The sequence below is a fragment of the Klebsiella sp. NPDC088457 genome (assembly GCF_044900465.1).
Taxonomy (GTDB): domain Bacteria; phylum Pseudomonadota; class Gammaproteobacteria; order Enterobacterales; family Enterobacteriaceae; genus Klebsiella.
Genome location: NZ_JBJDNH010000004.1, coordinates 96,531 through 154,201 on the forward strand (window position 1 = coordinate 96,531; position 57,671 = coordinate 154,201).

The 57,671-nt window shown below is 58.4% G+C and carries 52 protein-coding genes (1 of these 52 only partly in view); 20 read left to right on the forward strand and 32 right to left on the reverse strand.

The genetic code is table 11. The features are described 5' to 3' along the window. From ACI2JR_RS04370 to yacL, 4 genes are all read left to right on the forward strand, one after another. The coding region (locus tag ACI2JR_RS04370; protein ID WP_462477961.1) for a dihydrolipoyl dehydrogenase family protein at positions 1-1,082 on the forward strand (1,082 nt) is incomplete at its 5' end. 163 nt (positions 1,083-1,245) lie between these two features. Then, positions 1,246-1,530: a hypothetical protein gene (locus ACI2JR_RS04375; protein WP_462477962.1), complete on the forward strand. Its 285-nt coding sequence runs from the start codon at positions 1,246-1,248 to the stop codon at positions 1,528-1,530. A gap of 403 nt (positions 1,531-1,933) precedes the next feature. Then, entirely contained in the window at positions 1,934-4,531 is a 2,598-nt protein-coding gene (gene acnB, locus ACI2JR_RS04380; RefSeq protein ID WP_132729882.1) for a bifunctional aconitate hydratase 2/2-methylisocitrate dehydratase, read from the forward strand. Between the two features lie 186 nt (positions 4,532-4,717). Further along, positions 4,718-5,080, forward strand: a complete 363-nt coding sequence (yacL, locus tag ACI2JR_RS04385) for a protein YacL (RefSeq protein ID WP_462477963.1) — start codon at positions 4,718-4,720, stop codon at positions 5,078-5,080. Between the two features lie 31 nt (positions 5,081-5,111). Here yacL and speD read toward each other — a convergent pair whose 3' ends face one another. From speD to ACI2JR_RS04400, 3 genes are all read right to left on the reverse strand, one after another. Continuing rightward, a complete protein-coding gene (speD, locus tag ACI2JR_RS04390; protein WP_462477964.1) occupies positions 5,112-5,906 on the reverse strand; it encodes an adenosylmethionine decarboxylase in 795 nt (264 codons plus the stop codon). Between the two features lie 14 nt (positions 5,907-5,920). After that, entirely contained in the window at positions 5,921-6,790 is an 870-nt protein-coding gene (gene speE / locus ACI2JR_RS04395) for a polyamine aminopropyltransferase (protein ID WP_132729876.1), read from the reverse strand. Between the two features lie 211 nt (positions 6,791-7,001). Then, a complete protein-coding gene (locus ACI2JR_RS04400) occupies positions 7,002-7,349 on the reverse strand; it encodes a YacC family pilotin-like protein (RefSeq protein WP_015585138.1) in 348 nt (115 codons plus the stop codon). A 145-nt stretch (positions 7,350-7,494) separates the two neighbouring features. Between ACI2JR_RS04400 and cueO the strand changes: the two genes are divergently transcribed. Next, the gene (gene cueO, locus ACI2JR_RS04405) at positions 7,495-9,096 is read left to right on the forward strand and encodes a multicopper oxidase CueO (RefSeq protein ID WP_132729875.1); all 1,602 of its coding nucleotides are present in this window, start codon (positions 7,495-7,497) and stop codon (positions 9,094-9,096) included. Positions 9,097-9,209: 113 nt separating this feature from the next. Here the strand turns inward: cueO and ACI2JR_RS04410 are convergent, their stop codons facing one another. Further along, a complete protein-coding gene (locus ACI2JR_RS04410) occupies positions 9,210-11,600 on the reverse strand; it encodes a glucose/quinate/shikimate family membrane-bound PQQ-dependent dehydrogenase (protein WP_132729874.1) in 2,391 nt (796 codons plus the stop codon). Between the two features lie 203 nt (positions 11,601-11,803). Between ACI2JR_RS04410 and hpt the strand changes: the two genes are divergently transcribed. Continuing rightward, positions 11,804-12,340: a hypoxanthine phosphoribosyltransferase gene (gene hpt, locus ACI2JR_RS04415; protein WP_015585135.1), complete on the forward strand. Its 537-nt coding sequence runs from the start codon at positions 11,804-11,806 to the stop codon at positions 12,338-12,340. A gap of 59 nt (positions 12,341-12,399) precedes the next feature. Here the strand turns inward: hpt and can are convergent, their stop codons facing one another. Further along, the gene (can, locus tag ACI2JR_RS04420) at positions 12,400-13,062 is read right to left on the reverse strand and encodes a carbonate dehydratase (RefSeq protein WP_132729873.1); all 663 of its coding nucleotides are present in this window, start codon (positions 13,060-13,062) and stop codon (positions 12,400-12,402) included. 105 nt (positions 13,063-13,167) lie between these two features. Here can and ACI2JR_RS04425 point away from each other — a divergent pair, with 105 nt between their 5' ends. From ACI2JR_RS04425 to ACI2JR_RS04440, 4 genes are all read left to right on the forward strand, one after another. After that, on the forward strand, positions 13,168-14,094 hold the full coding sequence (locus ACI2JR_RS04425; RefSeq protein WP_132729872.1) for an ABC transporter ATP-binding protein: 927 nt from the start codon (positions 13,168-13,170) through the stop codon (positions 14,092-14,094). Then, the gene (locus ACI2JR_RS04430; protein ID WP_132729871.1) at positions 14,091-14,861 is read left to right on the forward strand and encodes an ABC transporter permease; all 771 of its coding nucleotides are present in this window, start codon (positions 14,091-14,093) and stop codon (positions 14,859-14,861) included. The genes ACI2JR_RS04425 and ACI2JR_RS04430 overlap by 4 nt, the downstream gene beginning before the upstream one ends. A 117-nt stretch (positions 14,862-14,978) precedes the next feature. Beyond that, positions 14,979-15,419: a PTS sugar transporter subunit IIA gene (locus ACI2JR_RS04435; protein WP_132729870.1), complete on the forward strand. Its 441-nt coding sequence runs from the start codon at positions 14,979-14,981 to the stop codon at positions 15,417-15,419. Between the two features lie 62 nt (positions 15,420-15,481). Further along, complete coding sequence (locus ACI2JR_RS04440) at positions 15,482-16,729, forward strand: polysaccharide deacetylase family protein (RefSeq protein ID WP_462477965.1); 1,248 nt, start codon at positions 15,482-15,484, stop codon at positions 16,727-16,729. Positions 16,730-16,763: 34 nt separating this feature from the next. On the opposite strand, the gene panD is transcribed toward ACI2JR_RS04440, so the two are convergent. The 9 genes from panD to thpR all read right to left on the reverse strand — a co-directional run bounded on the left by panD (position 16,764) and on the right by thpR (position 23,884). Beyond that, the gene (gene panD / locus ACI2JR_RS04445) at positions 16,764-17,144 is read right to left on the reverse strand and encodes an aspartate 1-decarboxylase (RefSeq protein ID WP_004858002.1); all 381 of its coding nucleotides are present in this window, start codon (positions 17,142-17,144) and stop codon (positions 16,764-16,766) included. A 223-nt stretch (positions 17,145-17,367) separates the two neighbouring features. Then, a complete protein-coding gene (gene panC / locus ACI2JR_RS04450; protein WP_132729868.1) occupies positions 17,368-18,222 on the reverse strand; it encodes a pantoate--beta-alanine ligase in 855 nt (284 codons plus the stop codon). A gap of 11 nt (positions 18,223-18,233) precedes the next feature. After that, positions 18,234-19,025, reverse strand: coding sequence for a 3-methyl-2-oxobutanoate hydroxymethyltransferase (gene panB, locus ACI2JR_RS04455; protein ID WP_132729867.1), 792 nt, complete (start codon positions 19,023-19,025; stop codon positions 18,234-18,236). A gap of 121 nt (positions 19,026-19,146) precedes the next feature. Beyond that, positions 19,147-19,626: a 2-amino-4-hydroxy-6-hydroxymethyldihydropteridine diphosphokinase gene (gene folK, locus ACI2JR_RS04460; protein WP_132729866.1), complete on the reverse strand. Its 480-nt coding sequence runs from the start codon at positions 19,624-19,626 to the stop codon at positions 19,147-19,149. Then, complete coding sequence (pcnB, locus tag ACI2JR_RS04465) at positions 19,623-21,017, reverse strand: polynucleotide adenylyltransferase PcnB (protein ID WP_132729865.1); 1,395 nt, start codon at positions 21,015-21,017, stop codon at positions 19,623-19,625. Before pcnB ends, folK begins: the two co-directional genes overlap by 4 nt. 50 nt (positions 21,018-21,067) lie before the next feature. After that, entirely contained in the window at positions 21,068-21,967 is a 900-nt protein-coding gene (gene gluQRS / locus ACI2JR_RS04470) for a tRNA glutamyl-Q(34) synthetase GluQRS (RefSeq protein ID WP_462477966.1), read from the reverse strand. Between the two features lie 44 nt (positions 21,968-22,011). After that, positions 22,012-22,467, reverse strand: a complete 456-nt coding sequence (dksA, locus tag ACI2JR_RS04475) for an RNA polymerase-binding protein DksA (RefSeq protein WP_004858018.1) — start codon at positions 22,465-22,467, stop codon at positions 22,012-22,014. A 164-nt stretch (positions 22,468-22,631) separates the two neighbouring features. Further along, positions 22,632-23,348, reverse strand: coding sequence for a DNA/RNA nuclease SfsA (gene sfsA, locus ACI2JR_RS04480; RefSeq protein ID WP_132729863.1), 717 nt, complete (start codon positions 23,346-23,348; stop codon positions 22,632-22,634). Further along, entirely contained in the window at positions 23,348-23,884 is a 537-nt protein-coding gene (gene thpR, locus ACI2JR_RS04485; RefSeq protein ID WP_462477967.1) for an RNA 2',3'-cyclic phosphodiesterase, read from the reverse strand. The genes sfsA and thpR overlap by 1 nt, the downstream gene beginning before the upstream one ends. 72 nt (positions 23,885-23,956) lie before the next feature. Here thpR and hrpB point away from each other — a divergent pair, with 72 nt between their 5' ends. Continuing rightward, positions 23,957-26,386 carry an ATP-dependent helicase HrpB gene (gene hrpB, locus ACI2JR_RS04490; protein WP_462477968.1) on the forward strand — a complete coding sequence of 810 codons (2,430 nt, stop codon included), beginning with the start codon at positions 23,957-23,959 and terminating at the stop codon, positions 26,384-26,386. Between the two features lie 92 nt (positions 26,387-26,478). On the opposite strand, the gene ACI2JR_RS04495 is transcribed toward hrpB, so the two are convergent. Genes ACI2JR_RS04495 through gspC form a run of 13 tightly spaced genes read right to left on the reverse strand, consistent with a single transcriptional unit; the run spans position 26,479 to position 38,133 of the window. After that, positions 26,479-27,279: a prepilin peptidase gene (locus ACI2JR_RS04495; protein WP_462477969.1), complete on the reverse strand. Its 801-nt coding sequence runs from the start codon at positions 27,277-27,279 to the stop codon at positions 26,479-26,481. Between the two features lie 14 nt (positions 27,280-27,293). Further along, positions 27,294-28,034, reverse strand: a complete 741-nt coding sequence (locus ACI2JR_RS04500) for a type II secretion system protein N (protein WP_462477970.1) — start codon at positions 28,032-28,034, stop codon at positions 27,294-27,296. Beyond that, the gene (gene gspM / locus ACI2JR_RS04505) at positions 28,024-28,518 is read right to left on the reverse strand and encodes a type II secretion system protein GspM (protein WP_462477971.1); all 495 of its coding nucleotides are present in this window, start codon (positions 28,516-28,518) and stop codon (positions 28,024-28,026) included. The genes ACI2JR_RS04500 and gspM overlap by 11 nt, the downstream gene beginning before the upstream one ends. Next, complete coding sequence (gene gspL / locus ACI2JR_RS04510; protein ID WP_462477972.1) at positions 28,511-29,713, reverse strand: type II secretion system protein GspL; 1,203 nt, start codon at positions 29,711-29,713, stop codon at positions 28,511-28,513. Before gspL ends, gspM begins: the two co-directional genes overlap by 8 nt. Beyond that, on the reverse strand, positions 29,706-30,686 hold the full coding sequence (gene gspK, locus ACI2JR_RS04515) for a type II secretion system minor pseudopilin GspK (protein ID WP_462477973.1): 981 nt from the start codon (positions 30,684-30,686) through the stop codon (positions 29,706-29,708). Before gspK ends, gspL begins: the two co-directional genes overlap by 8 nt. Next, positions 30,683-31,282, reverse strand: coding sequence for a type II secretion system minor pseudopilin GspJ (gene gspJ / locus ACI2JR_RS04520; protein WP_462477974.1), 600 nt, complete (start codon positions 31,280-31,282; stop codon positions 30,683-30,685). The genes gspK and gspJ overlap by 4 nt, the downstream gene beginning before the upstream one ends. Continuing rightward, a complete protein-coding gene (gspI, locus tag ACI2JR_RS04525) occupies positions 31,279-31,644 on the reverse strand; it encodes a type II secretion system minor pseudopilin GspI (RefSeq protein ID WP_462477975.1) in 366 nt (121 codons plus the stop codon). Before gspI ends, gspJ begins: the two co-directional genes overlap by 4 nt. Further along, a complete protein-coding gene (gene gspH / locus ACI2JR_RS04530; protein WP_462477976.1) occupies positions 31,641-32,159 on the reverse strand; it encodes a type II secretion system minor pseudopilin GspH in 519 nt (172 codons plus the stop codon). The genes gspI and gspH overlap by 4 nt, the downstream gene beginning before the upstream one ends. Continuing rightward, the gene (gene gspG, locus ACI2JR_RS04535; protein ID WP_462477977.1) at positions 32,159-32,581 is read right to left on the reverse strand and encodes a type II secretion system major pseudopilin GspG; all 423 of its coding nucleotides are present in this window, start codon (positions 32,579-32,581) and stop codon (positions 32,159-32,161) included. The genes gspH and gspG overlap by 1 nt, the downstream gene beginning before the upstream one ends. Before the next feature lie 20 nt (positions 32,582-32,601). Continuing rightward, on the reverse strand, positions 32,602-33,816 hold the full coding sequence (gspF, locus tag ACI2JR_RS04540; protein WP_462477978.1) for a type II secretion system inner membrane protein GspF: 1,215 nt from the start codon (positions 33,814-33,816) through the stop codon (positions 32,602-32,604). A gap of 1 nt (position 33,817) precedes the next feature. Beyond that, positions 33,818-35,311, reverse strand: coding sequence for a type II secretion system ATPase GspE (gene gspE / locus ACI2JR_RS04545; RefSeq protein ID WP_462477979.1), 1,494 nt, complete (start codon positions 35,309-35,311; stop codon positions 33,818-33,820). Beyond that, entirely contained in the window at positions 35,308-37,278 is a 1,971-nt protein-coding gene (gene pulD / locus ACI2JR_RS04550) for a GspD family T2SS secretin variant PulD (RefSeq protein WP_462477980.1), read from the reverse strand. Before pulD ends, gspE begins: the two co-directional genes overlap by 4 nt. Positions 37,279-37,290: 12 nt before the next feature. Next, complete coding sequence (gene gspC / locus ACI2JR_RS04555; RefSeq protein WP_462477993.1) at positions 37,291-38,133, reverse strand: type II secretion system protein GspC; 843 nt, start codon at positions 38,131-38,133, stop codon at positions 37,291-37,293. Positions 38,134-38,440: 307 nt separating this feature from the next. Here gspC and pulA point away from each other — a divergent pair, with 307 nt between their 5' ends. Both pulA and gspB read left to right on the forward strand, forming a co-directional pair. Then, a complete protein-coding gene (gene pulA, locus ACI2JR_RS04560; RefSeq protein ID WP_462477981.1) occupies positions 38,441-41,722 on the forward strand; it encodes a pullulanase-type alpha-1,6-glucosidase in 3,282 nt (1,093 codons plus the stop codon). Between the two features lie 87 nt (positions 41,723-41,809). Next, positions 41,810-42,346: a type II secretion system assembly factor GspB gene (gene gspB, locus ACI2JR_RS04565; protein ID WP_462477982.1), complete on the forward strand. Its 537-nt coding sequence runs from the start codon at positions 41,810-41,812 to the stop codon at positions 42,344-42,346. A 146-nt stretch (positions 42,347-42,492) separates the two neighbouring features. Here the strand turns inward: gspB and gspS are convergent, their stop codons facing one another. Then, a complete protein-coding gene (gene gspS / locus ACI2JR_RS04570) occupies positions 42,493-42,867 on the reverse strand; it encodes a type II secretion system pilot lipoprotein GspS (protein ID WP_462477983.1) in 375 nt (124 codons plus the stop codon). A gap of 619 nt (positions 42,868-43,486) precedes the next feature. On the opposite strand from gspS, the gene mrcB reads away from it, so the two are divergent. The 5 genes from mrcB to fhuB all read left to right on the forward strand — a co-directional run bounded on the left by mrcB (position 43,487) and on the right by fhuB (position 52,195). Next, positions 43,487-46,039 carry a bifunctional glycosyl transferase/transpeptidase gene (mrcB, locus tag ACI2JR_RS04575; RefSeq protein WP_132729859.1) on the forward strand — a complete coding sequence of 851 codons (2,553 nt, stop codon included), beginning with the start codon at positions 43,487-43,489 and terminating at the stop codon, positions 46,037-46,039. Positions 46,040-46,271: 232 nt separating this feature from the next. Further along, the gene (fhuA, locus tag ACI2JR_RS04580; RefSeq protein WP_462477984.1) at positions 46,272-48,482 is read left to right on the forward strand and encodes a ferrichrome porin FhuA; all 2,211 of its coding nucleotides are present in this window, start codon (positions 46,272-46,274) and stop codon (positions 48,480-48,482) included. A gap of 46 nt (positions 48,483-48,528) precedes the next feature. Beyond that, positions 48,529-49,326: a Fe3+-hydroxamate ABC transporter ATP-binding protein FhuC gene (gene fhuC, locus ACI2JR_RS04585; RefSeq protein WP_132729857.1), complete on the forward strand. Its 798-nt coding sequence runs from the start codon at positions 48,529-48,531 to the stop codon at positions 49,324-49,326. Next, the gene (gene fhuD, locus ACI2JR_RS04590) at positions 49,326-50,216 is read left to right on the forward strand and encodes a Fe(3+)-hydroxamate ABC transporter substrate-binding protein FhuD (protein ID WP_462477985.1); all 891 of its coding nucleotides are present in this window, start codon (positions 49,326-49,328) and stop codon (positions 50,214-50,216) included. The genes fhuC and fhuD overlap by 1 nt, the downstream gene beginning before the upstream one ends. Continuing rightward, a complete protein-coding gene (fhuB, locus tag ACI2JR_RS04595; RefSeq protein ID WP_462477986.1) occupies positions 50,213-52,195 on the forward strand; it encodes a Fe(3+)-hydroxamate ABC transporter permease FhuB in 1,983 nt (660 codons plus the stop codon). Before fhuD ends, fhuB begins: the two co-directional genes overlap by 4 nt. A 64-nt stretch (positions 52,196-52,259) precedes the next feature. Here fhuB and hemL read toward each other — a convergent pair whose 3' ends face one another. Next, entirely contained in the window at positions 52,260-53,540 is a 1,281-nt protein-coding gene (gene hemL / locus ACI2JR_RS04600) for a glutamate-1-semialdehyde 2,1-aminomutase (protein WP_132729854.1), read from the reverse strand. Positions 53,541-53,719: 179 nt separating this feature from the next. Between hemL and clcA the strand changes: the two genes are divergently transcribed. Beyond that, complete coding sequence (clcA, locus tag ACI2JR_RS04605; protein WP_462477994.1) at positions 53,720-55,138, forward strand: H(+)/Cl(-) exchange transporter ClcA; 1,419 nt, start codon at positions 53,720-53,722, stop codon at positions 55,136-55,138. A gap of 81 nt (positions 55,139-55,219) precedes the next feature. Then, entirely contained in the window at positions 55,220-55,564 is a 345-nt protein-coding gene (gene erpA, locus ACI2JR_RS04610; protein WP_132729853.1) for an iron-sulfur cluster insertion protein ErpA, read from the forward strand. A 46-nt stretch (positions 55,565-55,610) separates the two neighbouring features. Here the strand turns inward: erpA and ACI2JR_RS04615 are convergent, their stop codons facing one another. From ACI2JR_RS04615 to mtnN, 3 genes are all read right to left on the reverse strand, one after another. After that, positions 55,611-56,234 (reverse strand): TRIC cation channel family protein, encoded by a 624-nt coding sequence (locus ACI2JR_RS04615; RefSeq protein ID WP_462477987.1) that lies wholly within the window; start codon positions 56,232-56,234, stop codon positions 55,611-55,613. Between the two features lie 133 nt (positions 56,235-56,367). Continuing rightward, positions 56,368-57,168 (reverse strand): vitamin B12 ABC transporter substrate-binding protein BtuF, encoded by an 801-nt coding sequence (gene btuF, locus ACI2JR_RS04620; RefSeq protein WP_462477988.1) that lies wholly within the window; start codon positions 57,166-57,168, stop codon positions 56,368-56,370. Then, positions 57,161-57,671, reverse strand: partial view of a 5'-methylthioadenosine/S-adenosylhomocysteine nucleosidase gene (gene mtnN / locus ACI2JR_RS04625; protein WP_132729850.1) — the 3' portion only. 188 nt of this gene lie beyond the right edge of the window; 511 of the gene's 699 nt are visible here — the last part of the coding sequence; its start codon lies off the right edge, out of view — the gene reads right to left on this strand; its stop codon occupies positions 57,161-57,163. The genes btuF and mtnN overlap by 8 nt, the downstream gene beginning before the upstream one ends.

Here is a 57,671-nt window from a genome sequence, read left to right on the forward strand (position 1 = left end):
GTCTGGGTAAATTCACCGGCGCTAACACCCTGGAAGTGGAAGGCGAAAACGGTAAAACCGTGATCAACTTCGACAATGCGATCATCGCGGCGGGCTCCCGTCCGATTCAACTGCCGTTCATCCCGCACGAAGATCCGCGCGTATGGGACTCCACCGATGCGCTGGAACTGAAATCCGTACCGAAGCGTATGCTGGTAATGGGTGGCGGTATTATCGGTCTGGAAATGGGTACCGTATACCATGCGCTGGGTTCAGAGATTGACGTGGTTGAAATGTTCGACCAGGTTATCCCGGCAGCCGATAAAGACGTGGTTAAAGTCTTCACCAAACGCATCAGCAAGAAATTCAACCTGATGCTGGAAACCAAAGTGACTGCCGTTGAAGCGAAAGAAGACGGTATCTATGTTTCCATGGAAGGCAAAAAAGCGCCGGCTGAAGCGCAGCGTTATGACGCGGTGCTGGTGGCTATCGGTCGCGTACCGAACGGTAAAAACCTCGATGCGGGCAAAGCTGGCGTTGAAGTCGACGAGCGTGGCTTTATCCGCGTTGACAAGCAGCTGCGTACCAACGTTCCGCACATCTTCGCTATCGGCGATATCGTCGGTCAGCCGATGCTGGCGCACAAAGGTGTGCATGAAGGTCACGTTGCCGCAGAAGTTATCTCCGGTCTGAAACACTACTTCGACCCGAAAGTGATCCCGTCAATCGCCTACACTGAGCCAGAAGTTGCCTGGGTTGGCCTGACCGAGAAAGAAGCGAAAGAGAAAGGCATCAGCTACGAAACTGCCACCTTCCCGTGGGCAGCATCTGGCCGTGCTATCGCTTCCGATTGCGCAGACGGTATGACCAAACTGATCTTCGACAAAGAGACCCACCGTGTTATCGGCGGCGCGATTGTCGGCACCAACGGCGGCGAGCTGCTGGGTGAAATCGGTCTGGCTATCGAAATGGGCTGCGACGCAGAAGACATCGCCCTGACCATCCACGCGCACCCGACTCTGCATGAGTCCGTTGGCCTGGCGGCAGAAGTCTTCGAAGGTAGCATCACCGACCTGCCAAACCCGAAAGCGAAGAAAAAGTAAGTTTTTCTTTCCGGCAATAGGGACAAGCGGCTCTGAGAGCCGCTTTTTTTATGCCTGATGTTTAGAACTGTGTCTGCGTTAATAACCTGCTACATGTTATAGATACTTTGACAATAATTGCCTTGTAAACTTATAGCTGGTTAATTATTGGGTGGGGTGGGTTATGAAACGCTTTTTAACAACGACTCTGTTAGCCGCAACGCTGGTATCCGGTATGGCCTACGCTGCGGATCCTTCCATTCCGTGGGCCGCTAACAGCGGTGGAACGGAGAATGCGCATATTGCCGCCATGGGTCAGAACCTGAATACGCAGCATCAGCAAATCAGCAAAACCACGGAAGGCGTATGGGCGGCGAACTCAGGCAGCATCCATGACGATGAAGCCGCATTGAGCAGCAGTAAGCCCGCCTTCAGCGGCTATCCGCAATTGATGCCGCATCAGGGCTAAAATATCGTCAGAATCTCGGGATGCCCGGCGCAGGATGCTGCGCCGGGCATTTTTTATGCCTCACTTCTCTGAGGGGAGCAGCCATCGCATCGTGGAGGCTGGATATCACAGGCAATCACCTCTCTGCGGTAGCATAAATCGCCCGGTTTTGCCGGCATTTTGGACAGTTGCCGCCGGCAGAGTGAAATTTATATAGCGGGAAATGTGCGGAAAGGCTGTAAAATCTTGCCCTTAACGATTCAGCTAAATTTTAATGTTGCTTTTTTGTAAACAGATTAACACCTCGCCAAAATCCTGCTATGCTGCCGACGCGGTATCGGGCATTTACCCTACAAACTGCTGTCTCACAGGAGCGTGAAGAGAACGCCTGCCGCATTTTACAATGAGAGCGAGGAGAACCGTCGTGCTAGAAGAATACCGTAAGCACGTAGCTGAGCGTGCAGCCGTTGGGATTGTTGCCAAACCCTTAGATGCAACCCAAATGGCCGCGCTGGTAGAACTGCTGAAAAACCCGCCTGCGGGTGAAGAAGAATTCCTGTTAGACCTATTAATTAACCGTGTACCGCCGGGCGTCGACGAAGCCGCCTATGTTAAAGCCGGATTCCTTGCCGCTATCGCCAAAGGTGAAGCGACCTCCCCACTGGTAACCCCTGAAAAAGCCGTTGAACTGCTGGGCACCATGCAGGGCGGTTACAACATTCACCCGCTGATTGATGCGCTGGACGATGCCAGACTGGCACCGATTGCGGCGAAGGCGCTCTCCCATACGCTGCTGATGTTCGATAACTTCTACGACGTCGAAGAGAAGGCGAAAGCGGGGAATGAATACGCGAAGCAGGTGATGCAATCCTGGGCGGAAGCCGAGTGGTTCCTGAGCCGTCCGCAGCTGGCGGAAAAAATTACCGTCACCGTTTTCAAAGTCACCGGTGAAACCAACACCGATGATCTCTCTCCGGCACCCGATGCCTGGTCCCGCCCGGATATTCCGCTGCACGCCCTGGCGATGCTGAAAAACGCCCGTGAAGGTATTGAGCCGGATCAGCCGGGTTCAGTTGGCCCGATCAAGCAAATCGAAGCGCTGCAGGCAAAAGGTTTCCCGCTGGCCTACGTCGGTGACGTGGTCGGTACCGGTTCTTCGCGTAAATCCGCGACCAACTCGGTGCTGTGGTTTATGGGCGACGATATCCCGAACGTGCCGAATAAGCGCGGCGGCGGTCTGGTGCTGGGCGGCAAAATCGCGCCGATCTTCTTTAACACCATGGAAGATGCGGGCGCGCTGCCGATCGAAGTTGACGTCAGCAACCTGAACATGGGCGACGTTATCGATGTTTACCCGTTCAAAGGCGAAGTGCGTAACCACGAAACCAATGAACTGCTGGCGACCTTCGAGCTGAAAACCGACGTGCTGATCGACGAAGTGCGCGCCGGTGGCCGTATTCCGCTGATTATCGGCCGTGGCCTGACTACCCGTGCGCGTGATGCGCTGGGCCTGCCGCACAGCGACGTTTTCCGCCACGCGAAAGATGTGGTCGAAAGCGGCCGCGGCTACTCGCTGGCACAGAAAATGGTGGGTCGCGCCTGCGGCGTCGCCGGCGTCCGTCCGGGCGCTTACTGCGAGCCGAAAATGACCTCCGTTGGTTCCCAGGACACCACCGGTCCGATGACCCGTGATGAACTGAAAGACCTGGCGTGCCTCGGCTTCTCCGCCGATCTGGTGATGCAGTCTTTCTGCCACACGGCGGCCTATCCGAAGCCGGTTGACGTCACCACCCACCACACGCTGCCTGACTTCATTATGAACCGCGGCGGCGTTTCGCTGCGTCCGGGCGATGGCGTTATCCACTCGTGGCTGAACCGTATGCTGCTACCGGACACCGTGGGCACCGGCGGCGACTCCCACACCCGTTTCCCGATTGGTATCTCCTTCCCGGCGGGCTCAGGTCTGGTGGCGTTTGCCGCCGCGACCGGCGTGATGCCGCTGGATATGCCGGAATCGGTACTGGTTCGCTTTAAAGGTCAGATGCAGCCGGGGATCACCCTGCGCGATCTGGTCCATGCGATCCCGCTGTATGCGATTAAGCAGGGCCTGCTGACCGTCGAGAAGAAAGGTAAGAAAAACATCTTCTCCGGGCGTATTCTCGAAATTGAAGGCCTGCCGGATCTGAAAGTTGAGCAGGCGTTTGAGTTGACCGATGCTTCCGCAGAGCGTTCCGCCGCCGGCTGTACCATCAAGCTGAATCAGGAGCCGATCGTCGAGTATCTGAACTCCAACATCGTCCTGCTGAAGTGGATGATCGCAGAAGGCTACGGCGATCGTCGTACCCTGGAGCGTCGTATTCAGGGGATGGAGAAATGGCTGGCGGATCCGCAACTGCTGGAAGCCGATGCTGATGCCGAATATGCCGCAGTGATCGACATCGATCTGGCGGAGATCAAAGAGCCGATCCTCTGCGCGCCGAACGATCCGGACGACGCGCGTCTGCTGTCCGACGTGCAGGGCGAGAAAATCGATGAAGTCTTTATCGGTTCTTGCATGACCAACATCGGTCACTTCCGCGCGGCGGGTAAACTGCTGGATAGCCACAAAGGCCAGCTGCCGACCCGTCTGTGGGTGGCTCCGCCAACCCGTATGGACGCGGCGCAGCTGACCGAAGAAGGTTACTACAGCGTGTTTGGTAAGAGCGGCGCGCGTATCGAAATCCCTGGCTGTTCCCTGTGTATGGGTAACCAGGCGCGCGTGGCCGACGGTGCGACGGTGGTATCCACTTCAACCCGTAACTTCCCGAACCGTTTAGGTACTGGCGCGAACGTCTATCTGGCTTCGGCTGAGCTGGCGGCGGTCGCTTCGCTGATCGGCAAACTGCCGACGCCGGAGGAGTATCAGACCTTCGTAGCCCAGGTCGACAAGACCGCGGCGGACACCTATCGTTACCTGAACTTCAACCAGCTGGATCAGTACACTGAGAAAGCTGACGGGGTTATCTTCCAGACGGCGGTGTAAGGTAAAACGTCGGCGCGGCTGACGGATTGCCGGTAAACTTCCTCCATGCCCGGTGAACATTGCATCACCGGGCATTTTTATTTCCGTTCCTTCACCCACTGCGCTTTTTTTCTGCCCTGGTACTGCGATAATTACCCTATGGGTACAATGTAGCGGTGACGCATTGCCCTTGCAGAGGAAGAGACTATGGATTACGAATTTCTGCGCGATATTACCGGAGTGGTAAAGGTGCGGATGTCAATGGGCCACGAGGTGGTGGGGCACTGGTTTAATGAAGAAGTGAAAGAGAACCTGACCCTGCTGGATGAAGTGGAACAGGCTGCGCGTACCGTGAAAGGCAGCGAGCGTTCCTGGCAGCGTGCCGGGCATGAATACACATTATGGCTGGATGGTGAAGAGGTGATGATCCGCGCCAATCAGCTGGATTTTTCCGGCGATGAGATCGAAGAGGGTATGAGCTACTACGACGAAGAAAGCCTCTCTCTGTGCGGCGTCGAGGATTTTTTACAGGTCGTGGCCGCCTACCGCGAGTTTATGCGCCAACGTTAAAACTAGCGGAGCCTCCGTGCTCCGCGATGCATTAAACCGCCGGAATATTTCTGGCGTAGTAAATCTCGCGCATCTCTTTCCAGAGCAGGTCGGTAATGACCTTCCGCTCTTCTTCGGTTAACTCTTCCGGTCGGGTGTGGAACATGTAGTGCTTAAGGTCGAACTCTTTAAGCAACATCTTGGTATGGAAGATATTTTCCTGATAGACGTTCACATCCACCATGTCATACAGCGCCTTGATGTCATCGGACATGAAGTTCTGTATTGAATTAATTTCATGGTCGATAAAGTGCTTCATCCCGTTGATATCGCGGGTGAAACCACGGACGCGATAGTCAATGGTCACAATATCGGATTCCAGCTGGTGGATGAGGTAGTTCAGCGCCTTCAGCGGTGAAATCACTCCACAGGTGGAGACTTCAATATCGGCGCGGAAGGTACACAGCCCGCCCTCGGGGTGGCTTTCCGGGTAGGTATGGACGCAGATATGGCTTTTATCGAGATGGGCGACCACGGCTTCCGGCAGCGGCCCAGGGTGTTCGGTCTGGTCGATAAGCTGCGGGTCAATGGGTTCTTCGCTGACCAGAATGGTGACGCTGGCGCCCTGCGGCTCATAATCCTGGCGGGCGATGTTCAGAATGTTGGCGCCGATAATTGAGCAGGTTTCCGACAAAATCTCGGTCAGACGGTTGGCGTTATAGAGTTCGTCGATATAGGCGATGTAACCATCGCGCTCCTCTGCGGTTTTGGCATAGCAGATATCGTAAATACAAAAACTCAGGCTTTTGGTCAGGTTGTTAAAGCCATGCAGCTTCAATTTTTTCAATTTAGGTCACCCCCTTACTTAAGGTCACTGGCGGACAGCGCGTCCTGCAGATACTGCGGTAGGGCGAAGGCCGCCGTGTGAATGGCCGGATTGTAATAACGGCACTTCAGGTTCGCTTTGTGAAAACGCGCCTGGATAATCTCATTGGACAAATGGCGCAACGCGTCGTTATCGCTGGCCCATGCGAAGGTCATAATCCCGCCATAATAGGTGGGGATCGCCGCCTGGTAGAAGCTGACGTCGCTGAAATAGTGGCTGAGCTTACGGTGGCTATCGATGGCCTCATTCTGCTGCAGGAAGCAGACGCCGTTCTGAGCAACAAAGATTCCGCCTGGGTTCAGGCAGCGTTTACAGCCGGCATAAAAGGCAGACGTGAACAGACTCTCTCCGGGGCCGATGGGATCGGTACAGTCAGAGATGATCACGTCAAACGTTTGCGTCGTCTGGTTAACAAAATTGACGCCATCGTCAATGACCAGGGTAAAACGCGGATCGTCATAGGCGCCCGCATTATGGTTGGGCAGATACTGACGGCAGAACGAGACCACGCCGGCGTCGATTTCGACCATCGTGATAGTTTCGACGCTGCTGTGACGGGAGACTTCACGCAGCATGGCGCCGTCACCACCGCCGATGATCAGCACATGTTTCGCCTCACCGTGGGCCATCAGCGGAACGTGGGTCATCATTTCATGATAGATAAATTCATCGCGCTCGGTGGTTTGTACCACTCCGTCCAGCGCCATGACACGGCCAAAGGCGGCGTTCTCAAAAATGATCAAATCCTGGTGATCGGTCTTCTCGTGATACAGCACATTATCCACTGCCAGATACTGACCAAAATGGTCGTGCAGGGTTTCATGCCACAGATTGCTATCGGCCACAGGCGGATTCCTCCTTTGTTAACATCCGTTACACGCGTAAAAAACGAGCGCAACATCATAGCCAACTATAGATGATGATGCACGGCGGATATTTCAGTCGTTCGTGCAGGGAGAGCCGGATACCGGGAATCGAGCCACGCCGGGGGCTGAAGTATGACCAACCGCCGGCGACGGGCGGCGGGGATGTCATGGCAACGGATTGAAAGACGCGCTATTTAACGTAGGCGAGCAGACTGAGTGAATCGCGGGCCAGGGCCTTACACTTTTTAGTGGTCGGGATTTTGATGCCGCTGAGATCGCGGTAGCTGTCTTCACCGAGCGCTTTCATATTGAAGCTGTCATAGTTGCTCAGGTCCCACTGGTTCTGTTGCGCAAAGAACACCAGCGCGCGGCGAATTTGGGTATTGGGTAGGTTCTGGTAACCGCAGTCGTTTTTCAGAAAGACAAATACCGCCGTTAAATCAGCCATATCTTCCGCTTCGGACTCGCTTAACGCATAGCTATTGGCGGATAGAGCAAGCAGGCTGCCGAGCACTATTGTTCTGAAAAGCGTCTTCATTTTTTTTACCATTGAATCACGGACGCTCAACGTTAGCATACTTCTTTACACTACGCAGAGCTTTATTCTTACTCTTCTGCTTGACCTTCCGCCAGGGGGAAGGTTTAAACTCAAATGTTCACCCGCAGACGAAAAGGATGTGAAAATGCAACGTCGTGAATTCATCAAGTTAACCGCTGCGGCCAGCGTATTTAGCGCTCTGCCGTTGTGGAGCCGTTCGGCTTTTGCCGCCAGTCGTCCGGCACTGCCGGTGCCCGATCTTCTCACCGCCGACGCGCGTAATCGCATCACCTTAACCATCCAGGCCGGGAAGACCCAGTTTGGTCCCCACCAGGCCACCACCTGGGGTTATAACGGAAGTCTGCTGGGCCCCGCCCTGAAGCTCAAAAAAGGGGAGGCGGTGACCGTGGATATCCATAACCGTCTGAGCGAAGAGACCACCGTACACTGGCATGGGTTGGAGGTGCCGGGTGAGGTCGACGGCGGGCCGCAGGGGATCATTGCGCCAGGCGCTTCCCGCAGCGTGAACTTTACCCCCAGCCAGCGGGCCGCCACCTGCTGGTTTCACCCGCATCAACACGGCAAAACCGGTCGTCAGGTGGCCATGGGGCTGGCGGGCCTGGTGCTGATTTCTGACGAGCGGAGCGAACAGCTGCTGCTGCCGAAACAGTGGGGAATCGATGATATACCGGTGATTGTGCAGGATAAGCGTTTCACCGCCGGCGGAGAGATCGACTACCAGCTCGACATCATGAGCGCCGCCGTCGGCTGGTTTGGCGATACGCTGCTGGCGAACGGCGCGCTCTATCCGGAACATGCCGCCCCGCGCGGCTGGCTGCGTTTGCGTTTACTTAACGGCTGCAACGCCCGTTCGCTGAATTTTTCCACCAGCGACAACCGACCGATGTACGTGGTGGCCAGCGACGGCGGCCTGCTTGCCGAACCGGTGAAGGTGAGTGAACTGCCGATGTTAATGGGCGAACGCTTTGAAGTGCTGATCGATACCAGCGACGGCAAAGCTTTCGACCTGATCACCCTGCCGGTGAGCCAGATGGGGATGGCGATTGCGCCGTTTGACCAACCCCAGCCGGTATTACGCATTCAGCCGTTGACCATCCAGGCCTCCGGCAAGCTGCTGGATACCCTGGTCGAGATACCGGCGCTGCCGTCTCTGGACGGGCTGACCCAGCGCACGCTTCAGCTCTCTATGGACCCGATGCTCGATATGATGGGAATGCAGGCTCTGATGCAGAAATACGGTGACCAGGCGATGTCCGGCATGGACCATGGCAGGATGATGAGCGATGGCAAGATGGGCGATATGGGGCAGATGAATCATGGCGAGATGAGTCATATGGATCACGGCGCGATGGGGCAGATGAACCACGGCGCCGCGGGTTTCGATTTCCATAACGCCAACCGGATCAATGGCAAAGCCTTTGATATGAATCTGCCGATGTTCGCTGCGGCAAGAGGGCAATACGAGCGTTGGGTCATCTCCGGCAAAGGCGACATGATGCTACACCCGTTCCATATTCACGGCACCCAGTTCCGCATTCTGTCGGAAAATGGCGCAGCGCCTGCCGCGCATCGTAGCGGATGGAAGGATACCGTGCGGGTCGATGGCGGGGTCAGTGAAGTACTGGTGAAGTTCGAGCATGAGGCAGCGAAAGAGTATGCCTACATGGCGCACTGCCACCTGCTGGAACATGAGGACACCGGGATGATGCTCGGCTTTACGGTTTAATCTGATGCGGCGCAGGAAGGAGACTACGGCGCTTATTTTATTTCGCCTTCCGCAAAAGAAAAGGCCCGGTTCTCACCGGGCCTTTTGTTGTGACTGTCGTTTTACTGCACCGCTTATTTGGCTTCGTCAGGCAGGGCGTAAGCGACAATATAGTCGCCCATTTTGGTGCCAAACGAACCGTGACCGCCGGCGGCGATGACAACATACTGTTTGCCATTCACTTCATAGGTCATCGGCGTTGCCTGGCCGCCCGCTGGCAGGCGGGCCTGCCACAGTTTTTCACCGTTGCTCATATTGTAAGCGCGCAGGTAGTTATCGGCGGTGGCGCCAATGAACAGCACGTTACCCGCGGTGGAGATCGGGCCACCCAGCATCGGCATACCAAGGTTAAACGGCAGCTGGACAGGCATCGGGAACGGCAGGCTATCCTGCGGCGTACCGATACGTTTTTTCCACACGACTTCGTTGGTTTTCAGATCCAGCGCGGAGATGTAACCCCAGGCTGGCTGTTTGCACGGCAGACCAAACGGCGACAGGAAGGCGTTGAGGGTCACGCCGAACGGTACGCCATACTGCGGCTGGATGCCGGATTCGGTACCGGAACCTTTCGCATCTTTCGGCGGTTCCATCGGGTTGCCCGGGCCGCGCGGGATCAGTTTGGAGACAAACGGCAGCGCCATCGGGTTGGCAATCGCCACCTGACGGTTCGGGTCGACGGAAATACCGCCCCACTCAAACATCCCCAGGTTACCCGGGAAGACCAGGGTGCCCTGTTCTGACGGCGGAGTGAAGATGCCTTCATAACGCAACTGATGGAAGATCACGCGGCACACCAGCTGATCGAACATCGTGGCGCCCCACATATCGGCGCCGGTCAGATCTTTCTTCGGACGGAAGCTCAGGTCGGAGAACGGCTGAGTTTTGGCGACGTAATCGCCTTTCGCTGCGCCCTGCGGAACCGGTTTTTCCGGCGCCGGAACCACCAGCTCGCCGTTACGACGATCGAGGACGAAGATATTCCCGGTTTTCGCCGGCGCGTAGATGACCGGCACGGTTTTACCGTTGACCTCGATATCCGCCAGCGTCGGCTGAGACGGCATATCCATGTCCCACAGATCGTGGTGAACGGTCTGATAGCTCCATGCCAGTTTACCGGTGGTGGCGTTCAGCGCCACGATCGAGCTGGCGTAGCGTTCCTGTTCCGGCGTGCGGTTGCCGCCCCAGATATCCGGAGTGGTCACGCCCATCGGCAGGTACACCAGGTCCAGCTTCGCATCATAGGCCGCCGGCGCCCAGGAGTTAGGCGAGTTCAGCGTGAAGTGATGTTCATCGCCCGGAATGGCGTTAGGATCTTTCGCGCCCGGATCGAACACCCACAGCAGTTTACCGGTGTTGACATCGAAGCCACGAATGACGCCTGACGGCTCGCGGGTAGAGAAGTTATCGGTGACCGCACCGGCGATGATAATGGTGGTGTCGGTAATAATCGGCGGCGATGTCGGTTCATACATCCCCGGCGTGGTAACCGGCATGTTGGTCTGCAGATTGAGAATACCTTTGTTGGCAAAGGATTCGCACAACTGACCGTTGTCGGCGTTAATGGCGAACAGGCGACCATCGTTGACCGGCAGAATAATCCGGCGCGGGCAGTTGGCGACAACGTCAGCCGGCGCGTTATCCGCTTTCGCTTCGTGATAAGAGACGCCACGGCAGGTCACGTGCTGGAAGGACGGATCCGCATTCAGCTGTGGATCAAAGTGCCATTTCTCTTTCCCGGTGGCCGCATCAAGCGCGAACAGACGCTGGTGAGCGGTACACAGGTACAGCATATTGCCGACTTTAATCGGCGTCACTTCGTTGGTGATTTCACCCGGATCGTTCGGCTGCTTCAGGTCGCCGGTACGGAATACCCACGCTTCCTTCAGGTTTTTCACGTTATCGGCGTTGATTTGCTTTAGCGGCGAGTAACGTTGTCCTTCCTGGTTACGGCCGTATGCCGGCCAGTCGCCATCGGCTACGGCAGAAATCGGTGCCGCCGGCGTCGCATCGGCGCTCAGGGTGCCGTTGACTTCCTGCGGATCGTTAAAGCCAGCCCAGGTCAGGATACCGCCGCTGATCAGCAGCGCCACAACCAGCCCGGCTACCGCGCCGCCCGATGGGATCGGCAGGCGTCGCCAGACAAAGGGCAGGATCAGCCAGATGCCGAAGAACACCAGGATATCGCTACGCGGGGTCAGCGCCCAGAAGTCAAAGCCGACTTCCCAGACGCCCCAGATCATGGTGGCGAGCAGCAGTGCGGCGTAGAGCCACAGCGCTGAACGTTTGCCGCGCCACAACATCACGGTGACGCCCAGCATCACCAGGCCTGCGATAGGGTAGTACCAGGAGCCGCCAATCGCGACCAGCCATACCCCGCCAATGAGAAGATACAGGCCGCAGAACGCCGCAAAGAGAGCTGTCAGCGTCACGAGAAGCCGTGATTGTTGAGATTTTGTTTCTGCCATAGAAAGACACTCGGTTGTTTGTTAATTTTTGAAATGCAATTAATTATAGGATTTAACAAGTGTGATCGGAATCACAAAATGGGCTTTATTATTCCCTGCATCGTATATTTCTTTTTACTGGTATACTGGTTAGCTTGCTGGTCAACGTCGGTGCGATGGCAGAGATGTTGATGATTTATATTAAGAATCAAGTGGTTAGTTTAATGAAACATACTGTAGAAGTGATGATCCCGGAAGCCGAGATCAAAGCGCGTATCGCCGAACTGGGTCGTCAAATCAACGAATGCTACAAAGACAGCGGCAGCGAGATGGTGCTGGTCGGGCTGCTGCGCGGTTCATTTATGTTTATGGCCGATCTGTGCCGTGAAGTCCAGGTGCCGCATGAAGTCGATTTTATGACCGCCTCCAGCTACGGCAGCGGCATGTCGACCACCCGCGATGTTAAAATCCTCAAAGACCTGGACGAAGACATCCGCGGTAAAGATGTATTGATTGTGGAAGACATTATCGATTCCGGCAACACGCTGTCGAAAGTGCGCGAGATCCTCAGCCTGCGTGAACCCAAATCACTGGCTATCTGTACGCTGCTGGATAAGCCGAGCCGCCGTGAAGTGAACGTGCCGGTGGAATTTGTCGGCTTTGCGATCCCGGATGAGTTCGTGGTGGGCTACGGTATTGACTACGCTCAGCGCTATCGCCATTTGCCATACGTCGGCAAAGTGGTTCTGCTGGACGAGTAAGGTTGACCTGGCCCCGGAGCAGGCGTCATCTCTGCTGCGGGGCACAGAATGCAGGTGGGTTACTTATGGTTGACGTGCTTGCTCTTGAGGTTGGAAATTCCCTGGCGGTAGCGCTGCTCCAGGGTTTCGCGGCTGACGGCGGTCACATCGAGATCGCGTAACAGACCGTCGTGAATACCATAGGCCCAACCGTGGATCGTCACTTTCTGACCACGCTTCCACGCCGACTGCATAATAGTCGAGTGCCCCAGGTTATAGACCTGCTCCATCACATTCAGCTCACATAAGGTATCAAGCCGACGCTCTTCGGGCATTTCGCCCAGCAGCGAGCTGTGTTTGAACCAGATGTCGCGAATATGCAGCAGCCAGTTGTCGATAAGCCCCAGCTCGGTGTTCTCCACCGCGGCCTGCACGCCGCCGCAGCCATAGTGGCCGCAGATGATGATATGCTCAACTTCCAGCACATCAACGGCATACTGCACCACGGACAGGCAGTTGAGGTCGGTATGGATCACCAGGTTTGCGACGTTGCGATGGACAAACAGTTCGCCGGGCTCAAGGCCGGTTAACCGTTCAGCGGGAACGCGGCTGTCAGAACATCCAATCCAGAGAAAGCGGGGTTTCTGCGCTTGTGACAATGTTGCGAAAAAGCCGGGGTCTTCTTCCACCAGCATTTTTGACCATAGTGCATTGTTGCTGATGAGTGTATCTATATCATTCATGGAAGTTCACGGCCTATAACCAGGTAAGTGCGTTGGGCTAATATAGGGTAACCTCACTTTTTTTAAAACAACCCATCGCGTGTCAGACACGAGAAGAGATATTTAATGACCATTGCTCTTGAACTAAAAAAGCTCACCAAGACCTACCCCGGCGGGGTTCAGGCGCTGCGGGGGATCGATCTGCAGGTGCAGGCGGGGGACTTTTATGCGTTGCTTGGCCCGAATGGCGCGGGGAAATCTACCACCATCGGTATTATCAGCTCGCTGGTGAATAAAACCTCCGGCGAGGTCAACGTCTTTGGCTATGACCTGCAAAAGGACGTGGTGAACGCCAAGCGCCAGCTCGGTCTGGTGCCGCAGGAGTTCAACTTTAACCCGTTTGAAACCGTTCAGCAGATCGTCGTTCACCAGGCCGGCTACTACGGCGTGGAGCATAAAGAAGCGCTCCTGCGCAGCGAAAAGTACTTAAAACAGCTCGACCTGTGGGAAAAGCGCAACGAGCGCGCGCGGATGCTCTCCGGCGGGATGAAGCGCCGTCTGATGATTGCCCGGGCGCTGATGCATGAACCAAAACTGCTGATTCTCGATGAGCCGACCGCGGGCGTTGATATCGAGCTTCGCCGCTCAATGTGGGGGTTTCTCAAGGATCTGAACGATAAAGGCACCACCATCATTCTGACCACCCACTATCTGGAAGAGGCGGAAATGCTGTGCCGCAACATCGGGATTATTCAGCGCGGGGAGCTGGTGGAAAACACCTCGATGAAAGCGCTGCTCTCCAAGCTGAAATCAGAAACCTTTATCCTCGATCTGGCGCCGAAAAGCCCGCTGCCGACGCTGGAGGGCTACCAGTATCGTCTGGTGGATACCTCCACGCTGGAAGTGGAAGTGCTGCGCGAGCAGGGGATTAACAGCGTCTTCGCGCAGCTGAGCGCCCAGGGCGTTCAGGTTTTAAGTATGCGTAACAAAGCCAACCGTCTGGAAGAGCTGTTTGTCACGCTGGTGCATGACAAGAAAGGAGAATCAGCATGATGCAGCTTTACTGGGTCGCGCTGAAAAGCATCTGGACCAAAGAAATTCATCGCTTTATGCGCATCTGGATCCAGACGCTGGTACCGCCGGTGATCACCATGACCCTCTACTTTGTCATTTTTGGCAATTTGATCGGCTCGCGGATCGGGGAAATGCATGGCTTTACCTATATGCAGTTTATCGTGCCGGGTTTGATTATGATGGCGGTGATTACCAACGCCTATGCCAACGTGGCCTCCTCTTTCTTCAGCGCGAAATTCCAGCGCAACATTGAAGAGCTGCTGGTCGCCCCGGTGCCGACCCATGTCGTCATCGCCGGCTATGTCGGCGGCGGGGTGGCGCGTGGGCTGTGCGTGGGGATTCTGGTCACCGCGATCTCGCTGTTCTTCGTCCCGTTCCAGGTACACTCCTGGCTGTTCGTCGGGCTGACGCTGGTGCTGACCGCCGTGCTCTTTTCGCTGGCGGGCCTGCTGAACGCGGTATTTGCCAAAACCTTTGACGATATCAGCCTGATCCCGACCTTCGTGCTGACGCCGCTGACCTACCTCGGCGGGGTATTTTACTCCCTGACTCTGCTGCCGCCGTTCTGGCAGGCGCTGTCGCACCTGAACCCGATCGTCTACATGATCAGCGGCTTCCGCTACGGTTTCCTCGGTATCAATGATGTTCCGCTGATTACGACTTTCGGCGTGCTGGTGGTGTTTATCGTCGCCTTCTACATTTTGTGCTGGTACCTGATCCAGCGTGGCCGCGGTCTGCGCAGCTAAGCAGGCGATGGCGCTTCGCGGGCGGTTGACGCGAAGCGCTATCCGCTAATCTTGACTGCCATCACCCCTCTGCGATATCCCCTTTGTTACAGTATCCTCCTGCTAAGGAGGCTGGCGATGTTAGGTTGGGTGATTACCTGTCATGACGAAACGGCGCAGGAGCTGCTGGATAGTCTGGAAAAAAAGTTTGGTCCGCTGGAACAATGCCGGGCGGTTAATTACTGGCGCAATATGAGCAGTAACATGCTGAGCCGGATGATGTGCGACGCCCTGCACGCCGCGGACAGCGGCGACGGCGTCATTTTTCTGACGGATAAAACCGGCGCGGCGCCGTATCGCGTGGCGGCGCTGATGAGCCATAAGCATACCCACTGCGAAGTGATCTCCGGGATCAGCTATGGCTTGCTGGAGCAGATGTATCTGCTGCGCCACACCCTGAGCAGCGCCGCGTTCCGCGAAACGATCGTCAGCGCCGGCGGCCCGGTGGTCAGCAGCCTCTGGCACCAGCAGCAAAAAAATCCGCCTTTCCGCCTGCGGCATGACGCGTTTGGCAATTAAGCATTGGTATTGATGCCGCTTTTGTTACAATGGCGGCTGTTTTCCCTACCGGTCCGACGTGCATGTTTGCCCGAATTGTTGCTCTGTTCCTGCTGCTGACGTCAGTCGGCGTCTCCGCCAGCCTGTTAAGCCAGCAGGGTCTTCCCGCCCGCTATATGCAGACTACCGAAGATGCGGTGATTTGGGCGCAGGTGGGAAATGAGGTGATGAGCGTCGGTAACGTGCGGGCCGGGCAAATTATCGCCGTGGTGCCGACGGCCGCGGATTATTATGAATTCAGCTTCGGTTTCGGCACCGGCTTTATCGACAAGGGGCATCTTGAACCGGTCCAGGGCAAGCAGCGGGTTGAGGACAACCTTGGCGATTTGCATAAGCCGCTGAGTAACCAGAATTTGCTCACCTGGAAAGATACGCCGGTCTATGATGCGCCATCCGCCGGGAGTGCGCCATTTGGCACGCTGGCGAATAATTTACGTTATCCGATTATCAGCAAGCTGAAAGACCGTCTCAACCAGACCTGGTTTCAAATTCGCATCGGTAACCGTCTGGCGTGGATCAGCAGCCTTGACGCCCAGGAAGACCACGGTATCCCGGTGCTGACCTACCACCATATTCTGCGCGACGAAGAGAACACCCGCTTTCGCCATACCTCCACCACGACTTCGGTACGCGCCTTCAGCAACCAGATGACCTGGCTGCGCGATCGGGGTTACACCACGCTGAATATGTACCAGCTGGAAGGTTACCTGCGCAATAAAATCAACCTACCGGCCCGCTCGGTGGTGATTACCTTCGACGATGGCCTGAAGTCGGTCAACCGCTACGCCTGGCCGCTACTCAAGCAGTATGGCTTTCACGCCACGGCGTTTATTATCTCGTCGCGTATCAAGCGCCATCCGCAGAAGTGGGACCCGAAATCGCTGCAGTTTATGAGCATTTCCGAGTTAAAGCAGATTCAGGAGGTCTTTGACGTCCAGTCCCATACGCACTTTCTGCATCGGGTCGACGGCATGCGTCATCCGATTCTGTTGAGCCGCAGTTACCATAATATCCTGTTTGATTTTGAGCATTCGCGCCGCGCGCTGTCGCAGTTCAATCCGCACGTGCTCTATCTCTCCTATCCTTTTGGCGGTTACAACGCGACGGCGGTTAAAGCGGCGAACGACGCTGGTTTTCATATGGCGGTGACCACGGTGAGAGGCAAGGTGAAACCGGGGGATAATCCGTTTTTACTGAAAAGGCTCTATATTCTGCGGACGGATTCGCTGGAGACAATGTCGCGGCTGATCAGCAACCAGCCGCAGGGATAAACGGTGCCCCGACTGAGCGGCGCACCGTCAGCTATCAGGCGACCTGGACCGGAATGGCTTTTGCCTGGCGCTTCATTTCGTTATCGCCTTCAAAATAGGCAACTTTTGGCTGCCAGCGGCGCGCTTCTTCATCAGGCATGGTGACGAAGCTGGCGATAATCAGAATGTCGCCGACGCTCGCACAGTGCGCGGCCGCGCCGTTCACCGAAATGATGCGGGAACCGCGCTCTGCGGCAATGGCATAGGTGGAGAAGCGGTTACCGTTGGTCACGTTCCAGATGTGAATGGCCTCATTTTCCAGAATGCCGGACGCATCGAGGAAATCCTGGTCAATGGCGCAGGAGCCTTCATAGTGCAGGTCGGCCTGCGTGACTTTAACGCGGTGGAGTTTGCCCTGCAGCATATTACGAATCATGATGTCTACCTTTATTCCCGCCGTACTCCAGGCTGCACGTCTGTTGACGGCTGAGAGAACCGGCTCATCCCTGCGCCTCGCCCTGAGGGACGGTGGTGATTCTCCAGCTTACCGTCTTCCGGCAACCCGGTCTGGCCCGGGTATATACCTTAACGATACGAAGCGGACGTGGTATCCGCTTTGCGTAAATGCCTGGCAATAGTGCCAGATTTTTAACCTTTGTCTACCGGCTCAGCTCGACGATTTGGTTATCGATCAAACGCGCCTGGCCCAGCCATGCCGCCATCAGAATTACCGCCCGTTGACTGCTTTCCGTGAGTTCCAGCAGCGTATCGGCATCACGGATCTGGATATCATCCGCGCGGAAGCCTTTCTCATTCAGCTCCTGCCCGGCGAGGGTAATGATCTCCTCCAGGTTACGTTCACCTGCGCTCAGCTTCGCGGCCGCGGCGCTCAGTACCTTGTGCAGGCCTGGCGCGATTTTACGCTGGTCCGCGGTGAGGTAGCCGTTGCGTGAGCTGAGGGCTAAACCGTCTTTGGCGCGGATAATCGGCACGCCGACGATCTCGATGTCATAGCCCATGTCGGCGACCATCTTGCGGATCAGCGCCAGCTGCTGGAAATCCTTCTCGCCAAAGCAGGCGACGTCCGGCTGGACCAGGTTAAACAGCTTGCTGACGATGGTCGACACGCCGCGGAAGTGGCCCGGGCGGCTGGCGCCTTCCAGCATGGTCGACAGGCCCGGCACCTCGACATAGGTCTGGCCTTCGGTACCGTGCGGATAGATTTCAGCCGACGCCGGGGCGAAAACAAAGTCCACCTTACGTTTGTTCAGCTTTTCGCAATCATCCTGCAGCGTACGCGGATAGCGCGACAGATCGTCGGGGCGGTCAAACTGCATCGGGTTGACGAAAATAGTGACCACCACGACATCTGCGCTGGCTTTGGCTTCGTCCACCAGCTTCATATGACCGTCGTGCAGGTTGCCCATGGTGGGCACCAGCGCGATACGCTTGCCTTCCTGACGTAAGCGACGGATATGCTGGCGCAGCAGCGGCAGGGATTCAATAATCAGCACAACAAGACTCCTTAATGGAAACTGTGTTCTTCGCCCGGATAAACGCCGGACTCGACGTCGGCAATATACTGCCGCACTGCGGCGCGCATGTCGCCCGCTTCAGCAAGGAAATTTTTGGCAAATTTAGGGATATGGCCGCCGGTGATCCCGAACGCGTCATGCATCACGAGGATCTGACCATCCGTGACGTTGCCCGCGCCGATGCCGATTACCGGAATGGTTAACGCCTCGGTGATACGTTGAGCCAGCGCCACCGGAACGCACTCCAGTACCAGCAGCTGTGCGCCCGCCGCTTCTAACGCCAGCGCGTCTTCAAACAGCGCCTGCGCCGCGTCGCCGCGCCCCTGAACTTTGTAACCACCGAAAATATTCACCGACTGCGGCGTTAAGCCGAGGTGACCACAAACCGGTACCGCACGCTCTGCCAGCATTTTCACCGTATCCGCAAGCCAGGCGCCGCCTTCGATTTTGACCATGTTGGCGCCGGCGCGCATCACTACGGCGGCATTGGCAAAGGTCTGCTCCGGCGTGGCGTAAGCCATAAACGGCAGGTCGGCGAGCAGCAGACAGTTAGGCGCCCCGCGACGTACCGCCTGGGTGTGATAGGCGATATCGTCTACGGTCACCGGGAGGGTCGAGTCGTGCCCCTGTACCGTCATCCCCAGCGAGTCGCCTACCAGCATCACGTTGATGCCTTCATCGGCAAACAGCTTCGCAAAGCTGAAGTCATAGGCGGTGATCGTGGCGAAGCGCTTCTTCTCCTGTTTGCATTTCTGCAGCACAGCGATAGTAGTCGGTTTCATAACGTTTCCTGATGATGAAAGTCATATTAACCGGCATTCTAACAGCAGCATTCAGAGGGGCAATGGTTTTAGGCAACCGATTAGCGCGATCGCCGTAAAGGGTAAAAAAGGTGAGGGGAGACTACCAGATAGCCGGCCGGTCGGCGGCGAGATTTGTCAGCACCGTGCGTAATGCGATGCCGTCAGGGAAGTGCAGCTCAGGGGCGATCTCAAACAGCGGCCACAGCATAAAACCGCGGTTTTTCATATCATAATGGGGGACCGTCAGGCGTGCGGTGTGAATGACGGCGTCGCCAAATAACATGATATCGAGGTCCAGCGTACGGGGGCCCCAGCGTTCGGCTTTGCGTTCGCGGCCCTGCTGCAGCTCGATGCGCTGGGTATGATCCAACAGGGCTTCCGCCTGCAGATGGGTGTCCAGCGCGACGGCGGCGTTGAGGTAATCAGGTTGATCCTGCGGCCCCAGCGGCGGGGTGCGATAAAACGAGGAGACGGCGACGATCCGGCTCTCCGGGATCTCTGCCAGCGCCGCAACGGCAGCATTCACCTGATCGAGAGGCGAGGCCAGATTGCTGCCGATAGCGATATAGACGCGGGTCATGCGCTGCCCTGGCGCGGTGCGCGCTTACGCGGACGACGATGGCGACGGCGCGGCGCCGGTTCTTCATCCAGCCCGTTAAGCATCTCTTTTTGATCTGGCGGCGCGGCAACCTGGAACTCGCCCCACCATTTGGTCAGACGCTGCAGCTCGCCATTTTTTTCGGCGCCGGCGCGCAGTTCAAGCAGATCGTAGGCGGCGCGGAATTTCGGGTGCTCCATCAGCTTCCAGGCACGTTTGCCCTGGCGACGGGACATGCGCAGCTGCAGCTGCCAGATATCGCGCACCAGGGTGGTGATGCGTTTCGGAATCGCCAGCGTACGGCAGGCTTCATCCAGGACGTCATTCATCGCCAGCGCGAAGGCGTCGTTGTACGCCAGGCCGCTCTCCTGAGTGATTTTCTGCGCCATTTCCAGCAGTGGGTACCAGAACATCACCGCGAACAGGAACGCCGGGTTAACGCGCATGTCGTTATGGATGCGGTTATCGGTATTCTTCAGCACCTGGCTAATGATGTGCTCCATCGGGCTATCGCCGCGCTCGGTAAAGTAGCGGGTGATGGTCGGGAACAGCGGCTGGAACAGGTTATATTCACGCAGCAGCATGTAGGTGTCATACCCGTTGCCCGCCTGCAGCAGCTTCAGCACTTCTTCGAACAGGCGCGCCGGCGGCACGTCGTGGAGCAGCGCCGCGAGACGTGGAATCGGCTCGGCGGATTCCGTACTGATGTTCATATTGAGCTTGGCGGCGAAGCGCACCGCGCGCAGCATGCGTACCGGATCTTCGCGATAGCGGGTTTCCGGATCGCCAATCAGACGGATAACGCCGTCCTGCAGATCTTTCATGCCGCCGACGTAGTCGCGTACGGTAAAGTCGGCCACGCTGTAATACAGGCTGTTGATGGTGAAGTCACGGCGCTGGGCATCTTCTTCGATCGAACCGAAGATGTTGTCGCGCAGCAGCATACCGTTCTGGCCGCGCTGCGAGGTTACACGATCGGTGGTGTGCCCCTCGTGGTGACCGCGAAAGGTGGCGACTTCGATAATTTCCGGCCCGAACATCACGTGCGCCAGGCGGAAACGACGGCCCACCAGCCGGCAGTTGCGGAACAGTTTTCGTACCTGGTCCGGCGTCGCGCTGGTGGTGACGTCAAAATCTTTGGGCTTTTTGCCAAGCAGCAGGTCACGTACGCCACCGCCGACGAGATAGGCTTCATAGCCCGCCTTGTTCAGTCGATAGAGCACCTTGAGGGCATTATCACTGATATCTTTGCGGGAAATTGCATGCTGTTCACGCGGGATAACCGTCATATGCGTTTGTTCAACGGCGGCTTCTGCCTCGCGCTCCTCACGGCTTAGCACCTTACGGCAAAAATTAGCGACTCGGGTAAAAATGTTGCACCTCGTAGTGTCAGACGGACTTCAGGACAAAAAATAGCGGCTAATCATAGCTCAGCGAGAGTCATTTGAGAATGCTGGATTTTTTCCGGTTTCCAGTTCGCTACCGCATTGCTGAGTAAATCTGCAATACTCAGCGCGCGCCATTCCTGCTCAATATCCTGATTCAGAAACATTAACGCCCGCATAATTTCGGGCCGCGGATCGCCTTCCGGCAGCGCCGGGGCGTGGTTTTGTTTGGAGAGTTTATTCCCCTGGGCATTGAGCGCCAACGGCAGATGGACGTAGTCCGGGGCCTGCCAGCCGAAATGGTGATACAGCGAAATCTGCCGCACCGTGGGCTCGATAAGATCGGCACCGCGCACGATTTCAGTCACCCCTTGAAAGTAATCGTCCACCACCACTGCAAGATTATAGGCGAACAGGCCGTCGCGACGATGGATGATGAAATCTTCACGCGCCAGCGGTTCATCGGCGACGAGCGTGCCGCGCAGCTGGTCATAAAATGCGAGTACCGGCCGCGTCTGGCGTAAGCGCAGGGCCGCGTTGTCCGCAGGCAGCTGCAAATCGCGGCAGTGTCCATCATAAACTCCGCCGACGGCATGAATACGCGCCCGGGTGCAGGTGCAGTAATAGCAAAGCCCCTGCTGATGGAGCCAGGCAAGCCGCTCGCGGTAGGCTTCATGACGCTGCGACTGCCACAGCACTTCGCCGTCCCAGTGCAGGCCGTAGTGTTCTAACTGGCGCAGAATGGTACTGGCGGCGCCGGGGACCTCACGCGGCGGATCGATATCTTCAATACGTACGCGCCAGATACCGTTGCGCGCACGGGCCTGCAGGTAGCTGCCGAGCGCGGCAATCAGAGAGCCGAAGTGGAGTTCGCCGGAAGGTGAGGGGGCAAAGCGGCCGATATAGTGTGAGTCATTCATGAGTGACGAATAAAACATGGAGGCGGGAGAAACTCCCGCCGGAGATACGATAGCGAAGCGGATTAGCCTGCCATCTGTTTTTCGCGAATTTCCGCCAGCGTTTTGCAGTCGATGCACAGGTCAGCGGTCGGACGCGCTTCCAGACGGCGAATGCCAATCTCAACGCCACAGGATTCGCAGAAGCCGAAATCTTCGTCTTCGACTTTCTTCAGCGTCTTCTCGATCTTTTTGATCAGTTTACGTTCGCGGTCGCGGTTACGCAGTTCCAGGCTGAACTCTTCTTCCTGAGCGGCACGGTCTACCGGATCCGGGAAGTTAGCTGCTTCATCCTGCATATGCGATACGGTGCGATCCACTTCATCCCTGAGTTGATTACGCCATGCCTCAAGAATACGCTTGAAGTGCGCCAGCTGGGCTTCGTTCATATACTCTTCGCCCGGCTTCTCTTGATACGGCTCCACCCCAGCGATGGCGAGAATACTCAGGGACGATGTTTTACGGTTTTGCCCTTCTTGCATGTTGCTTCTCCTTAACACGCACTATCGATCCCCATGTTGGGGGAAAAATCAGGCCGCTATAAATAGCAGATGCTTTTCCGGATAGCAATTATCTAAACGTTACACTTGACAACCCTGTGAAGAAAAGCGTATTTGCGCTCGCGACCCGGACATAATTTAGCCGTTTATTTACCGGGGGTTAACACCACGGTAATCGGCTTATTCAGAGTCATCATTTCGGTAGAAAGTTCCGCTTTGTACGCGAGAATTTCTACCCCCCTGGCTTGCGCCTCGATCAACAACTGTGCGTATCTGGCATCAATATGATGCGCGGGTGAGAAACGATCGATCGCCGAATGGAGCACGGCGAACAGAATGACGGCCCGGTCGCCTGCCGCCGCGACGCTCATCAGCTCCCGCAGGTGCTTCTGACCGCGTTCGGTAACGGCATCGGGGAAATAACCGCTGTTACTTTCCGCCAACGTAACCGATTTCACTTCAATATAGCAGTTTTGTCGATCTTCTGCCTGTAACATAATATCGATACGGCTGTTCTCATCACCATATTTCACCTCACTTTTCAGCGTGTTATAGCCAGAAAGTTCGGGGATATTCCCGGCCAAAACCGCTTCTTTCGCCAGAGTATTGGCGCGTAAAGTATTAACACAGATTATCGCCCCCTGCTGGGTTTCAGTTAATTCCCAGGTGTGAGCGTATTTGCGTTTGGCATTATCCGAGGTGGAATACCAGACCGTATCGCCGGGGGCGGCGCAGCCGGTCATCGCCCCGGTATTTGGGCAATGCAGGGTGAGTTCCCGGCCATCGGGGGTCACCACGTCCGCCAGAAACCGTTTGTAACGTTTAATTAAAAGGGCGGGCTGTAACGGAGGATTGAACTGCATCAGCTTTCCTTGTTGAAGGGATAACGTTCCAGAGCGGTATAGCGGGTGCGTCCGCGGGCAAAACTGGACTCATAAAGTACAAACTCATTGACGGCAAACCGCCACTGAAATCCCGGCGGCGGAATGGGCACCGCGTGGCGGGCGTCGCGCAGCAGAGTAATATGCGGATGGAACGGCTGCGGGCTCTGATAGCAGCCGCTACGGGCCGCCTGGGCGCGCAGCATGTTAGCCAGCTGCAGCAGGCCGCGCGGCGGCTGCCGCGTGCCGAGCCATACTACCCGCGAACGCAGCCACTGCCCGGCATCGTCAAGGGTCAGCGTGAAGCCGGGCTGCTGGATCCGCCCGGCGAGGGCCGCCAGCGCGCGCTGCTTCTCCGCGCTGACCTCGCCGAGAAACGCCAGCGTCAGGTGCAGGTTATCGGCGGCCACCGGCCGTCCGGCATCATCCGGGAAGTGCACGGCACGCCAGTGGACGATTTGCCGTTGCGCTTCTGCGGGCAGTTCAAGGGCGAAAAACAGCCTTTTCGGCTCGGGCATGATAGAGACTCGGTAATGAATTATCAGGATGCTACAATGCTTGCCCTCAAATGTTAACCTCCGGAGCCTTTCGTGTCGTCATTGCCGGTTGCTGCCGTCCTCCCTGAACTTCTCTCTGCCCTGCAGCAGGCGCCGCAGGTGTTGCTTACTGCGCCGACCGGCGCCGGTAAATCGACCTGGCTACCGCTGCAGATCCTTGCCTCCGGTCATATCGACGGGCGGATTATCCTGCTGGAACCGCGACGGCTGGCGGCGCGTAACGTGGCGCAGCGGCTGGCGGAGCTGCTGGATGAGAAGCCGGGCGGTACCGTCGGCTACCGGATGCGCGCCGAAACCTGCGTCGGGCCGGACACGCGGCTGGAGGTCGTCACCGAAGGGATCCTGACGCGGATGATCCAACGCGATCCCGAGCTAAGCGGCGTCGGACTGGTGATCCTCGATGAATTCCACGAGCGTAGCCTACAGGCGGATCTGGCGCTGGCGCTGCTGCTCGATGTCCAGCAGGGGCTGCGTGAGGATCTGAAGCTGCTGATTATGTCGGCGACGCTGGACAACGATCGCCTGCAGCAGTTGCTGCCGCAGGCGCCGACGATCGTCTCCGCCGGGCGGGCGTTCCCGGTGGAAAAACGTTTTCAGGCGCTGGCGGCCCATCAGCGTTTTGATGAAGCGGTGGCGATTGCCGCCGCGGAGCTGCTGCGTCAGGAGCGCGGTTCGCTGTTGCTGTTCCTCCCCGGAGTGGGGGAGATTCAGCGGGTACAGGCGCAGCTGGCCGAACGGGTCGCGGAAGATGTGGTGCTCTGCCCGCTGTACGGAGCGCTGTCGCTGAGCGAACAACGTAAAGCGATTCTCCCAGCCGCTGAAGGCAAGCGCAAAGTGGTGCTGGCGACCAATATCGCCGAGACCAGCTTAACCATCGAGGGCATTCGGCTGGTGGTCGATAGCGCTCAGGAGCGGGTGGCCCGCTTCGACGCCCGCACCGGCTTAACCCGGCTGATCACCCAGCGCATTAGCCAGGCCTCAATGACCCAGCGCGCCGGCCGCGCCGGGCGTCTGGAGCCGGGGATCTGCCTGCACTTGATCGCTAAAGAACAGGCGGAGCGCGCGGCGGTGCAGAGCGATGCGGAAATTCTGCACAGCGATCTGTCGGCGCTGCTGCTGGAGCTTTTACAGTGGGGTTGCCCCGATCCGGCGCAGCTGAGCTGGCTGGATCTGCCCCCGGCGGTAAATCTGGCGGCGGCGCGTCGCTTACTGACTGCGCTGTCGGCGCTGGAGGGGGACAGGCTATCGGCGCACGGGCGCAAAATGGCGACCCTGGGTAACGATCCGCGTCTGGCATCGATGCTGGCGGCGGCGACGGATCCTGACGATGCGGCTACCGCGGCGAAGCTGGCGGCGATCCTTGAAGAACCTCCGCGCGGCGGCGGCAGCGATCTCGGCACGGCGTTTGCGCGCCAGCAGCCAAACTGGCAGCAGCGGGCGCAGCAGCTGGTCAAACGGCTGGCCAGCCGCGGCGGCCAGCCTGACGCACGACGTCTGGCCGTGCTGCTGGCCCCGGCGTTTGCCGACCGGATTGCCCGCCGCCGGGGTCAGGAAGGGCGCTATCAGCTCGCCAACGGCATGGGGGCGATGCTCGACGCCGACGATGCGCTGGGGCGTCACGAATGGCTGATTGCGCCTCTCCTCCTGCAGGGCAGCGCATCGCCGGATGCACGTATTTTACTCGCGCTGCCGCTGGATACTGGCGAGCTGATCGCGCACTGCCCCGGGCTGGTCCGGCGGTCTGATACCATCGAGTGGGATGAGGTGCAGGGTACGCTGAAGGCCTGGCGACGGACCTGTATCGGCCAGCTGGTGCTGAAAACTCAGCCGCTGGCGAAACCATCGGAAGAGGAGCTGCATCAGGCGATGCTCAACGGCATTCGCGATCAAGGGCTGGGCGTGCTCAACTGGACGCCGGAGGCCGAGCAGCTGCGTCTGCGCCTGCACTGCGCCGCGCAGTGGCTGGCGGAGGAGGCGTGGCCCGCCGTGGATGATGCCTCGCTGCTGGCATCGCTCGAAGCGTGGCTGCTGCCGCAAATGAGCGGGGTTCATTCGCTGCGCGCGCTGAAAGCGCTGGACGTTCGTCAAGCATTATCCAACTGGCTGCCGTGGGCGCTGCGCCAGAAGCTGGAAAGCGAACTGCCGACGCACTATACCGTGCCGACCGGGAGCCGGATTGCGATTCGCTATCATCAAGAAAATCCGCCCGCGCTGGCGGTGCGTATGCAGGAGATGTTTGGCGAAGCCGCCACCCCAACGATAGCCCAGGGGCGGGTCGCGCTGGTGCTGGAGCTGCTGTCGCCCGCCCAGCGCCCGCTGCAAATCACCCGTGACCTTAGCGCTTTCTGGCAGGGGGCCTATCGTGAAGTGCAAAAAGAGATGAAGGGGCGTTACCCCAGGCACGTCTGGCCGGACGATCCGGCTAACGCCGCGCCGACCCGGCGCACCAAAAAATACTCGTAGGCCGTCGCGACCCCGGATTGCGGCGCCTTATCCGGGCGACCAGCTTCGCCGGATGGGCGATTGTCGCAGGCGTAGCATCGCGCAAGCCGGGGTTACAGAGCCTGGTTCCACAGAAACAGCCCGCCGCCCGCCAGCGCCAGCCAGGGGCCGAAGGCCAGCGGTTGTTCCAGCGACTGACGCGTGAGCAGACGCTGCAGTACCGTCCAGACCAGGCCGCTGGCGGAGGCGAACAGCAGCGTCTGCGGGAGCTGTTGCCAGCCGGACCAGGCGCCTAGCGCCGCCAGCAGCTTAAAATCCCCATATCCTAGCGCCTCCTTGCCGGTCAGCAGGCGGAATAGCCAGTAAACGGCCCACAGCGATAAATAGCCCGCCATGGCGCCGGTTACCGCATCGGCGAGCGGTACAAACGTCCCCTCCAGATTAAACAGCAGTCCGGCCCACAGCAGCGGCAGGGTCAGCCGGTCCGGCAGGAGCTGCGTCGTGCCATCGACGATCGCCAGCACCAGCAGGGTGGAGAAAAGTATCAGACCGCCCAGCAGCGGTAATCCCGGCGCCAGCAGGAAGCCGGCCAGCGCAAACAGCAGCCCGCTGGTGAGTTCCGTCACCGGGTAGCGGCGTGAAATCGCCGTCCGGCAGCAGCGCGAGCGCCCCTTCAGCGCAAGGTAGCTGAGCAAAGGAATGTTATCCCTCCAGGCAATGGGCTGCCGGCAGCGGGGGCAGAAGGAGGCGGGCACGCACAGGTTGAAGCGGGCAGGGTCTTCTCCGTGCGCCATCATCAACGGTAAACGATGAATGACCACGTTAAAAAAGCTGCCAAACGTCAGGCCGAAAATAAACAGCAATCCGCACCAAAGTAGCGGGAACTGCAGCGAAAATGCGTTCAGTAAGGTCATTATCTCTCCTGGGATTACCATTGTCCCTGTAGCTGCCAGGGAATGCGTCCCTGTTCATCCTTACGCGGGTTTTGTGCCAGCAGCATCGCCAGCAGCGGCGGGGTGCCCTGGCGCATCTGGAGCGAACCGCGAAAGGCGTAGCGCCCGTCGGGATTCAAAGTGCCTTGTCCGCTGAGGCTGAGCTGCTGAGAGTCCTGGCGCAGGGTCAGCGCCAGCGCACCGGCGGGGGTACAGCTCAATTGACCGCTCACGCTGGCAAGCTCCAGTGTACCGGCGGGAGAGTTCAGCCGGGCTTCCTGCCATTGTGCCCGCCCCTGCGTCAGCTGCTGGCAGCCGGCACGGTTAAAGCGGCCGGCGGGCAGAGTTAGGCTAATCTGGCCGCCGGCCTCAACCGGGATATCGGGGGTAAACCAGCGGCTGGCGAGGGCGGCGGGAATGACAAGATGGCCATCGTGCAGCCTGAGCGTTGTCAAACCGTGTAGCCAGACCTGGCCGCGCACTCCGCCGGGATCGGAGAGGGTTATCTGCCAGCCGGGAAGTCCGGAAGAAAAAGCCATCTTCCAGCGCAGGCGATCGAGACTGACGCCGCGCCAGGTCAGCTGCCGGGCCTCACCCTGCCATACGGTGCCGGTGAGCTCGCCGACGCCGACGCCCTCCGGTAGCGCAAGAGTCAGCAGGCGAGCGGGAGCGGCGACCAGCAGCCAGAATAGATAGGCGCCCGACAGCAGCAGGCCGATGGCGGTTTTACCGGGCATCTTGCCGCTCCAGTACCAGGGCGTTGACCGTCACCCAGCCGGGCTGCTGTGGCCGGGCGCTAACCGCCAGTGAAGAGGTGGCTATTCCCTGGCGGGCCAGCGCGTCCAGCCAGAGCATCAGCGCCTGAAACGTACAGGCCTGCAGCGTCACGTTCAGCCGCGTTCCCTGCGGCTGTAGCCGGACGATGGCCAGCTTCTGACGGGCTGCTTCACGCATGATGACGGCCGGGAGTTCCTCCTTCGCGGCGCGGGCAGCGGCAGGTTTGTGGTGAGCTAATTGCTGTAGCTGCGGCGTCTGCTGCTGCATCCAGCGCAAGCTGGCCCGCTCCCTGGCGAGGGTTTGCCGCCATTGCGCCTCCCGGTTTTGCCAGGGTTGCCACAGTGCGTAATAGACCACGCTCAGCAGCAGAAGCAGGCCCATGCCGATCAACAGGCGCCGTTCCCGTGGCGTGCGCTGTTGCCATAAAACGAGAAAGTCAGCCATCGTTGCCCTCCAGTGTCAGACGCCCTTCAATGCCATCGGCGCGGGGCGTCATTTCGCCAGTCCGCACGCGAAACCCTGTTTGTGCACGGGTGGTGAACTGTTCCAGCGCCCGTGCGGACGCCGCCGAGATATCGAGCTGTAGCGCGTTGCGCCCGGCGTCCCAGCTTAGCGCCCGTAGCTGAATCCCCGGGGTGTCGGCGACGAAGTTGTGCAGGGCGCGGATATGACCGACCAGCGCAGAAGCGCCGGCCGACGCGTCAAGCTGGCGCAGATGCTGCTGCATCTGTAGCCGCGGGTTAATGACGTTTTTATCGCTTTTAAACCAGTGACGATAAAACGCCCGGCTGGTCTCCCGGGCGGCGTCTGCCTGACGGCTTAGCGCGAGATGGTCGAGCACGGCGTTGGTACTCCACAGCGCTGCCAGAAGCACCGCGGCGACCATTGCCGGACGCCAGCGTTGGCCTGCGGGTCGCCAGCGGCGCTTGGGCGCAAAGCTCCCCTGACGCAAACAGATGTACCGGGCCGCCGGGTTCTCCGCCGCCAGGGCGAGTAACTCCTGCGTCGGCCGCGGGCGCCAGGGCGCGGGCGTCGCCGGCGGCGGTGAATAGCAATCGATCGGCGGCAGCGTTCCCCAGGCGGCGAGCAGTTCCGCCAGCCACGGCGCTTCCACCGCCATACCGCTGTAGCCATCCCGGCGGATCAGCCATTGTCCGCCGGCCAGGACCGCGCTCCAGCGATCGGCACGCTGCGGTAGCGTCAGCACATCCGGCGTCAGCGCGAGGATGTTTAGCCCCAGACGATCGCAGCGGGCGAGCCAGGACTGCATTTTCTGTCGCTGGACCACTGCCACGGCGCAGTTCTCCCGCTGGCGATGGAGCAGGGCGAAGTGGCTCTCTTCGAGATCGGTAGCCAGTTGCTCTTCCAGTAAAAATGGCAACACCTGCAGCGGAGGTTTACGAACCCCCGCAGGCAGAGTGACGTGGTGAAAAGCGCAGTCGCTGGCCGGAACCAGCACCCATGCGGGATAACGTAACGCCAGCTCCGGCAGCGTGGCGTCATCGTTGGCGGAAAGCCATTCGCCGGAAACTTCCCGCTCCGGCTCATCCGGGGATCGCAGGCGCCAGGCAACCGGCAGCTCCGGGGCGGCAAGGCGCACAATGAGCATCGTCCGGCGTGGTGTTTTATCGTTATTCATCGGCCACCCTGTAGAGTCCATAGCGCCGCTGGATGACGCGGAACGTGCGCCCCTCTTTTTGCAGGACGCTACGCTGTTGATAACGCGCGCTGCCCATCACCACGGTGAAGGCGGCGACAAATCGTTCGCTATGCACCGTCAGCCAGGGGCGGGCGGCGGCGGTATCGCGGGTCTGTAAGCCCGGCTGGGCCAGGAAGGCGGCGACGCTGCTCCAGCCGCTTCTGGGGCGCGCCAGCAGCAGCTGGCGCGCCTGCTGGAGGCTCAGGTCGCCGGGAAACAGCGCCGTCAGCAGGGCCGCCTGCGCGGGTTTGAGCGTATTGACGTTGAGCTGCCACGCCTCGTCCGGCAGGGCGCAGACGTAGGGCAGCAGGCGCTGATACAGCGCCGCGTCCATCCCGGCCACCAGGCGCAGCTCGCTGACATCCTGCATTTTCTGATTCGCGGTGAGGTATCCCGGAGTTTGCGCCATATACACCTCGTCCTCTCCCCCGTTGCGCTGCGGCCGAGCGTCGCTGTCGATCCAGTCGCGCAGCGCGGCGGCGATCTGGACGGCGCGCTGCGGCTCGGCGCCGAGGCTTTCCAGCAGGCGGGTAAAGGTACGTGTCGGCCAGGGGAGGTCATCGCTTTCCTCACCGGTGCGGCGATTGATGGCGTTGAGGTTGAAGCAGGCCTGGCCGTCGGTGATGGCCGCCTCAATCTCGCCATCGTTGACCATAAAGCGCCGCCCTTCCTGCGCCCAGTTTTGCGCCAGATGGGTTTGATACGGGGAGTCCAGCGCATCGCGCTGGAGCAGCGCGGCGGCCATGGTTTCCGCCCCCAGGGCGTACCATCTGGCCTGCAGGTTATCGAGCGTAGTGGCGGTCTGCTGATAGAGCCGCGTCGTCCGCTCGGTGATGGCGCTGGCGAGCACCAGCATTAAGGCCAGAATCAGCAGGACCATCAGGAGCGCCACGCCGCGCTGTCGTTGACTCATTGACCAGCTCCTGGCGTGAGGAGAAACAGCCGCGTCATCTCACCATAACCCGCCAGCGTCAGCGTCACTTCAAGGCCCTGCGGCAGGCTTTGCGCGCTGTCCCAGCGCTCCTGCCAGCGACCCTCGGCATAAAAGCGCAGGCGGAAGGTTGTTACCCCGCTCTGCAGGACCTCTACCGTCGGCTGAGTCCCGGTGAGCGGATCCTGCTGGTCATAGCTCAGCCGCTCCAGCTGCTGCTGACGCAGGCGATAGCTGACGTTCTGGATCTCTGAACGGGGCAGCATGCCCAGCGGATTCGGCCAGCCGTTGCGACTAAAGGCCAGCGCCCAGTCATCGCTGTTGAGCTGGAAGCGTCCGGCAAAGAACAGGCTCGCGCTTCCGCGGCTCCGGCGGGGGATGATCTGATTGAAGTCGGCGGCCATCTGGCTGAAGGTGCTCTGGAGCGCCTGAATTTGCAGGCCCTTGTCCCGGGTCAGCCTGTCCGCACGGATGACGTTTTGCAGCACCGCAACCGCCGCCATGCTCAGCGCCGCCAGAATCGCCAGCGCCAGCAGCATTTCCACGAGGGTGAAACCGCCGATTCTGTTTCTGCTCATGGTTGTGTCACATAGGTGCGGAGCGACGCGACCGGGGTCTTATCGCTTTTATCATGACGGACTTCCACATCCAGCGCCCTCAGCTGTGGAAGCTCCGTCTCCACGCCTTGCCAGCGGATATGCCAGCGGCTCCCCGCGGCCTGCACCGTGGTTTCCGACGCGCTTAGCGCCGGCCAGTGGTTTTCCAGCTTCAACTGCACCAGCTGATTGTCGGCAAGCCAGCTGGCGAGGGTTTTCTCTTCCATACGCCCAAGATGGCGGGTCTGCTGGAGAGTGGCCTGCATCACGGCCAGTCCGGCCAGGGCGAACACGACCAGTGCGACCATCACTTCGATAAGCGTCATCCCGGATTGTGGTTTCATGGTCTGTCATCCCGTTGCGCGGGCTGGATTGTGCCGCGGGCGTCGACGCTTATCGCCTGCGCGGTGCCGACCTGCAGCTCGAACGGCGTCACCTCGCCGCCGGGAAACAGCAGCACATCAGGCCGCTCTCCCGGCGCCCATGGCGTACCCTGAGGGAAACTGAGCGCCAGGGTTCCCGATGCGAGGCGGCCTGAGGTGGCGACGCGGCCCGCCGGCAGAGGCTGCCAGCGATAGCCGTACCAGCTGTCCTCCGTGCCGACGTTCGCTTCGTTATCCTCGGGCGGCTGCAGCAGCATAAACTGCCAGCGATCGGGATGAATCGAGATACCAAAGAACTGGCCGGTTTGCCGCCCGCGTTCGCGGATAAAGCGCAACTGGGTCTGAAAGCGCTCGAGGGTCTGCGCCGCGTCATCCGCGCGCGAGGTCGGAAACGCCAGCATAACCATGCCCGCGCTGACGCCCATTAACAGCAAAATGAGCATCATTTCCAGGAGCGTGAAGCCGCGCTGTCGCACTATTTTTTCCCGATATTCCAGTTGCCGATATCGTCATTGGTATCCGGCATGCCGTCCGGACCGACGCTAAACACATCGATCTGACCGTGCTGGCCCGGGCTCAGCAGCTGATAGTCATTCCCCCACGGATCCTGAGGCAGACGACGGATATAGCCGCCTTCTGGATAGTTGCGCGCCTGCGGCTCGGCGGTCGGTCGGGCGACCAACGCCTGCAGCCCCTGCTCGCTGTTGGGGTAGCGGCTGTTGTCCAGCTTGTACATATCCAGCGCCCCTTCCAGCGCCACCAGATCGCTGACCACCTTCTGGCGATCCGCTTTTTCTTTGTTGCCCATTAAGTTCGGCACCACCAGACTTGCCAGAATACCAAGGATGACTATCACCACCATAATTTCCAGTAACGTGAATCCGCGTTGCCGTTGCATATTTTTCTCCATTAATACAATTACATACTCATAAGGTTGTTGAGCTGCAGGATCGGTTGCAGAATCGCCAGCACGATGAACAACACCATCCCGGCCATAGCGACCACCAGCAAAGGTTCAAACAGGCTGAGCGCCATCTGGATTTGGGCGCTCAGCTCGCGGTCCTGATTGTCAGCGGCGCGCTCAAGCATGGCGTTCAGTTCCCCGCTCTGTTCCCCGCTGGCCACCATGTAGCGCATCATCGGTGGGAAGAGGGCGGTCATTTCGAGGGCGCGATGCAGGCTGACGCCTTCGCGAACCGATTCCGTCGCCGTCTCCAGCTGGCGGCGCGCCCAGGCGTTACTCAATACCTCAGCGCTGATGCGCATCGACAGCAGCAGCGGGACGGCGCTGGCGTTAAGGATGCTTAAGGTTCGGGCATAGCGGGCGCTGTTGATGCTGCGGGTCACCCGGCCAATCAGCGGCAGGCGCAGCAGCTGTTTATGCCACTGCAGTCGCCGCGCGGGCTGACGCAGGGCATAGCGCAGCAGCAGGCCGCCGAGCAGCAGGGCCAGCAGCAGCCAGGGGCCGGCGGTCCGTACCATATCGCTGAGGCTCATCAGCAAGCGGGTGGAGAACGGCAGGGCCTGTCTGAGATGGACAAACTGATCGACGACTTTTGGCACCACCGTTGAGAGCAGAATGGCGATCACGCTGATGGCGACCAGCGTCAGGACGCAAGGGTAGATCATCGCCTGCAGCAGTCGGGCGCGGAGCTGCTGGCGCTGTTCGGTATAGTCCGCCAGCCGGTTCAGTACCCCGTCGAGATGGCCGGACGTTTCGCCTGCCGCCACCATGGCGCAATACAGCTGGTCGAAACAGCCCGGATAGCCGCGCATGGCCTCCGCCAGCGAGTGGCCCTCCAGCACTTTGCCGCGTACCCCGGCCATCAGGGTTTTGAGAGGGGTTTTTTCGCACTGCTGAGCGACGGCCTCCAGCGCTTTTTCTAACGGTATCGCCGCAGCCACCAGGGTGGCCAGCTGACGGGTCAATAAGGCCAGGTCGCCGGCGCCGGTGCGTCGGGTCAGTAGCGCGCGAGCGGAGCCCGGTAACGCCCGTTCGGCGGCGTGAATCTCCAGCGGCAGCCAGCCTTTTTCCCGCAGCAGCTGGCGGGCGTGGCGGGCGGAATCCGCCTGCTGTACGCCGCGCTGCGTTTTGCCGCGTTCATCGAGCGCCTGGTAGCGGAAAATCGCCATCTTAGCGTGTTTCCTCCGTTTGCTGTTCGCTGACTCTGAGCACCTCTTCCCAACTGGTGATCCCGGCCAGCACCTTCTCCCGTCCGGCATCGCGCAGGGTGGTGTAGTCCGCGGCCAGTTGCTGGATCAGTGTGACTTCGTTTTCTCCCCGGTGGATAGCCATGCGCACGCGATCGTCTACCAGCAGCAGCTCATGAATCCCGGTGCGCCCGCGATAGCCGGTGAAGCCGCACTCCGCGCAGCCGATGGCCTGCCACAGCGGCGTCCCGACGGCGATCCCCATCCGGGAGGCGGTTTGCCTATCGGCCGCGCGCGGCTGGCGACAGTGCGGGCACAGCCGCCGCACCAGGCGCTGCGACATCACCGCCAGTAGCGAGGTGGAGAGTAAAAAGGGTTCGACGCCCATATCCTGCAGGCGGGAAATCGCCCCCAGCGCGCTGTTGGTATGCAGCGTGGAGAGCACCAGATGTCCGGTGAGCGAGGCCTGAACGGCGATTTGCGCCGTTTCGCCATCGCGGATCTCCCCGACCAGCACCACGTCCGGGTCCTGACGCAAAATAGCGCGCAGGCCGCGGGCAAAGGTCATCTCCACTTTGGCGTTCACCTGGGTCTGAGCAATGCCCTCCAGCTCATATTCGACCGGGTCTTCAATGGTCATGATATTGCGCTCGCGGGCATCGATGCGGCTGAGGGCGGCGTACAGGGTGGTGCTTTTCCCCGAACCGGTGGGGCCGGTCACCAGAATGATGCCGTGGGGGCGTGCCATCAGCGTATCCACCTGCTGCAACAGCGCGGGTGGCATCCCCAGAGTAAGCAGATCGAGGTTGACGCTGTTTTTATCCAGCAGACGTAAAACCACGCGCTCGCCGTAGCTGGAGGGCAGCGTTGAGACGCGCACGTCAATGGCGCGGCCGCCGATGCGTAGCGCCATGCGCCCGTCCTGAGGCACGCGTTTTTCCGCAATATCCAGGCTCGCCATCACCTTAATACGTGAAATAAGCAGTGCGGCGAGCCGACGCTGCGGGCGCAGGATTTCGCGCAGGACGCCATCAACGCGAAAACGAATTTGCAGATGGCGTTCATAGGTTTCGATATGAATATCCGAGGCTTTTTCTTTGATGGCCTCGGTAAGTATGGCGTTAATCAGGCGGATGATCGGCGCATCGTCCTCGCTGTCCAGCAGGTCATCGGTGTCCGGCAGCTCTTCGGCCAGGGTGTACAAATCCAGCTCGTTGCCGATATCCGCCATCATGCGCCGGGCTTCAACGGAGTCGCGCTGGTAGCTGAGCACCAGCAGTTTTTCGAACGCCTCGTCGGCCAGGCGTTCAATCGCAATAGGGCGCTCGGCCACCCGCCGCGCTTCAAGCAGCGCCTGAGCGGGCGTGCTGGCGAGGCAGCGGACCAGACACGACGCGCCATCGCTTAACAGCACGATATTGTGGGCGCGAGCATAGGCAAAAGGCAGCAGCGGGCGCTGTTCAGCGACTGGCGTCATGGCTTGCCTCCCAGGTTGAAGGCGTCGATGGCGGCGCTAATCTGGCGGAAGGCGACGGTATCCTGCTGCGGATAGATATGCAGCCGGTCTTCGCTCAGCAGGGCGTCGTTGTTCTCTTTACCGCGCTGTTTGGTCTGGGCCTCGTTGAAGGCGCTGTACTGGCCGGAAGAGGCCTGGCGGTAGCTATCGCGGTCGCGAATGATCGTCGGGCGGATGAATAGCATCAGATTCCGCTTCGAGACTTTTTTGCTGCTGGAGCGGAAAAGCGCGCCAACCAGCGGAATATCGCCGAGGAGCGGAACCTTATCGGCGGTATCGGTGACGCTTTTATCCAGCAGCCCGCCGACGACCACGGTTTCGCCGCTGCCCACCAGCACCGCGTTATTGACCGTCCGGGTGTTGAAGGTGGCGCCTAAATCCGAGCTGGTGCTGGAGGCGGAGTCGGCGACGCTGGAAACCTCCTGTTCGATTTCCAGCAGGACCGAATCGCCTTCGTTGATCTGCGGTTTGACCTTCAGCTTGATGCCGACGGTTTTGCGCTCGACGGTGTTGAAGATGTTATCGCCGGAGGTGGTTTGCGAGCCGCTGAGTACCGGTACCTCCTGACCGACGTTAAAAGTCGCCTCCATGTTGTCGAGGGTGACGATGCTGGGGGTGGCGAGGATATCGTTTTTGCTGCTGCTGGACAGCGCGGTCAGCAGCATCGCCCAGTTGCCCTGATAGAAGCCGGCGGCGATACCGTTAAAGGAGCTTAACGCGCTGGCGAGGGAGCTGGTGACCGTACCATCTTTGTTGTATTGATTGGCTCCGGCAATCACCGTCGACATCGGCAGGCCGCTGTTGTTGAACTGGGTCATTCCGGCGTTTTTGTTGGCCCACTGTACGCCAAGATTGAGGCCATCGGCGTCCTGGACCTCGGCAATAATCGCCTCCACCAGCACCTGCGGACGGCGAATGTCCAGCTGGGCTATCACCTGTTGCAGGTCATTCATGACGTCCGGCGCGGCGGTGACAATCAGGGCATTGGTCTGGCCGTGGGCTTTGATAATGATATTTTTATCCAGCGCCGCCACCGGTTTGGCGCTCTGTTTTTCGCTCTGCATGGTGCTGCTGATGCCGGTTAACACTTCGACCAGATCGGCGGCTTTGGCGTACTTGAGGTAGATGACTTTGGTATTGCCCTGTACCGCCTGCTGACGGTCGAGCTGTTTAATCATGGTGATAATTCGCTGCCGCGAATTCGGCTCGCCGCTCACCAGTACGGAGTTGGTTCGCTCGTCGGCCACCACGTTGGCTACCATTGAACCGGGAAGCGCGGATTTGCTGGTGTCTTTGTTCAGCTCGTTCACCAGTTTGACCACGTCGGCGGCGGAGGCCCACGACAGCGGGACCGTCACCACGCTGCGATCGCCGGCGTTGTCGACGCGCTCGACGATGGTCAGCAGCCGTTTAATGACCGCCGCGCGCCCGGTCATCAGCAGAACGTTAGAGGGTTCATAGTGCACCACGCTGCCCGCGCCGGCGTTATCGTTGAGTTGGCGCAGCAGCGGCGCCAGATCGCGGGCGGCAACGTTAGTTAGCGGCACCACGCGGGTGACCACTTCATCGCCTTCGCCCGGCGCCGCATCGCTGGCGACCGGAACCGCGGCGGTTTTGGCATCTTTTGAACGCACGACTTTCAGTACCCCGTTGTTCATATTGATGACCGCGAAACCATAGACATCCAGCACGCTCAGGAAAAACTGATAATATTGTTCTTCATTGAGCATATCGTAGCTACGCACGGTAATTGTCCCGCGAACGCTGGGATCGATGATCACCGTTTTATTGAGGTTTTTACTGACGGTATTAATAAATTCCTGAATATCGGTGCCCTTAAAACTGGCGGAAAATTCTTCGGCGCTTGCTGCTCTGAATAACAGGCTGCTGAATATCATCAACATGGTGAAAAGCAGACGGGAAAGCATTGTGCTCCTCAATTATTCATCCCTCAAGGCTAAATAGATATCCTGGCGCTGACCATCCCGTTCGACGGTTAGCGTTATTTCACTGAGTTCCGGTAGCTGTTTTATTGCCTGCTGGGCCTGTTGCTGGTCGCGAAGATCGAGGCCATTTAGCGCCACCGCAATATCGTTTTCATGTAAACCTGACTCACGAAACAGAGTCGGGTCTTTACCTGGATTAAGCCGATATCCGCTGAGCTGTTGATCTACCATCACCGGAGAAATATTGAGGTAATGAAGAATATTTTGCGGCTGCTGGCGGATGTCGTTGACCCGCTGATGGACCAAAGGCGTCACGGCGGAATTTGTTTTTGTGCTGTCGTCATTAAAAAGCAGTATCGCTTCGTTTCTGCCCTGGTAGTTGACGATAATTCGATCGCGCAGAATGGCGATGATTTGGGCTTCGTGACCCGGCGTTTTATCACCCACACCAAGACTAACCTGCTGATTTCCTTTTGCCATTATGGCAATGGAACGCCTGGCGTCGCTGCTGGCGAGCAGGCCGGTCACCCGTAATTTAAGCGAGGAGAGAGGCGCTTGCGCCAGGCTGCCGGCGGGCGTAGCGGATGTCGGGATGGTTGCTGCGTGACCAAACAGGGTGAACGAAGGTAATTCGCCGCTCTGCGCCCGCATTGTGGGGGAGGAGATCGGCGTAGCGTTAATTTCAATCGTCGGCGATGCTGGCGGAAAAACTATCCGCCAGCTTAATTTCGCCAGCTGCTGAGCAATAGCTAATAATATGATGGATGTCACAATATGAGGGGTGTAATTAAGTATTTTTTTATTTGTTAATGTTAACCGCATCACAGAAGTAGGTATTTTTATTTCCTTGCGCATTTTATTTCCCTCGGATCTGCAGGCACCCCCTACCGATATTGGTGGGGGCTTTTTTATATGCCGAGCTTTTATTGCCTAATGCTGGCCTGGTCATCGCGAAGCATAATGAGTTTCGCTATCCGGGTCGTCATTCCCTTTTTATTTTTACTCCCCCGGCCGCCTACGCCCCCCCATAAATTGTGAATGGATGATTGAACCAGGGAAAACAAAAATATCTAATTGCGACGCTTTACAGATAAACATCTTTCCTGACCTTTCATAAATTATTAAGCATATTAGGGACTATCGAATGCTCAGATATACCTGTAATGCCCTATTCCTTGGCTCGTTGATTTTACTTAGCGGCTGCGATAATAGTTCTTCATCTTCTTCCTCTGGCTCACCTGATAATCCCGGCAATCCTGATAACCAGGATGTCGTGGTGCGTTTACCCGCCGTGGCGGTTCCTGGCGAAGCCGTTATGGCGACGGCGAATCAGGCCGTCATCCATCTGGTTGATATTGCCGGGATCACCGGCACAAGTGCGGCGGATTACAGCCGTAAAAACCTGTATCTGTGGAATAATGAAACCTGCGATGCATTAAGCGCGCCGATGGCGGACTGGAATGACGTCAGTACCACGCCGGCAGGCAGCGATAAATACGGCCCGTACTGGGTGATTCCGCTGAATAAAGAGAGCGGCTGTATCAATGTCATCGTCAGAGATGGCACCGACAAGCTGATCGACAGCGATTTGCGCGTCTCGTTTAGCGATTTTACCGACCGTACGGTCTCGGTGATCGCCGGGAACAGTACGATCTATGACACCCGCGCCGAGGCGTTTCGCGCGGCATTCGGCGTGGCGCTTGCCGAGGCCCATTGGGTGGATAAAACCACGCTGCTGTGGCCGGGCGGGGAAGACAAACCTATCGTGCGCTTGTACTACAGCCACAGCAGTAAAGTGGCCGCCGACGGCGAAGGCAAATTTACCGATCGTTACCTGAAACTGACGCCAACCACCGTTAGTCAGCAGGTCAGCATGCGTTTTCCGCAGCTTTCCAGCTATGCGGCGTTCAAGTTGCCGGACGAGGCGAAAGTGGATGAGTTGCTGCAAGGCGAGACGGTGGCGATTGCCGCTGAGAAGGATGGGACGCTGATCTCCGCCACGCAGGTCCAAACCGCTGGCGTGCTGGATGATACCTATGCGCAGGCGGCAGAAGCGTTAAATTACGGCGCGCAGGTGAGCGACGGCGGCGTCGATTTCCGCGTATGGGCGCCAACCGCGCAGCAGGTCGATCTGGTGCTGTACAGCGCAGATAAAAAAGTGGTTGCCAGTCAGCCGATGACCCGCGACAGCGCTTCCGGCTCCTGGTCGTGGCAGGGCGGTAGCGACCTGAAAGGGGCGTTCTATCGTTATGCGTTGACGGTTTACCATCCGCAGTCACGCAAAGTTGAGCAGTACGAAGTTACCGACCCGTACTCACACAGCCTGTCGACGAACTCGGAGTACAGCCAGGTCGTCGATCTCAACGACAGCGATCTCAAGCCCGAAGGCTGGGATAGCCTGGCGATGCCGCACGCCCAGAAAACCAAAGCCGATCTGGCGAAAATGACGATTCATGAATCGCACATTCGCGATCTCTCGGCCTGGGATCGGACCGTTCCGGCCGAACTGCGCGGCAAATACCTCGCGTTAACCGCCCAGGACAGCAATATGGTACAGCACCTGAAACAGCTCTCGGCCTCAGGTGTGACCCACGTTGAACTGCTGCCGGTTTTCGATATGGCGACGGTCAATGAGTTCACTGATAAAGTTGCCGATATCCAGCAGCCGTTCAGCCACCTGTGCGAAATCAACAGTGCGGTGAAGAGCAGCGAGTTTGCCGGCTATTGCGCAAGTGGTTCGACCGTGGAAGAGGTGCTTAATCAGCTCAGGCAGAACGATAGCCAGGATAATCCGCAGGTTCAGGCACTGAACACACTGGTAGCGCAGACCGACTCGTACAACTGGGGTTACGATCCGTTCCACTATACGGTGCCGGAAGGCTCGTATGCGACTAACCCGGAAGGCACGACGCGCATCAAAGAGTTCCGCACCATGATTCAGGCGATCAAGCAGGATCTGGGGATGAACGTCATTATGGACGTGGTGTATAACCATACCAATGCCGCCGGGCCGACTGACCGCACTTCGGTGCTGGATAAAATAGTCCCCTGGTACTATCAGCGTCTGAACGAAACCACCGGCAGCGTCGAGTCGGCAACCTGCTGTTCGGACTCTGCGCCGGAACATCGCATGTTCGCCAAGCTTATCGCCGATTCTCTGGCGGTATGGACCACCGATTATAAGATTGATGCTTTCCGTTTCGATTTGATGGGTTATCACCCGAAAGCGCAGATTCTGTCGGCATGGGATCGTGTGAAAGCGTTAAATCCGGATATCTATTTCTTCGGTGAAGGCTGGGATTCTAACCAGAGCGACCGTTTTGAGATCGCTTCACAAATCAATCTGAAAGGCACCGGTATCGGCACCTTCTCCGATCGTCTGCGAGATTCCGTACGCGGCGGCGGTCCGTTTGATTCCGGCGATGCGCTACGTGAGAACCAGGGCGTCGGCAGTGGCGCCGGGGTGCTGCCTAACGAGATTACCCGTCAGAGCGAAGAGGATGTCCGTCATCTTGCCGATCTGACCCGTCTGGGCATGGCCGGCAACCTTGCCGACTTTATCCTGATTGATAAAGACGGCGCGGTGAAAAAGGGCAGCGAGATCGACTACAACGGCGCCCCTGGCGGCTATGCTGCCGATCCGACAGAGGTTGTCAACTACGTTTCGAAACACGATAACCAGACCCTGTGGGATATGATTAGCTACAAAGCGGCGCAGGAGGCTGACCTGAATACGCGCGTGCGTATGCAGGCGGTATCGCTGGCGACGGTGATGCTGGGACAGGGGATTGCCTTCGATCAGCAGGGGTCGGAGCTGCTGCGTTCCAAATCCTTTACCCGCGACTCTTATGATTCCGGCGACTGGTTCAACCGCGTGGATTATGCGATGCAGGACAACAACTTCAACGTCGGGATGCCGCGCAGTAGCGATGACGGCAGTAACTATGATCTGATCGCCCGCGTGAAGGAGATGGTCGCCACTCCAGGCGAGGCTGAACTGCAGCAAATGACCGCGTTCTATCAGGAGCTCACCCAGCTGCGTAAATCGTCCCCGCTGTTCACCTTAGGTGACGGGAAGGCGGTGATGAAACGCGTCGATTTCCGTAATACCGGAACCGATCAGCTGGCCGGTCTGCTGATCATGACTATCGATGATGGCGTGCAGGCAGGGGCGAGCCTGGATAGCCGGGTTGATGGCCTGGTGGTGGCGATTAACGCCGCGCCGGAGAGCCGGACCCTTAACGACTTTACGGGTGACAATCTCCAGCTGAGCACGGTGCAACAGGCCGCGGGCGATGGCTCGCTGGCGAGCGGCGTGGAAATTGCCGCCGATGGCGCGATTACGCTCCCCGCCTGGTCCGTGGCGGTGCTGGAAAAACCGCAGGGCGATGTGCAGGGGGCAGGCATACCGGTGAGCAGTAAGTAACCCGGATCTGTTCCTTGACCTTCGTTCAGAAGCCCGGTAGCCCGGTGAGTTTCGCCGGGCTACCGTTTTGCTGGTAAAGGAGAGCGGATGATCGTTTCCGATGATAAAGAGTATTCCTTGCCCGCCTTAATGGCGCGGGACGCGCAAACGCCGGTCGTCGTTGGGCGCATGCTCCAGGTTCCCTGCCTGACCGTGCCGATCTATGCGGCGCTATTTATGGCCCTCGGCTGGTTTGGCGGTGAACAGTGGCGTGATACACCCGCGGCGCAAAAATTGCGGGTACCGGTGGCGCACGCGGCGCGGGTACCGCTCGCGCCTCCGCCGCACAAAGCGCTGACGCCGGTCCCGGCCCCCGTGGAGGCGCAAGCACCGGTCAGCGTTGATGACGATAATCTGCCTGCGCTACGCTACAGCGCACATGTGTACGCCTCGTCAGCGGAGAAACGCAGTATCGTGTTAAATGGTCAGCCCTGGAAAGAGGGGGAGTCGCCGCTACCCAATCTGGTGATTGAGCAGATCCAGCAGGATGTCACCGTATTCAGTTTTAATGGTAAAACCTTTACGCTTGCCGCACTTGACGACTGGCCTGGGGGAATTATTGCGGATAGCTCGCAAGGGGAATAAATCGATAGCGAATAAAACGGGCAATTACGATTTCTTCATCTTATTCGCTGCGTATACCCGTACGTTAACGTTCTTCGTTCATCCCGGCCACAGACTAATATACGCTGCGGGGGATTCATCGCGGCGCTGTCTTTCCGCCGCTTGAATTATTTAGGGTATAAACTATCAATAAACGGCGCGAGCTGGCGATTAAACTGGCTGCATTTTGTCGCTTCCGGCGTGCTGTCCTGCTGCAACTGCTGATACATTTGCGTACTCCGCGCGCTGAGCGCGGCGTAATCGATATTTGCCCATCCTCTTTTTTTCCCGACATTCCACGCGGCGCGAGTGATGGTGTCATCGCCGGGGAGATCGCTGCGGTTACATTTGTTCTTCAGATAGCGCGCGCCGGCCGCGACCGAGGAGAGCTGCTCCAGCTGGGCTTCATTGCTCACGGCGGGGCTTAAGGTCGACGAACGGTTCTGTTGGCAGCCTGCCAGAACGGCAATCATGAGCAGCGGAAATATAACGGAAGTTCGCATAATAGATTAAACAAGAATGGTTAATTGACCGACAGTTTAACAAATATTTCCATGCTGTCATCAGGAAATATTATTATATATAATTGTTATCTCGCTCCCATTTTGAACGCCAGATGACTTAAAGTTTCTCTTTACTTCTGGCCAGAATATTTCTTGTCACAGTCAGAATATAATATTTATCGAGCGCTAAAGTTTTCAGTTTTTAGCGGAGCAACAGGACCTGATCGATCTGATGCGTTATGGGGAGCCAGGGATACTTTTTATGTTATTAAAAAACATAATATTTTCCCTTTTGTTACGTTATGAGGGAGTAAAATGCTGGTTAAGCCTGTCCCGGTTTAGTGCTATCCTGTGTCGCCTGGACTATTCGTGCTATGTCCCAAAATTTTCCTCAGGCGCAGCGTGCAATATAATGATTTATCCTGTTCATTTTCAAATGAAAACATAGAGATATATCGTGATCGCGCCGTGAGACGAAGACCGCGCGCAGCGCGGTGGTCGCGAGATGGTCGCCTGCTGGATGAGATCCCGGGCGTGAATTTGAGAGATATCTTCTTCCTCTCGTAAGAGGAAGCATTGAGAATCAGGCTTTTACGCCTGACAGTTGCGGAGAAAAAGCATGGCGGGAGATGACCGCGAGCCTATCGGACGTAAGGGGAAACCCTCGCGTCCGGCGAAACAAAAAGTCACCCGTCGTCGGGTCCGGGATGAGGACTACGACGATGATTACGATGATGATTATGAGGATCAAGAGCCGATGCCGAAGAAAGCGAAAGGCAAAGGTAATAAACCTCGCCGGAAGCGTACCTGGCTGTGGCTGCTGATCAAGATAGGGATTGTCATTGCGGTGCTGGTTGCCGCTTACGGCGTCTATCTCGATCAGAAAATCCGTAGCCGCATTGACGGCAAAGTCTGGGAGCTCCCGGCGGCGGTGTATGGCCGGATGGTCAACCTCGAACCGGATATGCAGATCAGCAAAAACGAAATGGTGCGTCTGCTGAACGCCACGCAGTACCGTCAGGTGAGCGCGATGACGCGTCCGGGCGAGTATACCGTGCAGGCCAACAGCATCGAGATGATTCGCCGTCCGTTTGATTTCCCTGATAGTAAAGAGGGGCAGGTGCGCGCGCGTCTGACCTTCGACGGCGATCATCTGGAAACGATTGAGAATATGGAGAACAACCGTCAGTTCGGCTTCTTCCGTCTCGATCCGCGTCTGATCACCATGCTGCAGTCGGCAAACGGCGAACAGCGCCTGTTCGTTAAACGCAGCGGCTTCCCGGATCTGCTGGTGGATACGCTGCTGGCGACCGAAGACCGCCACTTCTATGAGCATGACGGCATTAGCCTGTACTCGATTGGTCGTGCGGTACTGGCGAACCTGACGGCAGGGCGCACGGTGCAGGGGGCCAGTACCCTGACCCAGCAGCTGGTGAAAAACCTGTTCCTCTCCAGCGAACGTTCTTACTGGCGTAAAGCGAACGAAGCCTATATGGCGCTGATCGTCGATGCTCGTTACAGCAAGGATCGCATCCTTGAGCTGTATATGAACGAGGTATACCTCGGCCAGAGCGGCGATAACGAAATTCGCGGCTTCCCGCTGGCGAGCCTCTATTACTTCGGTCGCCCGGTGGAAGAGCTGAGCCTCGACCAGCAGGCCCTGCTGGTGGGGATGGTGAAAGGCGCCTCGATTTACAACCCGTGGCGTAATCCGAAGCTGGCGCTGGAACGCCGCAATCTGGTCCTGCGCTTGCTGCAGCAGCAGAATGTGATCGACCAGGAGCTGTATGACATGCTGAGCGCGCGTCCGCTGGGCGTGCAGCCGCGTGGCGGAGTGATTTCTCCGCAGCCGGCGTTTATGCAGATGGTACGCCAGGAACTGCAGGCCCGGCTGGGCGACAAGGTGAAAGATCTCTCCGGCGTGAAGATCTTTACCACCTTTGACTCGGTCGCGCAGGAAGCCGCGGAAAAAGCGGCGACCGACGGTATTCCGGCGCTGAAAAAACAGCGTAAGCTGCCGGATCTGGAAACCGCGATGGTGGTGGTTGACCGCTTTACCGGTGAAGTGCGGGCGATGGTCGGCGGAGCGGAGCCGCAGTTTGCCGGCTATAACCGCGCCATGCAGGCCCGTCGTTCCATCGGTTCTCTGGCAAAACCGGCCACCTATCTGACCGCGCTGAGCCTGCCGAATCAGTATCGTCTGAACACCTCGATTGCCGATGCGCCCGTCACCATTCGTCTGTCGAACGGGCAAACCTGGTCTCCGCAGAACGACGATCGCCGCTTCAGCGGCCAGGTGATGCTGGTGGACGCGCTGACACGTTCGATGAACGTGCCGACCGTGAATCTTGGGATGGCGCTGGGCTTACCGGCGGTAACCGATACCTGGGGCAAACTGGGGGCGCCGAAAGATCAGCTGCACCCGGTGCCGGCCATGATCCTCGGGGCGTTGAACCTGACGCCGATTGAAGTCGCGCAGGCGTTCCAGACCATTGCCAGCGGCGGTAACCGCGCAACGCTGTCGGCGCTGCGTTCGGTGATTGCCGAAGATGGTACCGTGCTGTATCAGAGCTATCCGCAGGCAGAGCGTGCGGTACCGGCGCAGGCCGCTTATATGACGCTGTGGACCATGCAGCAGGTTGTGCAGCGCGGTACCGGCCGTCAGCTGGGCGCGAAGTATCCGGGTCTGCATCTGGCAGGGAAAACCGGGACCACCAACAATAACGTCGACACCTGGTTTGCCGGGATCGATGGTAGCCAGGTGACGATTACCTGGGTGGGCCGCGATAACAACCAGCCGACCAGGCTGTACGGCGCCAGCGGCGCGATGTCCATTTATCAGCGCTATCTGGCTAACCAGACGCCGACGCCGCTGGTTCTGACGCCGCCGGAAGACGTGGTGGATATGGGGGTGGACAGCAGCGGTAATTTCGTGTGCAGCGGCGGGATGCGTAGCCTTCCGGTATGGACCACCAACCCGGATGCGCTGTGTCGCCAGGGCGAACTGATGCAACAGCAGCAGCTGGAGCAGCAGCAGCAGAACAACCCGTTCAATCAGTCCGGACAGCCGCCGCAACAGCAGCAGCCAGCGACACAGCAGCAACAGCCAGCGAAGCAGGAAAAGAGCGATGGCGTAGCGGGCTGGATTAAGGACATGTTCGGCGGTAACTAACCGCAGGCGATATCAAGCCCTCTGATGCGAATGTATCAGGGGGCTTTTTTATTTATGGTTATTAATTAACAGCAACTTAACCCCACAATAACTGACTGGTTATTATTTCATCCTTCGGTATTCGATGCGGGGCATATCGCTTGCCTTGTATTTAACGTTTCGCCTATTATGTCATTCGTCATAATAATAATTCTCGTTTACGTTATCATTCACTTCCATCAGAGATATACCCATGGCGCGTCCAAAAACTGCTCAGCCAAATCACTCACTGCGTAAAATCGCAGTTGTAGTAGCCACAGCGGTTAGCGGCATGTCTGTTTATGCACAGGCAGCAGTTGAACCGAAAAAAGAAGAAACTATTACCGTTGTTGCGGCTCCTGCCGACCAGGAAAGTGCCTGGGGGCCGGCACCGACCATTGCGGCAAAACGTTCTGCTACTGCGACAAAAACCGATACTCCGATTGAAAAGACACCGCAATCTATCTCCGTGGTAACGCGCGAAGAGATGAATATTCATCAGCCGAAGTCGGTGAAGGAAGCCCTGGGCTATACCCCAGGCGTGTCGGTCAGCAGTCGTGGTGCTTCCAGCACCTACGATTTTGTTATTATCCGCGGTTTTTCTTCGATAGGGCTGAACCAGAACAACTACCTGGATGGTCTTAAGCTGCAGGGTAATTTTTACAACGATGCCGCCATCGATCCCTATATGCTCGAGCGTGTCGAACTTATGCGTGGGCCGACTTCCGTACTGTACGGTAAGAGTAATCCCGGAGGGATTATCTCTATGGTCAGCAAACGTCCGACCACCGAATCAATCAAAGAAGTTCAGTTCAAAATGGGGACGGATAATCTATTCCAGACCGGTTTTGACTTCAGCGATGCGATTGATGACGCTGGCGTGTGGTCATATCGCTTGACCGGTATTGCCCGTTCCAATAATGAACAACAGGATAATGCGAAGCAGCAGCGCTATGCGATTGCCCCGTCTTTCAGCTGGCGTCCTGATGATAAAACTAACTTTACCTTCCTCTCCTATTTCCAGAATGAACCGGAAACAGGTTACTACGGCTGGCTGCCGAAGGAAGGCATGGTCCAGGCGTTGCCAAACGGTTCTCATCTGTCGACCCGTTTTAACGAAGGCGCTAGCAATAATACCTATTCCCGTAACCAGAAAATGGTGGGTTATAGCTTCGAACACGGATTTAACGATACGTTTACCGTGCGCCAAAATTTGCGCTTTACCGAAATGAAAACCGCGCAGCAAAGCGTTTATGGGACGGGGATCTGCACGACCGCAACATGCCCAACGGTCCCGGTAGCTGATGTTGGCCACTATCTGAATCGTAGTACGGTGGTTGATAATGAGCGTTTGCAAAACTTCAGCGTGGATACTCAACTGGAGAGCAAGTTCGCGACCAGTAGTGTCGATCATACTTTACTGACCGGTGTTGATTACATGCGTATGCGCAATGATATTAACGCCACGTTCGGTAGCGCGCCTGCTCTTGACCTCTACAATCCCGTACGCGAAGATTTCGCTTTCAGCGATGCTGCTCCGTATCAGATGAACGAAAGCAAGCAAACCGGTCTGTATGTGCAGGATCAGGCGCAGTGGAACAAATGGTTCCTGACCTTGGGGGGACGTTATGACTGGTCTCAGCAAGCGACGACCGTTCGAGGCGATGGCGGCGGCTACATTGAGCGCAACGACAAAAAGTTCACCTGGCGCGGTGGCTTGAACTACCTGTTTGATAATGGTATTTCTCCATATGTCAGCTATAGCCAGTCCTTTGAGCCAAACTCATTCGATCTGTGGAGTCAGCCGCGTCAATCTTACGCGCCTTCCAAAGGCGAACAGTATGAAGCGGGCGTGAAATACGTTCCTAAAGATCGTCCTATTGTGCTGACGGCGGCGGTGTATCAGCTTACCAAAACCAATAACCTGACAGCCGATCCAACGAATCCTCTGGCGCAGGTGCCTGCGGGAGAAATTCGCGCGCGCGGCGTGGAGCTGGAGGCTAAAGCTGCGTTAAACGCCAATATAAATATGACGGCGTCATATACCTACACCGATGCGGAATATACCAAAGACACCACGTTGAAGGGGAATAGGCCAGAACAGGTGCCGGAACACATGGCTTCTCTGTGGGGCGATTATACCTTTAACGACGGGGTGTTATCCGGCCTGACCTTAGGGACCGGTGCACGCTACGTCGGCTCAACCTACGGCGATCCAACCAATAGCTTCAAAGTTGCCAGCGCGACGGTCATGGATGCCGTCGTGAAATATGATCTGGCCCGTTTTGGGCTGGCAGGCTCCAGCCTGGCGGTAAACGTCAACAACCTGCTCGATCGCGACTATGTTGCCAGCTGCTTCCAGACCTATGGCTGCTTCTGGGGCGCGGAGCGTCAGGTCGTTGCGACCGCAACCTTCCGTTTCTAATCACTTAATGGGCGCGGTTCGCCGCGCCGTTCACCAGGCCGCCGCTATGCAGGAAAACTCTCCGCACTCCGATACCACCTTTACGTTGGACCGCGTTACCTTCCGCGTACCTGGACGTACGCTGCTGCACCCTCTCTCCTTAACCTTCCCGCCAGGAAAAGTGACCGGCCTGATTGGCCATAACGGTTCCGGTAAATCCACCTTGCTGAAAATGCTCGGTCGCCATCAGCCGCCGTCAGAAGGCGACGTTCTGCTGGACGGACAGCCGCTGGACAGCTGGAGCAGCAAAGCGTTTGCTCGCAAGGTGGCCTATCTGCCGCAACAGCTGCCTGCGGCCGAAGGGATGACGGTGCGTGAGCTGGTGGCGATTGGCCGATATCCGTGGCACGGCGCGCTGGGGCGATTCGGCGCGGCGGACCGGGAGAAAGTTGAAGAGGCGATTGCGCTGGTTGGCCTGAAGCCGCTGGCGCACCGGCTGGTCGACAGCCTGTCCGGCGGCGAACGTCAGCGCGCGTGGATTGCGATGCTGGTGGCGCAGGATAGCCGCTGTTTACTGCTGGATGAACCGACTTCGGCGCTGGATATTGCCCATCAGGTGGAGGTGCTGGCGCTGGTGCACCGTCTGAGTCAGCAGCGCGGACTGACGGTGATTGCCGTGCTGCACGATATCAACATGGCTGCCCGCTACTGTGACTATCTGGTCGCGTTGCGCGGCGGGGAGATGATTGCCCGGGGAACGCCGGCGGATCTGATGCGCAGCGATACGCTGGAGCAAATTTACGGTATCCCGATGGGAATTCTGCCGCATCCGGCGGGTAGCGCGCCGGTAAGCTTTGTCTATTGATGGAAAAGATCCATTTAATTAGCCGTCGCCGTCTGCTGACGGCGATGGCCCTCTCGCCGCTGCTGTGGCAGCTGCGCGGCGCACAGGCTGCGACCATCGACCCACAGCGCATTGTGGCGCTGGAGTGGCTACCGGCAGAACTTCTGCTGGCGCTGGGGGTGACCCCTTACGGCGTTGCCGATATCCCGAACTATAACCTGTGGGTGAATGAACCGGCGCTACCGGCCTCGGTTATTGACGTCGGGCTGCGCACCGAGCCGAACCTCGAGCTGCTGACGCAGATGAAACCGTCGTTTATCGTCTGGTCGGCCGGATATGGGCCGTCGGCGGAGAAGCTGGCGCGGATTGCGCCGGGAAGAGGATTCACCTTCAGCGACGGTAAACGACCGCTGCGGATGGCGCAGCAATCCCTCAATGAAATGGCCGAACTTATTGGCCGGCAGCAGGCAGCGAAGCGCCATCTGGCGGAATTCGATGCGCTGATGGACAGTTTGCGCCCCCGTTTCGCCCGACGTGGCGATCGCCCGCTGTTGATGATCACCGTACTCGACCCGCGCCATGTCCTGGTGTTCGGCAATAACTGCCTGTTCCAGGAGGTACTCGATCGCTTTGATATCAAAAATGCCTGGCACGGCGAGACCGCATTCTGGGGCAGCGTCAGCGTGGGGATAGATCGGCTGGCCGCTTACCAGGATGTGGACGTGATCTGCTTTGACCACGGTAATCACGCCGAAATGACGCAACTGATGACGACGCCATTATGGTGGGCGATGCCGTTTATCCGCGAAGGACGTTTCCAGCGCGTGCCGGCGGTCTGGTTCTATGGCGCCACGCTGTCGGCGATGCATTTCGCGCGCGTACTGGCCGATGCCCAGGGAGGAGCGGCATGAGATCGCGAATTTCTCCTCTGGCGATTTTGCTGCTGACGGCGCTGGTGATAACCGCTTTCGCCCTCAGCCTCTACAATCTGCGCGCTGCGCTGCCGCAGAACGAGTGGCGTCAGGCGCTGTGGCAGCCGGATATCGATAATATTGCCCAGATGCTGTTCCACTACAGCCTGCTGCCGAGGCTGGCGGTGTCGCTGCTGGTCGGGGGCGGGCTGGGTCTGGTTGGCGTGCTGTTCCAGCAGGTGCTGCGCAACCCGCTGGCGGAGCCGACCACCCTCGGGGTCGCCACCGGCGCACAGCTCGGGATGACGGTAACCACGCTGTGGGCGATTCCCGGCGTGCTGGCTTCGCAATTTGCCGCACTGGCGGGGGCCTGTCTGGTTGGGGGGCTGGTCTTCGGTGTCTCCTGGGGCAAGCGGCTGTCGCCGGTGACCCTGATCCTGGCAGGTCTGGTGGTCAGCCTTTACTGCGGAGCGCTGAACCAACTGATGGTCATTTTCCATCACGATCAGCTGCAAAGCATGTTCCTGTGGAGCACCGGTACCCTGACGCAAACCGACTGGAGCGTGGCGCAACGGCTGTGGCCGCAGCTGCTCGGCGGCGTTCTGTTAACGTTGCTGTTGCTGCGCCCGCTGACCTTGATGGGGCTGGATGACGGCGTGGCGCGTAACCTCGGGCTGGCGCTGTCGCTGGCGCGTCTGGCGACGCTGATGCTGGCTATCGTGATCAGCGCGATGCTGGTGAATGCGGTAGGGATTATCGGTTTTATCGGCCTGTTTGCTCCTCTGCTGGCGAAGATGCTTGGCGCCCGACGCCTGCTGTCGCGTCTGTTGCTGGCGGCGCTGATTGGCGCCCTGATTCTCTGGCTGTCTGACCAGATCATTCTGTGGCTGACCCGGGTATGGATGGAAGTATCAACCGGTTCGGTGACGGCGCAGATCGGCGCGCCGCTGCTGTTATGGCTGCTGCCGCGCCTGCGCAGTATTAGCGCGCCGGTGATGAATGCCGGAGATAAGGTGCCGGTCGAGCGGCACAACGTGCAGTGGTTTGCCCTCGGCGGCGGGCTGATTCTGCTGCTGGCGCTGACGGCGGCGCTGGCCTTTGGTCGCGACGCCCAGAGCTGGCACTGGGCCAGCGGCACGTTGCTGGACCAGCTGATGCCGTGGCGCTGGCCGCGGATTCTGGCGGCGCTGTTGGCCGGGGTGATGCTGGCGATCGCCGGCTGTATTATCCAGCGTTTGACCGGTAACCCGATGGCCAGCCCGGAAGTCCTGGGGATCAGCTCCGGCGCGGCGTTTGGCATTGTGCTGATGCTGTTCTTTGTCCCGGGCAACGCCTTTGGCTGGCTGCTGCCTGCCGGTAGCCTCGGCGCGGCGGCGACGCTGCTGGTTATCCTGGTCGCCGCCGGACGCGGCGGCTTCTCACCGCATCGGATGCTGCTGGCGGGGATGGCGCTCAGTACCGCCTTCACGATGCTGCTGATGATGCTACAGGCCAGCGGCGATCCGCGGATGGCGCAGATTCTGACGTGGATCTCGGGGTCGACTTACAGCGCTACGCCGGAGATGGTGGTGCGCAGCGGTATTGCGATGCTGGTGCTGCTGGCGCTGACGCCGCTGTGCCGTCGCTGGCTAACCATTTTACCGCTGGGCGGCGAGGCGGCGCGGGCGGTGGGCATGGCGCTGACGCCATCGCGAATCGGTCTGCTGCTGCTGGCCGCCTGTCTGACGGCAACCGCTACGTTGACGATCGGTCCGTTAAGTTTTGTCGGTCTGATGGCGCCGCATATCGCGCGAATGATGGGGTTCCGCCGAACGATGCCGCAGATGGTGATGTCCGGGCTGATTGGCGGCCTGCTGCTGGTCTTCGCCGACTGGTGCGGACGGATGATCATGTTCCCGTATCAGATCCCGGCCGGCCTGCTGTCGACCTTTATCGGCGCGCCGTACTTCATCTATTTACTGCGTAAACAGAGCCGCTAACGTCCGGGGCAAACCGCGGTAGCCCGGATGAGGCGTTTATGCGCCGACTCCGGGCCGTTCAGACTTACAGCTTCGCGAATGCCTTGCGGGCGGCGGCGATGGTAGCGTGGATATCGTCTTCGCTATGCGCCACGGACATAAAGCCGGCTTCAAACGCCGACGGCGCCAGATAGACGCCTTCTTCCAGCATCAGGTGGAAGAAGCGCTTAAAGCGCTCAACGTCGCACTTCAGCACATCCTGGTAGCAGGTGACGGTTTCGGCATCGGTAAAGAAGATGCCAAACATGCCGCCAACGTTATTCACCACCAGAGGAATCCCCGCATCGCGCGCCGCATCCAGCAGACCCTGGGCCAGTTGATTGGTGAGGTCGGTTAACGTTTCGTGGACCCCCGGCTGCGCCACTGCGGTTAAGCAGGCAAAACCGGCCGCCATGGCGATCGGGTTACCGGACAGGGTTCCGGCCTGATACACCGGGCCGGTCGGGGCCAGCGCGTCCATCACTTCACGACGGCCGCCAAAGGCGCCTACCGGCATCCCGCCGCCGATGATTTTGCCCAGGCAGGTCAGGTCGGGAACCACGTTGTAGTAAGACTGGGCGCCCGCCAGCGCAACGCGGAAGCCGGTCATCACTTCATCGATAATCAGCAGCGCGCCGAACTCGTCGCACAGCGCCCGCAGGCCCGGGAGGAACTCCGGCAGCGGCGGGATACAGTTCATGTTGCCGGCCACCGGCTCAACGATAATGCAGGCGATCTCTTGCGGGTACTGTTCGAACGCGGCGCGAACCGAAGCCAGGTCGTTATAGGTGCAGGTCAGGGTATGTTTGGCGAAATCAGCCGGTACGCCCGGGGAGTTCGGCTGGCCGAGGGTCAGGGCGCCGGAGCCCGCTTTCACCAGCAGACAGTCGGCGTGACCGTGATAGCAGCCTTCGAATTTGATGATTTTGTCGCGACCGGTAAAACCGCGCGCCAGACGAATGGCGCTCATGGTTGCTTCGGTCCCGGAGTTGACCATTCGCACCATATCCATGGTCGGGACCAGGTCGGTCACCAGCTCCGCCATTTTGACTTCCATTTCCGTCGGCGCGCCAAAGCTCAGGCCGCGCTCGGCGGCTTCAATCACCGCATTACGAATGGCCGGGTGGTTATGGCCTAATACCATCGGCCCCCAGGAGCCGACATAGTCGATATAAGCTTTACCGTCGACATCATACAGTCTGGCGCCGTCAGCACGTTCGATAAACAGCGGGGTTCCGCCAACGCCGGTGAAGGCGCGTACCGGCGAGTTTACGCCGCCGGGGATGAGTTCACGTGCGGCGTGATAGAGAGTTTCAGATTTGCTCATTGCCATGATCCTGGTTCGTGATAAATGTTTTGCTGGTTATTCTAAGTTATTCCAGGATAGTTATGAAAGTTTTGCCCAATTGAAACAAAGCGCAATGGGGGGATTTTTTTGGCGACGCAGGGCGTGCAGAAAGTTAAAATGTTCCCCCGCATATTTGTATGACTATTGACGATAAGAGTATGAAAGCCGAAGCCTCCTCTTTTGAAGCACAACAGATCGTGCGCTTGCGTCGCGGCGATGTCGTGCGCCGGTTGGTCCAGCGCGACAAAACGCCGCTGGCGGTGCTGCTGATGGCCGCGGTGGTCGGCACGCTGGCCGGGCTGGTGGGGGTCGCCTTTGAAAAGAGCGTCAGTTGGGTGCAGAACATGCGCATCGGTTCGCTGGTGCAGGTGGCGGATCACGGGTTCCTGATCTGGCCGCTGGCCTTTATTTTATCTGCGTTGCTGGCAATGGTGGGCTATTTTCTGGTACGGCGTTTCGCTCCGGAAGCGGGAGGGTCTGGCATACCCGAGATCGAAGGGGCGCTGGAAGAGCTGCGTCCGGTTCTCTGGTGGCGGGTTCTGCCGGTAAAATTTATCGGTGGGATGGGGACTCTGGGGGCCGGAATGGTGCTGGGCCGCGAAGGGCCAACGGTACAGCTTGGGGGCAACGTCGGGCGAATGGTGCTGGATATCTTCCGTATGCGCAGCCCCGAAGCGCGGCATACTTTGCTGGCGACCGGCGCGGCGGCGGGCCTCTCCGCGGCATTCAACGCGCCGCTGGCGGGGATTCTGTTCATTATCGAAGAGATGCGCCCGCAGTTTCGCTACAACCTGATTTCCATTAAAGCCGTTTTCACCGGCGTGATTATGTCGAGTATCGTGTTTCGCATTTTTAATGGCGAGTCGGCGATCGTTGAAGTCGGTAAGCTGAGCAATGCGCCGGTGAATACGCTGTGGCTGTATCTGCTGCTGGGGATGATTTTTGGCTGCATCGGCCCGCTGTTTAATCGTCTGGTGCTGCGTACTCAGGATCTGTTCCAGCGTATTCATGGCGGCGATACCAGGAAATGGGTGCTGATCGGCGGTGTCATCGGCGGGCTTTGCGGCATCCTCGGGCTGACTGAACCGGCGCTGGTGGGGGGCGGTTTTAACTTAATTCCCGTTGCCGCGGCGGGTAATTTTTCCGTGGGCCTGCTGCTGTTTATCTTTATCGCCCGGGTGATAACCACTTTGCTGTGTTTCTCCTCCGGCGCGCCTGGCGGCATTTTTGCGCCAATGCTGGCCCTCGGCACTCTGCTGGGCACCGCATTTGGCATGGCGGTGACGCCGCTGCTGCCAGCTTATCATCTGGATGCGGGCACCTTTGCGATTGCTGGAATGGGGGCGCTGCTGGCGGCCTCCATTCGCGCTCCACTGACCGGGATTGTGCTGGTGCTGGAGATGACCGATAACTATCAGCTCATTTTGCCAATGATTATTACCTGTCTTGGCGCAACACTACTGGCGCAATTCCTTGGTGGTAAGCCCTTGTATTCAACGATCCTTGAACGCACGCTGGCGAAGCAGGCCGCCGATCAGGCGGCAAAAGCGCAGCAGGTTGCCGGGGAGAATACTTGAACGATTTACCAGGGTATTAGATAATGGCTCAAAAGGTCGGGTTATTCTTTAACCGGCCAGAAGTATCAATGGGAGCATAAAATGAGTGATGACGTAGCGTTGCCGCTGGAGTTTACTGAAGCCGCAGCCAAAAAAGTAAAATTCCTGATTGCAGATGAAGAGAATCCAAACCTGAAACTGCGTGTCTACATCACCGGTGGCGGTTGCAGTGGTTTCCAGTACGGCTTCACCTTCGACGATCAGGTTAACGAAGGCGATATGACCATCGAAAAACAGGGCGTAGGCCTGGTGGTCGACCCGATGAGCCTGCAGTATCTGGTCGGCGGCGCCGTCGATTATACCGAGGGCCTCGAAGGTTCGCGCTTTATCGTGACCAACCCGAATGCGAAAAGCACCTGCGGCTGCGGATCCTCATTCAGCGTCTGATTCTCGCCCCGGCAGAGCGTACTCCGCCGGGGGAGATTTTTCTTTGCTACCGTCCGTGATCGTCGAGCGCAAACGTCGGCAGCTTCAGGTGCCAGCGGATTGCCGCGAGCCGAATCAGCAGCGTCACCACCATCCCCATCATCGCCGAATTCTGCAACGAAACGTGAAAGGTGTCATAGGCCGTAGCGTGTACGATACCGCCGATAATACAGGCCGTGGCATAGATTTCAGTGCGTAAAATCATCGGAATCTCGCGGGCCAGAACGTCGCGGATGATCCCGCCGCCCACGCCGGTGACGACGCCCATACAGATCGCGACCAGCGGTCCGCTGTGAGCCAGAAACGCTTTATTTACCCCAATGCCGACAAAGACCGCCAGGCCGACGGCATCCAGCACCGGCAGGATCCATTTAGGCAACCGGCGCGGCTGGCGCACTAACAGAATAGTCAGCATGCTGGTGACCATCGCCACCACCAGGTCGGTCGGATCTTTCACCCAGAATACCGCGCCGTTGGCGAGCGCCATGTCGCGAATGGTCCCGCCGCCGACGGCGGTGACAACGCCGAGCACCAGCACGCCAAAAGGGTCCATACGGAGTTTGCCGGCCAGCAATACGCCGGAGATAGCAAATACGGCGGTGCCAATAATATCCAGCCAATAGACAAGCATCGTCAGTTCTCGCTTAGCGCCCGGTTTCTTAGGCTATTTTCTTCACCACGTTGCATCCGCTCAGCGTTCGCCATTGGCATAGCGCTCCGGCTTTCGTCGCTGGGGATCGAATTATTGATTGTGCAAACAGCGCTTATTTGACCTGTTCGAGCGCAGTGCAGAGCTGTTTTGCGGCGAGGATAATACGCGGGCTTGCGCGCTCAAACCAGTCGCTATGCAACGCAATTAGCGAAATTGTTAACTGGTTATGCCAGTAGCGCTCAACGTCGGGAATTCTGCTGGCATCGCCGGTAATGACGATAGCCTGAGGCTCCCTGGCCAGTACCTGCTCGCGGCTCACCTGGGGCCAGGGAACCTTGCTGGCGGCGAAAATATTTTCACCGCCGCATAGCGTCAGCACCTGATCCTGAATGGAGCCCCGGCTGGTGGTAAAAAGGGGGCTGGTACCGAATTGCAGAAAGACGCGCTTTTTCGGCGTGCTGGCGTAGCGGGCTTTCAGGCGATCGTAGTCATCCTGCAGGCTCTGCGCGGCCTGGCGGGCTTTTTCCGGCTGCGGGCTCCACTGCGCCAGCTGCCGCAGGGTGGTAATAATCTCTTCGATGGTCGTCGTATCGACCCAGACCACCTTGATGCCCAGCGAACTCAGTTGGTTAACCTGCCGTTCGGCATTCCCGCCGCGCCACGCCAGAATCAGGTCCGGTTTTAGCGCCACGATACGCTCCAGGTTCATCCCTTGCCAGCTGGAGACCTGTTCGATTTTACTCGCCTGCGGCGGGTAATCAGAATAGCTGCTGACGCCAACCGGCGTGATGCCGGCGGCAAACGCCAGTTCGGTATTGGCCGGCGACAGCGTGATAACCCGCGGCGCGGCGAAGAGCCACGCCGGGGCCAGCAACAGCAGGGCGGTCAGCGCCCGTTTAAGCGACTTAGCCACGTGCCAGATTCTGCACCAGCTTTTCCACCATCAGCGTGGACTGCTTAGCGGCGACGGCGAGGAACTCGTCGAAGCTCAGATGGGACTGTTGGTCGGCCACGTCGGAAATCGCGCGGACCACGACAAACGGAACGCCGAAGTTATAGCAGACATGGGCAATCGCGGTGGCTTCCATCTCGACCGCAACGGCCTGCGGGAAGTTGTGACGAATTTTCGCCAGCCCGACGGAACCGTTGATGAACGCGTCGCCGCTGACGATCAGGCCGCGTACCGCGTTCAGATTCAGCGCTTCAATACAGCTTTGCGCGGCGGCAATCAGCTTGTCGTCGGCTTTGAAACCGGCCGGACAGCCCGGCAGCTGGCCATATTCGTAACCAAAGGCGGTCACGTCGGCATCGTGGTAGCGCGTTTCGTCGGAGATAACGATGTCGCCGACTTTCAGCGTTGGCGCCAGGCCGCCTGCGGAACCGGTGTTGATAATCACCTCCGGTTTGCACAGCTCC

Bases quoted from the DNA above. Each gene is read 5' to 3' on its own strand.
- ACI2JR_RS04375 (WP_462477962.1), top strand. From the start codon at position 1,246: ATGAAACGCTTTTTAACAACGACTCTGTTAGCCGCAACGCTGGTATCC.
- yacL (WP_462477963.1), top strand. From the start codon at position 4,718: ATGGATTACGAATTTCTGCGCGATATTACCGGAGTGGTAAAGGTGCGG.
- ACI2JR_RS04400 (WP_015585138.1), bottom strand. From the start codon at position 7,349: ATGAAGACGCTTTTCAGAACAATAGTGCTCGGCAGCCTGCTTGCTCTA.
- cueO (WP_132729875.1), top strand. From the start codon at position 7,495: ATGCAACGTCGTGAATTCATCAAGTTAACCGCTGCGGCCAGCGTATTT.
- ACI2JR_RS04410 (WP_132729874.1), bottom strand. From the start codon at position 11,600: ATGGCAGAAACAAAATCTCAACAATCACGGCTTCTCGTGACGCTGACA.
- hpt (WP_015585135.1), top strand. From the start codon at position 11,804: ATGAAACATACTGTAGAAGTGATGATCCCGGAAGCCGAGATCAAAGCG.
- can (WP_132729873.1), bottom strand. From the start codon at position 13,062: ATGAATGATATAGATACACTCATCAGCAACAATGCACTATGGTCAAAA.
- ACI2JR_RS04425 (WP_132729872.1), top strand. From the start codon at position 13,168: ATGACCATTGCTCTTGAACTAAAAAAGCTCACCAAGACCTACCCCGGC.
- ACI2JR_RS04430 (WP_132729871.1), top strand. From the start codon at position 14,091: ATGATGCAGCTTTACTGGGTCGCGCTGAAAAGCATCTGGACCAAAGAA.
- ACI2JR_RS04435 (WP_132729870.1), top strand. From the start codon at position 14,979: ATGTTAGGTTGGGTGATTACCTGTCATGACGAAACGGCGCAGGAGCTG.
- ACI2JR_RS04440 (WP_462477965.1), top strand. From the start codon at position 15,482: ATGTTTGCCCGAATTGTTGCTCTGTTCCTGCTGCTGACGTCAGTCGGC.
- panD (WP_004858002.1), bottom strand. From the start codon at position 17,144: ATGATTCGTAATATGCTGCAGGGCAAACTCCACCGCGTTAAAGTCACG.
- panB (WP_132729867.1), bottom strand. From the start codon at position 19,025: ATGAAACCGACTACTATCGCTGTGCTGCAGAAATGCAAACAGGAGAAG.
- folK (WP_132729866.1), bottom strand. From the start codon at position 19,626: ATGACCCGCGTCTATATCGCTATCGGCAGCAATCTGGCCTCGCCTCTC.
- gluQRS (WP_462477966.1), bottom strand. From the start codon at position 21,967: ATGTTTTATTCGTCACTCATGAATGACTCACACTATATCGGCCGCTTT.
- dksA (WP_004858018.1), bottom strand. From the start codon at position 22,467: ATGCAAGAAGGGCAAAACCGTAAAACATCGTCCCTGAGTATTCTCGCC.
- sfsA (WP_132729863.1), bottom strand. From the start codon at position 23,348: ATGCAGTTCAATCCTCCGTTACAGCCCGCCCTTTTAATTAAACGTTAC.
- thpR (WP_462477967.1), bottom strand. From the start codon at position 23,884: ATGCCCGAGCCGAAAAGGCTGTTTTTCGCCCTTGAACTGCCCGCAGAA.
- ACI2JR_RS04495 (WP_462477969.1), bottom strand. From the start codon at position 27,279: ATGACCTTACTGAACGCATTTTCGCTGCAGTTCCCGCTACTTTGGTGC.
- ACI2JR_RS04500 (WP_462477970.1), bottom strand. From the start codon at position 28,034: ATGCCCGGTAAAACCGCCATCGGCCTGCTGCTGTCGGGCGCCTATCTA.
- gspM (WP_462477971.1), bottom strand. From the start codon at position 28,518: ATGGCTGACTTTCTCGTTTTATGGCAACAGCGCACGCCACGGGAACGG.
- gspL (WP_462477972.1), bottom strand. From the start codon at position 29,713: ATGAATAACGATAAAACACCACGCCGGACGATGCTCATTGTGCGCCTT.
- gspK (WP_462477973.1), bottom strand. From the start codon at position 30,686: ATGAGTCAACGACAGCGCGGCGTGGCGCTCCTGATGGTCCTGCTGATT.
- gspJ (WP_462477974.1), bottom strand. From the start codon at position 31,282: ATGAGCAGAAACAGAATCGGCGGTTTCACCCTCGTGGAAATGCTGCTG.
- gspI (WP_462477975.1), bottom strand. From the start codon at position 31,644: ATGAAACCACAATCCGGGATGACGCTTATCGAAGTGATGGTCGCACTG.
- gspG (WP_462477977.1), bottom strand. From the start codon at position 32,581: ATGCAACGGCAACGCGGATTCACGTTACTGGAAATTATGGTGGTGATA.
- gspF (WP_462477978.1), bottom strand. From the start codon at position 33,816: ATGGCGATTTTCCGCTACCAGGCGCTCGATGAACGCGGCAAAACGCAG.
- gspE (WP_462477979.1), bottom strand. From the start codon at position 35,311: ATGACGCCAGTCGCTGAACAGCGCCCGCTGCTGCCTTTTGCCTATGCT.
- pulD (WP_462477980.1), bottom strand. From the start codon at position 37,278: ATGCTTTCCCGTCTGCTTTTCACCATGTTGATGATATTCAGCAGCCTG.
- pulA (WP_462477981.1), top strand. From the start codon at position 38,441: ATGCTCAGATATACCTGTAATGCCCTATTCCTTGGCTCGTTGATTTTA.
- gspB (WP_462477982.1), top strand. From the start codon at position 41,810: ATGATCGTTTCCGATGATAAAGAGTATTCCTTGCCCGCCTTAATGGCG.
- gspS (WP_462477983.1), bottom strand. From the start codon at position 42,867: ATGCGAACTTCCGTTATATTTCCGCTGCTCATGATTGCCGTTCTGGCA.
- mrcB (WP_132729859.1), top strand. From the start codon at position 43,487: ATGGCGGGAGATGACCGCGAGCCTATCGGACGTAAGGGGAAACCCTCG.
- fhuA (WP_462477984.1), top strand. From the start codon at position 46,272: ATGGCGCGTCCAAAAACTGCTCAGCCAAATCACTCACTGCGTAAAATC.
- fhuC (WP_132729857.1), top strand. From the start codon at position 48,529: ATGCAGGAAAACTCTCCGCACTCCGATACCACCTTTACGTTGGACCGC.
- fhuD (WP_462477985.1), top strand. From the start codon at position 49,326: ATGGAAAAGATCCATTTAATTAGCCGTCGCCGTCTGCTGACGGCGATG.
- fhuB (WP_462477986.1), top strand. From the start codon at position 50,213: ATGAGATCGCGAATTTCTCCTCTGGCGATTTTGCTGCTGACGGCGCTG.
- hemL (WP_132729854.1), bottom strand. From the start codon at position 53,540: ATGAGCAAATCTGAAACTCTCTATCACGCCGCACGTGAACTCATCCCC.
- clcA (WP_462477994.1), top strand. From the start codon at position 53,720: ATGAAAGCCGAAGCCTCCTCTTTTGAAGCACAACAGATCGTGCGCTTG.
- erpA (WP_132729853.1), top strand. From the start codon at position 55,220: ATGAGTGATGACGTAGCGTTGCCGCTGGAGTTTACTGAAGCCGCAGCC.
- ACI2JR_RS04615 (WP_462477987.1), bottom strand. From the start codon at position 56,234: ATGCTTGTCTATTGGCTGGATATTATTGGCACCGCCGTATTTGCTATC.